Origin of the sequence: Falsiroseomonas sp. HW251, assembly GCF_050563545.1 — a bacterium.
Taxonomy (GTDB): domain Bacteria; phylum Pseudomonadota; class Alphaproteobacteria; order Acetobacterales; family Acetobacteraceae; genus Falsiroseomonas.
The window spans coordinates 1-40,500 of sequence record NZ_JBNXUM010000047.1 but is presented as its reverse complement, the minus strand read 5'-3'; the positions used below and the strand labels follow the sequence as shown (position 1 = coordinate 40,500).

Annotated in this window: 33 protein-coding genes and 2 pseudogenes; 18 read left to right on the top strand and 17 right to left on the bottom strand. The window is 66.0% G+C overall.

Features of this window, described 5'->3' with window-relative positions:
* The 6 genes from ACLF3M_RS33030 to ACLF3M_RS33005 form a co-directional block, all read right to left on the bottom strand.
* Positions 1-428: Rieske (2Fe-2S) protein (locus tag ACLF3M_RS33030; RefSeq protein WP_430661270.1), on the bottom strand; the 428-nt coding region annotated here is incomplete at its 3' end.
* A 2-nt stretch (positions 429-430) separates the two neighbouring features.
* Positions 431-1,558, bottom strand: a complete 1,128-nt coding sequence (locus ACLF3M_RS33025; RefSeq protein ID WP_430661269.1) for an amidohydrolase family protein — start codon at positions 1,556-1,558, stop codon at positions 431-433.
* Positions 1,555-2,643, bottom strand: coding sequence for an amidohydrolase family protein (locus ACLF3M_RS33020; protein WP_430661268.1), 1,089 nt, complete (start codon positions 2,641-2,643; stop codon positions 1,555-1,557). The genes ACLF3M_RS33025 and ACLF3M_RS33020 overlap by 4 nt, the downstream gene beginning before the upstream one ends.
* Positions 2,640-3,209, bottom strand: a complete 570-nt coding sequence (locus ACLF3M_RS33015) for a thiamine pyrophosphate-dependent enzyme (protein ID WP_430661267.1) — start codon at positions 3,207-3,209, stop codon at positions 2,640-2,642. Before ACLF3M_RS33015 ends, ACLF3M_RS33020 begins: the two co-directional genes overlap by 4 nt.
* Positions 3,206-3,760, bottom strand: a complete 555-nt coding sequence (locus ACLF3M_RS33010; RefSeq protein ID WP_430661266.1) for a phosphonopyruvate decarboxylase — start codon at positions 3,758-3,760, stop codon at positions 3,206-3,208. Before ACLF3M_RS33010 ends, ACLF3M_RS33015 begins: the two co-directional genes overlap by 4 nt.
* Positions 3,761-3,882: 122 nt before the next feature.
* The gene (locus ACLF3M_RS33005) at positions 3,883-4,182 is read right to left on the bottom strand and encodes a chorismate mutase (RefSeq protein ID WP_430661265.1); all 300 of its coding nucleotides are present in this window, start codon (positions 4,180-4,182) and stop codon (positions 3,883-3,885) included.
* Positions 4,183-4,487: 305 nt separating this feature from the next.
* On the opposite strand from ACLF3M_RS33005, the gene hpaR reads away from it, so the two are divergent.
* A complete protein-coding gene (gene hpaR, locus ACLF3M_RS33000; protein WP_430661264.1) occupies positions 4,488-5,030 on the top strand; it encodes a homoprotocatechuate degradation operon regulator HpaR in 543 nt (180 codons plus the stop codon).
* Here the strand turns inward: hpaR and ACLF3M_RS32995 are convergent.
* Positions 5,003-5,767: an SDR family NAD(P)-dependent oxidoreductase gene (locus ACLF3M_RS32995; RefSeq protein WP_430661263.1), complete on the bottom strand. Its 765-nt coding sequence runs from the start codon at positions 5,765-5,767 to the stop codon at positions 5,003-5,005. The two genes, hpaR and ACLF3M_RS32995, sit on opposite strands and share 28 nt — an antisense overlap.
* A 179-nt stretch (positions 5,768-5,946) precedes the next feature.
* On the opposite strand from ACLF3M_RS32995, the gene ACLF3M_RS32990 reads away from it, so the two are divergent.
* The 7 genes from ACLF3M_RS32990 to ACLF3M_RS32960 all read left to right on the top strand — a co-directional run bounded on the left by ACLF3M_RS32990 (position 5,947) and on the right by ACLF3M_RS32960 (position 15,366).
* Positions 5,947-6,933, top strand: a complete 987-nt coding sequence (locus ACLF3M_RS32990) for a TAXI family TRAP transporter solute-binding subunit (protein ID WP_430661262.1) — start codon at positions 5,947-5,949, stop codon at positions 6,931-6,933.
* Entirely contained in the window at positions 6,930-9,278 is a 2,349-nt protein-coding gene (locus ACLF3M_RS32985) for a TRAP transporter permease (RefSeq protein ID WP_430661261.1), read from the top strand. Before ACLF3M_RS32990 ends, ACLF3M_RS32985 begins: the two co-directional genes overlap by 4 nt.
* Positions 9,275-11,002: an FAD-dependent oxidoreductase gene (locus ACLF3M_RS32980; protein ID WP_430661260.1), complete on the top strand. Its 1,728-nt coding sequence runs from the start codon at positions 9,275-9,277 to the stop codon at positions 11,000-11,002. Before ACLF3M_RS32985 ends, ACLF3M_RS32980 begins: the two co-directional genes overlap by 4 nt.
* Complete coding sequence (locus tag ACLF3M_RS32975) at positions 10,999-12,483, top strand: aldehyde dehydrogenase (RefSeq protein WP_430661259.1); 1,485 nt, start codon at positions 10,999-11,001, stop codon at positions 12,481-12,483. Before ACLF3M_RS32980 ends, ACLF3M_RS32975 begins: the two co-directional genes overlap by 4 nt.
* Positions 12,484-12,487: 4 nt before the next feature.
* Positions 12,488-13,174, top strand: a complete 687-nt coding sequence (locus ACLF3M_RS32970) for an EthD domain-containing protein (RefSeq protein ID WP_430661258.1) — start codon at positions 12,488-12,490, stop codon at positions 13,172-13,174.
* A gap of 143 nt (positions 13,175-13,317) precedes the next feature.
* The gene (gene hpaD / locus ACLF3M_RS32965) at positions 13,318-14,301 is read left to right on the top strand and encodes a 3,4-dihydroxyphenylacetate 2,3-dioxygenase (RefSeq protein ID WP_430661257.1); all 984 of its coding nucleotides are present in this window, start codon (positions 13,318-13,320) and stop codon (positions 14,299-14,301) included.
* Between the two features lie 321 nt (positions 14,302-14,622).
* Positions 14,623-15,366 (top strand): Bug family tripartite tricarboxylate transporter substrate binding protein, encoded by a 744-nt coding sequence (locus ACLF3M_RS32960; protein ID WP_430661256.1) that lies wholly within the window; start codon positions 14,623-14,625, stop codon positions 15,364-15,366.
* A gap of 154 nt (positions 15,367-15,520) precedes the next feature.
* On the opposite strand, the gene ACLF3M_RS32955 is transcribed toward ACLF3M_RS32960, so the two are convergent.
* The 8 genes and pseudogenes from ACLF3M_RS32955 to ACLF3M_RS32920 form a co-directional block, all read right to left on the bottom strand.
* A complete protein-coding gene (locus ACLF3M_RS32955; protein ID WP_430661272.1) occupies positions 15,521-15,994 on the bottom strand; it encodes a hypothetical protein in 474 nt (157 codons plus the stop codon).
* A 90-nt stretch (positions 15,995-16,084) separates the two neighbouring features.
* Positions 16,085-16,498: pseudogene (locus ACLF3M_RS32950) on the bottom strand (TniQ family protein); the annotation flags it as partial.
* Between the two features lie 45 nt (positions 16,499-16,543).
* Entirely contained in the window at positions 16,544-17,695 is a 1,152-nt protein-coding gene (locus ACLF3M_RS32945) for a hypothetical protein (protein ID WP_430661271.1), read from the bottom strand.
* Between the two features lie 288 nt (positions 17,696-17,983).
* A pseudogene (locus tag ACLF3M_RS32940) lies at positions 17,984-18,367 on the bottom strand (TniQ family protein); the annotation flags it as partial.
* Between the two features lie 4 nt (positions 18,368-18,371).
* A complete protein-coding gene (locus ACLF3M_RS32935) occupies positions 18,372-19,487 on the bottom strand; it encodes a TniB family NTP-binding protein (RefSeq protein ID WP_430661255.1) in 1,116 nt (371 codons plus the stop codon).
* Positions 19,488-19,529: 42 nt separating this feature from the next.
* Positions 19,530-21,494: a hypothetical protein gene (locus ACLF3M_RS32930; RefSeq protein ID WP_430661254.1), complete on the bottom strand. Its 1,965-nt coding sequence runs from the start codon at positions 21,492-21,494 to the stop codon at positions 19,530-19,532.
* A complete protein-coding gene (locus ACLF3M_RS32925) occupies positions 21,443-22,204 on the bottom strand; it encodes a hypothetical protein (RefSeq protein ID WP_430661253.1) in 762 nt (253 codons plus the stop codon). The genes ACLF3M_RS32930 and ACLF3M_RS32925 overlap by 52 nt, the downstream gene beginning before the upstream one ends.
* A 92-nt stretch (positions 22,205-22,296) precedes the next feature.
* Positions 22,297-22,989 carry a hypothetical protein gene (locus tag ACLF3M_RS32920; protein WP_430661252.1) on the bottom strand — a complete coding sequence of 231 codons (693 nt, stop codon included), beginning with the start codon at positions 22,987-22,989 and terminating at the stop codon, positions 22,297-22,299.
* Between the two features lie 672 nt (positions 22,990-23,661).
* Here ACLF3M_RS32920 and ACLF3M_RS32915 point away from each other — a divergent pair.
* From ACLF3M_RS32915 to ACLF3M_RS32900, 4 genes are read left to right on the top strand one after another with little or no spacing between them, the layout of a single operon-like run.
* Positions 23,662-25,116, top strand: a complete 1,455-nt coding sequence (locus ACLF3M_RS32915; RefSeq protein ID WP_430661251.1) for a Wadjet anti-phage system protein JetA family protein — start codon at positions 23,662-23,664, stop codon at positions 25,114-25,116.
* Entirely contained in the window at positions 25,109-25,849 is a 741-nt protein-coding gene (locus tag ACLF3M_RS32910; RefSeq protein WP_430661250.1) for a DUF4194 domain-containing protein, read from the top strand. Before ACLF3M_RS32915 ends, ACLF3M_RS32910 begins: the two co-directional genes overlap by 8 nt.
* A 2-nt stretch (positions 25,850-25,851) precedes the next feature.
* Entirely contained in the window at positions 25,852-29,319 is a 3,468-nt protein-coding gene (locus tag ACLF3M_RS32905; RefSeq protein ID WP_430661249.1) for an SbcC/MukB-like Walker B domain-containing protein, read from the top strand.
* A gap of 9 nt (positions 29,320-29,328) precedes the next feature.
* Positions 29,329-30,492, top strand: coding sequence for a Wadjet anti-phage system protein JetD domain-containing protein (locus tag ACLF3M_RS32900; protein ID WP_430661248.1), 1,164 nt, complete (start codon positions 29,329-29,331; stop codon positions 30,490-30,492).
* Between the two features lie 88 nt (positions 30,493-30,580).
* On the opposite strand, the gene ACLF3M_RS32895 is transcribed toward ACLF3M_RS32900, so the two are convergent.
* The gene (locus ACLF3M_RS32895; RefSeq protein ID WP_430661247.1) at positions 30,581-31,627 is read right to left on the bottom strand and encodes a hypothetical protein; all 1,047 of its coding nucleotides are present in this window, start codon (positions 31,625-31,627) and stop codon (positions 30,581-30,583) included.
* A 197-nt stretch (positions 31,628-31,824) separates the two neighbouring features.
* On the opposite strand from ACLF3M_RS32895, the gene ACLF3M_RS32890 reads away from it, so the two are divergent.
* Positions 31,825-32,415: a DUF3644 domain-containing protein gene (locus ACLF3M_RS32890; RefSeq protein ID WP_430661246.1), complete on the top strand. Its 591-nt coding sequence runs from the start codon at positions 31,825-31,827 to the stop codon at positions 32,413-32,415.
* Here ACLF3M_RS32890 and ACLF3M_RS32885 read toward each other — a convergent pair.
* A protein-coding gene (locus ACLF3M_RS32885; RefSeq protein ID WP_430661245.1) for an IS3 family transposase occupies positions 32,350-33,452 on the bottom strand; the annotation gives its coding sequence in 2 pieces (ribosomal slippage) (positions 32,350-33,191 and positions 33,191-33,452; 1,104 coding nt in all). The genes ACLF3M_RS32890 and ACLF3M_RS32885 overlap by 66 nt on opposite strands.
* Before the next feature lie 95 nt (positions 33,453-33,547).
* On the opposite strand from ACLF3M_RS32885, the gene ACLF3M_RS32880 reads away from it, so the two are divergent.
* From ACLF3M_RS32880 to ACLF3M_RS32860, 5 genes are all read left to right on the top strand, one after another.
* Entirely contained in the window at positions 33,548-34,111 is a 564-nt protein-coding gene (locus ACLF3M_RS32880) for a hypothetical protein (protein ID WP_430661244.1), read from the top strand.
* A 76-nt stretch (positions 34,112-34,187) separates the two neighbouring features.
* Complete coding sequence (locus ACLF3M_RS32875; protein ID WP_430661243.1) at positions 34,188-34,466, top strand: hypothetical protein; 279 nt, start codon at positions 34,188-34,190, stop codon at positions 34,464-34,466.
* A gap of 46 nt (positions 34,467-34,512) precedes the next feature.
* Positions 34,513-35,697 carry a DUF6361 family protein gene (locus ACLF3M_RS32870; RefSeq protein ID WP_430661242.1) on the top strand — a complete coding sequence of 395 codons (1,185 nt, stop codon included), beginning with the start codon at positions 34,513-34,515 and terminating at the stop codon, positions 35,695-35,697.
* Between the two features lie 116 nt (positions 35,698-35,813).
* Positions 35,814-37,514 carry a phospholipase D family protein gene (locus tag ACLF3M_RS32865; RefSeq protein ID WP_430661241.1) on the top strand — a complete coding sequence of 567 codons (1,701 nt, stop codon included), beginning with the start codon at positions 35,814-35,816 and terminating at the stop codon, positions 37,512-37,514.
* Between the two features lie 86 nt (positions 37,515-37,600).
* Positions 37,601-40,500 (top strand): hypothetical protein (locus ACLF3M_RS32860; RefSeq protein WP_430661240.1); only part of this gene is annotated, 2,900 nt, incomplete at its 3' end.

Genomic DNA, 40,500 nt, shown 5'->3' with positions numbered 1-40,500 from the left:
AAATCGATCACCACGTACTCGCCCTCGACGAAAGCGGGATAGGTCTCCGCACCTTCGCGAGCACGGTCGCAAGCAGCGCCTGCCTGGATTGCCGCGGCGTCCACGGTACGTGCGGGGTAGGCGCGGACGCGAACGCGATCCGGGTCGAAGTGGGACCGGCCAGTCCTGATGTCGAACTCCCAGGCATGCCAGGGACAGCGGATGATCTCGCCGGCACGGTCGTACTCGATGACGCCTGGCTCCCGGGCCTTGGCCAGACCGCTGACCACGCCTTCGCACAGCGGCGCGCCTTCATGCGGACAGGAATTGCGGATCGCGAAGAACTCGCCGTCGATGTTGAACACGCCGACCGAGCGCCCTTCCAGCGTGACGATCTTCCGCCCGCCCGGCGGGATCTCGTCGCTGCGCGCGACGGGATGGAGCGCCATGCTCAGCCCTCCCTCGGTGCAAGGCCGTAGAAGGCGCGGGCGTTGCCGACCATGATCTTCTGACGCAGCGCCGGCGCCACCCCGGCGACCAGCACGCGGTCGGGGTGGTCGAAATCCCAGTGCGGATAGTCCGTCGCGAACATCAGCATCTCCTCGCTGCCGAGATGCTCGAGCAATTGCGGGAGGTAGCGGGGCCGCGACGGCTCCTCCATTGGCTGGGTGGTGAGCCGGATATGCTCGCGGATGACCTCCGACGGCTTGCGACGGAGGTGCGGGACCTCCGCGCGCAGCCGGTGGAACAGCCGGTCCAGCCGCCACATCAGCGGCGGCAACCAGGCGAAGCCGCCCTCGATCAGCACCATGCGCAGACGCGGAAAGCGCTCGAACACGCCCTCCGCGACCAGGCTGATCACATGGGCCTGGAAGGACTGCGCCATGGTGGTGTGGTCCTCGACGTAGAAGGACGACCAGCCGGAGGAGGTGATAGGGTTGCCGCTGATTCCCGCGAAATGGACCGCGATGGCCAAGCCGTGCCGCTCGGCCGCGGCGTACATCGGCCAGTATTTCCGGCGCCCGAGCGGGTCCTTGGTGCGGGGGCGCAGCATCACCTGCACGAAGGAAGGGTGGCCTGCCCAGCGCTCGATCTCGCGCTCCGATAGCTCGCCGTTCTCGTAGGGGACCAGCAGAGAGCCGCGCAGCCGGTCGTCGCGACCGAGCCATTCCTTCGCGAGCCAGTCGTTGTGCGCCCGGGCGAGCGCCGCGTCGTACTCCTCGTGCAGGTTCTCGCCGACCTTCGACAGGCAGTTGATGATGCCGTAGTCGATCGGCAGGGCGTCGAGGTGCTGGGCGCGGAAGAAGTCGAGGTCGGCGCCGACCGGCAGGCCGGAGGGCGGCCTGGCGTCGATGCGCTTGCCACCCCCGGCGCTGCGCGGATAGGGCGCGCCGGGGAAGCCCGCGACCTGGTGGGTGCGCGGACCGAAGGTGCGGTGATGTGCATGCCAGGCCGGGTCCAGGTACTGCAGCAGCACGGCGTCGGACGGCATGTAGTTGTGGATGTCGCAGTCGATGACGCGCTGTGCTGCGCGCGGCGACGCGCCGGGTCGTGCGGCGGGTTCGGCGGTGGTGCTCATGGCAGCCGGTAGATCCCTTCCGCGTTGGTGACCAGCAGCTTCCGCTCGGCCTCCGGCGACAGACCCGCCGGCAGCGGGTCCTCGGCATCGTCGTGCCAATGCGGCCAATCGCTCGAGAAGAGCAGCAGATCCTCGCCACCCGCCATGTCGAAGGTCTCGAGGAGATGCCGGGGCTCGTCGGGCGCGTCGACGGGCTGCAGGGTGAAGCGACAGTGCTCCCTGATGATGGCGGAGGGCAGCCGGTCCACCCAGGGGATCTCCCGCCGCAGCCCCTTCCAGTTCTTGTCGAAGCGCCAGGCGAGCGACGGCAGCCAGGTCCAGCCGCATTCCGCAAAGACTAGGCGCAGGCGCGGGAACTTCGAGAAGACGCCTTCGGAGACCAGGCTGACGAGTTGCGTCTGCGCGGCCTGGGCATGCGCCGCGTAGTCCTCGACGTAGTAGTAGGCCCAGCCGACCGGCATGGTCGGGTTGCCCGCGCCGCCGCCGGCATGGATGCAGACCGGCAGTCCATGCCGTTCCGCCGCTTCGAAGATCGGCCAGTAGTGGCGGCGCCCGAGCGGCATTTCCGTGCGCGCGGGCAGGAGGACCTGCACGAAGCGCGGATCGGGCGCGAGGCGCTCGATCTCCTTGACGGCAGCCTCGGGCGATTGCGGCGCGACGACGATGGAGCCGAGCAGCCGCGCTTCGCCGGCCAGCCATTCCGCCGCCATCCAGTCGTTCAGCGCGGTGGCCATCGCGGCGGCCCAGTATTCGTTGCGCAGGGCGGCGATGCCGTAGGGGCAGTTTACGATCGCGCAGCGCGCGCCCGTGGCGTCCAGCACCTGCGTGCGCAGCAGGGCAGGATCGGACCCTGCAGGTTCCTGCGCCGCGCGGCTGCCGGGCCGCGCCGACAGCGGGCTGTTGGCCGGCCAGGTATTGGGCTCGAGATTCGGGTTCTCGCTGTCGCGCATGAAGTCGCGCCAGTAGTCCGGGAGGTAGGGATAGAGCGCCTGCACGCGCGGCACGCCGGCATGGATATCGCAGTCCACCGCACCGGCGAGGCGCCCGCCGAAGGCGAGCGAGCCGGCCGCAAGCACCGTGCTCATGCCGCGATCGCCTGCACGAAGCGTTCCTTGAACCAGACCGGGGTCCAGGGCGGGCATTTCGACTTGTCCGTGCCGCCGGCGACCTTGGCGACGATCACGGCAGGCCCGGGGGTCGCGCCGGCGCGGTCGAGCGCGGCGGCGAACTCGTCCGGCGTGCGGACGGTCTCGCTGCGCCCGAGCCCGGCGGCGCGCGCGATCGCGCAGAGATCCACGCCCCGCCCGGAATGCGTGAGCTGCGAGCCCGTGCTTTCGTAGACACCGTTGTCCCAGACGATCAGCGTCAGGTTCGGCGGCGCCATCACGGCGAGCGTCGCGAGCGAGCCGAGGTTCATCAGCAGCGCCCCGTCGCCCTCCAGCGCCACGATGCGCAGGTCCGGCCGCGTCGCCGCGATGCCGAGCGCGATCGAGCCCGCCATGCCCATGCCGCCGAACAGGTAGAAGTTCCGCGCGCGGTCCCTGGTGTTCCAGACGTCAATCGTCGCGCAGGACAGCGAGGAGACGATCACGTCCTCATCGCCGAGCCCATCGAGCAGCTGGCGCGTGGCCGCCATGCGGGTCCAGCTCATGCCTCCTGCTCCTTCTGCATCATGTTGCCGAGGATCACCGCCACGGGCAGCTGGCCGGAGAAGCAGAGCGTCGCAGCGCCTTCCATCGTGCTGCGCATCGCCGCCGCGCTGTCCACGCGGAAGCACTGGATCCCGATCGCCTCCAGCATGGCGCGGGTCGCGCGGCCGCCGGGCACCTGGCAGGGATTGAATTCACCGAGCCCCCCGCGCTCGCCGATCACCAGCAGCACCGGGATCTTGCAAGCCACGTTCACCGAGGCGAGGGCGTTGAGGGAGTTGCCGACGCCGCTCGCCTGGATCAGCAGCACGCCCCTTGTGCCGCCGAGCCTGGCGCCCGTGAGGATGCCCACGCCTTCCTCCTCGCGCGTGACGGAGGTGACCTGGAAGGCGGGATCGGCCTCGAGCCGAGGGATCAGGCTGCCCGTGCCCTCGTCCGGCACATAGGCGATCATGCCGATGCCGATGCCGATGGCGCGGAGCGCGTCGTGCAGCGCCAGCTTCCACGGGGCCAGCGCGGCGTCATCGTCACGCTGCACGATGTGGGTGTCCACCGGCGCCTCCTTCCCATAACGGACGGAGCCCTGGTGCGGCCGGAGCCGGAGACCGCGGCGACGCCCCTAGATGTTTAACATGTTATGCACTTCGGCCCGACGCGCCGTCAACTCATAACGCATCAGCCCTTCCGGGCGTGCTCGGCGGCGATCCGCTCGTGCTGGCGCACGACCTCGGCGATGACCATGCGGATGAACGCCTCGGTGAAATCGGGATCGAGGCCGGAGGCTGCCGCAAGCTGGCGCAGGCGCGCGACCTGGCCTTCCTCCCGCGAGCGGTCCACCGCGGGCAGGCTGCGTGACGCCTTCAGGATGCCGACCTGCCGCGTGGCCCGGAAGCGCTCGGCCAGCATGTGGACGAGAGCGGCATCGATGTTGTCGATGCTCTGCCGCAGGCCCTGGAGTTCCTCGGGGATGGTCATGAAACGCCGTTCTCGCAGGTTTCTCGTTGCGCGCCAGAAGACCCCCGCGACGCCCTGCTGGCAAGACGGCGACAAGCCGCTGGACGGCGTCGCTGCCATCCATCAACATGTTAAGCAATCGAGAGGGCACGGAGCGCCGATGGATCGCACCGGCACACGGGACAGGGCCGCGTGCATCACCCACCGGGCCAGCGCCAATTTGGCTCGAGGCGGATCGCCTCATGCGCCCGGTCCGGCGGGTTCTCCGGCCCGTGGTTGACGGGGTAGACCGGTGGGGGCCGTCGCAATCGAGGAGGGCTGCCGGCTTGCCTGCCACCCAGCGGCGGGTCTCCGCGCCGGCCAAGGTGCGCCTGCGCGACTTCTCGCGCTCTCTGCCGATGTCGCTGCTCCGCGCGCGGGAGACGGTGATGCGGCATTTCCGCGCCATCCTTCGGGAAGCCAACATCACCGAGCAGCAATGGCGCGTGCTGCGTGCCTTGACCTCCGTGGACGAGATCGAGGTATCGGCCCTGGCGCGCAAGACCTTCCTGCTCGCCCCGAGCCTGTCGCGCATCCTGAAGACGCTGGACGAGCAGGGCCTGATCGAACGCCGCTTCCTCGCCTCCGACCTCCGGCGCAGCGTCATCACCATCGCCCCGCGGGGCAGTGCCTTGATCGACGAAGTGGCGCCGCGGTCGGAGGCGATCTACGCCCGGATCGCGGAGCGCTTCGGGGCGGACCGCCTGGCCCAGCTGCAGCAGATGCTCGCGGAGCTGGAGCAGTGCATGCTGCCGGATGCGCCGCCCGCCGAGGACGATGCGGAACCGCCTCCCGCTTCCGCTCAGCCCCGGTCGCGTAGGGCGAAGTAGTCGTCCATGCTGCGCGAGTAGGACAGCAGCGAGCCGCCATCCACGTCGAGCGTCGTGCCAGTGATCATCCGCGCGGCCGGGCTGCAGAGGAACAGCACGGCCTCCGCGATGTCCTGCGGCAGCACCCATTCGCCGAGCGGGATGTAGGACGGCGGCGGCGCATCCCTGCCCGTCGAGCCCATGCCGGTCAGCGTCGGGCCGGGACAGACCGCATTGACGCGGATGCGGTCGCGCGCGAACTCGAAGGCCGTGTGCCGGGTCAGGCCGAGCAGCGCCGCCTTGCTGGCGGTGTAATGCGCGCCGCCGCGCGTGGAGATCCGCCCCTTCGCGTTGATCGAGGCGATGTTCACGATCGCACCGCCGCCGCGCCGGCGCATCGGCTCGGCGGCGGCCCGGATGGCATAGAAGGCGCCGGAGAGGTTCACGGCGATCACCCGTTCCCATTCACCGGGCTTCATGCCGCGCAGCGTGCTGGAGGGCATGATGCCCGCATTGTTCACCAGCACGTCCACGCCGCCGAGATCGCGCACGACCCGCGCGACCGCGCCTTCGACCGAGGCCTGGTCCGCGACGTCCGTCGGCACGTGCAGATCGACGGATATCTCCGGCTCGATCGGGTCCAGCACCGCGACGCGGGCGCCCTGCCGGGCAAGGGCCTGCGCCACGGCCGCACCGATGCCGCGCCCGCCGCCCGTGACGATGGCGACCCTGTCGGGCTTCGCCGTGTCGGTATCCATCCCACCGTTCCTCCCGGCGCATCGTTCAACTTGACACTCGCGCAGCCGAAACTTTAACGTGTTAAGTATCGTGGCGCCGCTCGGTCGCCCACGCAAGCCGAGCAAGACTGACACGTCCAGAATGCAACAGGCGCCGCCGTGAAGGACAGGCGCGGAATCGTGGAACGGGGAGGCTGCGGATGTCCAGCGAGCAACGCCAGGTCGTCGGGTCCGCTCGCCGTGCGCTGATCGCGGCCGCCGCCGCCGGCGCGCTGGCCCGGCCGTCCTTCGCGCAATCCACGCTGCGCCTGACCCTTGTCACCGGCGGCACCGGCGGCGTCGCCTTCGCCTTCGGCGGCGGGCTGGCGCGCGTGCTGACCGAGCATGTCCCGAACCTGCGCGCCACCGCGCAGGTCACCGGCGGCTCGCTCGACAACGTCAAGCTGGTCAGCGCCGGCGAGGGCGACATCGGGTTCGCGAGTCTCGACTCCGCCGCCGACGGCTTCAAGGGGGAGGGGCCCTATGCGCGTGACGGCCGGCAGAACATCCGCACCCTCGCCGTGATCTTCGGCAACTTCGTCCATGTCGTGGCCAGCGTGCCGTCGGGGATCACCAATGTCGCGCAGATGCGCGGCAAGCGGATCGGCGTCGGCACGGCCGGCAGCGCGACCGAGACGCTCGCGGATCGCGTGATGCGCGCCGCGGGGCTCGATCCGCAGCGCGACATCAGGCGCGACAACCTCTCGGCCACGGAATCCGTGAACTCGCTGAAGGACGGCAAGATCGGCGCCTTCTTCTTCCTGAGCGGTGTGCCCTCAGCCGCGATCCGCGAGCTCACGATCTCGAACCAGCCGCCGGTCGTCTTCGTGCCGACGGGCGAGGAGCAGAGCAAGCTCGCCGACCAGTATCCCGGCCTCTACACCGCGGTCACCCTGCCGCAGGACGCCTATCCCGGCATGGCCGGGGCCGTGCCGGGGATCGGCGCGCCGAACATCATGATCGTCTCGCCACGCATGCCCGACCGCGTCGTCACCCAGATCCTGACCGCGATGTTCGACAACCTCGAGGAGGTACGGCGCATCCACCCCGAGGCGCGCAACCTCTCGCTGCGCGGCTCGGCCGAGCGCGTCGCCGTGCCCTTCCACCCCGCCGCGGAGGCCTTCTACCGCGTGCGCGGCGTGCTGTGACGCAGGCCGGCCGGGATGAGCATCCCCAGCTCACGGCCGAGGAGCTCGAACAGCTATCGGCCGACAGCGACGGCGGCCCCGCCTATCGCCCCGATGGCATGCTGGGCCGCCTGACTGCCTTCACGGCCTTCGGCATCTCGGCCTATTCGCTGGTCTGGACGCAGTTCTCCCTCAACACGACCTTCTACCGGTCGAGCTTCCTCGCGATCTGTCTCGCGCTCGGCTTCCTGGTCTATCCGCTGGTGCGCAACGCGCCGCGGCGACGGCCCGGCGCGACGGAGTATGGCGTCGCGCTGATCGGGCTTGGCGGGCTGGCCTGGATGGCCATGACGTGGCCGCCGGTTCTTGCTGGCGGATATGCCGGCGGCGTCGCGCTGGCCTGCGCGGCCTGGCTGATGCTCTACCCCGTGGCGGTCGCGACGCCCTTCTTCCAGCAGACCCGCGCGCTCGACTGGCTCGCCGCCACGCTCGCGATCTGGACCTGCATCTATCTCGTCGTGAACGCCGACGCGCTGCGGACGCGCGCGACGGTGCCGAGCGCGGACGACCTCGCGCTCGGCGGCGCGCTGATGCTGCTGGTGCTGGAGGCGGCACGTCGCGCGACGGGCTGGGTGCTGCCGGCGATCACTATCGGCTTCCTCGCCTATTGCTACTTCGGTCCCTGGATACCCGAGCCCTTCGACCATCGCGGCTTTTCGGTCGCGCGCATCATCGGCCAGAACTACCTGACGCTGGAGGGCATCTTCTCGACGCCCGTGGACGTCGCGGCGACCTTCATCATCCTCTTCACGATCTATGGCGCGGTGCTGGAACGCGGCGGCGCCGGCCGCTTCTTCATCGACTGGTCCTTCGCCCTGTTCGGCCGGCGTCCCTCGGCGGCCGCGCCCGGGCGCGCCGTGATGGCGTCGGGCTTCCTGCTGGGCACGGTGTCGGGCTCGGGCATCGCGACGACGGTGACGCTGGCCTCGCTCGCCTGGCCGATGCTGAAGCGTGCGGGCTACACGCCGGCAGTGGGCGGCGGGATGCTCGCGGCGTCCGGCATCGGCGCGGTGCTGTCGCCGCCGACGCTCGGCGCCGCGGCCTTCATCATCGCGGAGTACCTCAATGTCGAGTACCTCGCGATCCTTGCCTACGCCGCCATCCCGACGGTGCTCTATTACCTCGGCTGCTGGCTGACGACGGAGGCCGACGCCAGGCGGCTCGGCGTGCATGCGACCCGCATCTCGGACGCCTTGCCCTGGCAACTCGCGAAGCGCGAGGGATACCACTTCGCCTCGCTCGCGGCCGTCGCGGTGCTTCTCGTGCTCGGCATGAGCTCCTTCATGGCGGTGTTCTGGTCCATCGTCGTTGCGATCGTCCTGTCGATGATCAGGCCGGAGAGCCGGCTGCTGACGCGCGAGGGCTTCGGCGTGGCGGTCACCGTCATGCTGGCGCTGCTCCTGCTCGGCCCTCTCGTGATGGACGAGGAGGATGCGCGCTTCTCTGTCTATGTGTTCCTCGGTCTCTCGACAGGCCTGGCGCTGTCCGGTTTCCAGGCGCTGCGCGCCACGCGTCGCGGCAGGCCGATGCCGGACGGTGCGACCGGCCTGATCGAGGCGCTGACCGAAGGCGCGCGGTCCACCATCGGCATCGTCGCGACCTGCGCCTGCGCGGGCATCATCGTCTCCACGGTGAGCCTCACTGGCCTCGGCCTCACACTCTCCAGCATCCTGGTGGATCTCGGTCAGGGTTCGCGGCTCGGCACGCTGCTGCTCGCCGCTCTCGCCATGTGGGTCCTCGGCCTCGCGGTGCCGGTCACCGCGAGCTACATCATCGGGGCCGTGATGCTGGTGCCGGCGCTGAGCAAGGTGGGCGTGCCCGAGGCCGCGGGCCACATGTTCATCTTCTACTACTCCGTCCTGGCCGACGTCTCGCCGCCGACGGCGCTCGCGCCCTTCGCGGCCTCCGCGATCACGCGCGGCAGCCCGCTGCAGACCACGATGCAGGCCTGGAAATACACGCTGCCCGCCTTCCTCGTGCCTTTCATGTTCTGCCTATCGCCGGAAGGGCTGCAGCTTCTCATGCTGACCCCGGGCGGCGCCTTCCCCGACACCGTCGCGGGCTGGGGCGGCATCGCGCTGGCGGCGGCGAAGGCCTGCCTGGCGCTCGTCGGGCTATGCGCCGGCCTGACGGGATACCTGCTGATCCGCGCCAGCGTCGCGGAGCGGCTCATCGCGGGGTTCGGCGGAATCGTGCTGCTCGTCGCGGGCTGGGAGACGATGCTGGTCGGCCTGGCGCTGCTGGTCGTGGCGCTAGCGCTGCAGCTTCGCCGCCGCCGCGTCGCGCCGAGCGAGGCCCCGGCGTGACCCCAGCCTTCGGCTTCGCGCCAGGCGAGACCGAGGCAAGCTGCGACCTCCTCGTCCTCGGCTCCGGCGCGGCGGGGCTGACGGCGGCGGTCACGGCGGCGGAGCACGGGCTCGACGTCATCGTCGCCGAGAAGGACAGCCTGTTCGGCGGCATCTCGGCCTGGTCCGGCGGCTGGCTCTGGATCCCGGGAAACCGCTTCGCCGCGGAGGCCGGCATCACGGATTCCGCCGAGGAGGCCGGGCGATACCTGCGCCACGAACTCGGCAACCACTTCGACACCGCGCGCGTGGACGCCTTCCTGCAAGGCGGTCCCGCCATGCTGGAATTCCTGGAAGGCCGGACCGCGCTGCGCTTCGAATCCGGCGTCGCCTTCCCCGACTATCATCCCGGCGTGCCCGGCGCGGTGCAGGGCGGGCGTTCGCTGCGGCCCGCCACCTATGACGGCCGTGCCCTCGGCGAAGCCGTCCATGCGCTGCGTCCGCCGATGCGCGAACTCACGCTGTTCGGCCTCGGCGTGTCGTCAGGCGGCGACATCCGGCATTTCGCGCAGGTGACGCGCTCCCTCTCCTCCGCGCTCTTCGTGCTGAAGCGCATCGCGGCGCATGCGCGTGACCGGCTGCTGCACGGCCGTGACCTGCGGCTGGTGAACGGCAATGCGCTGGTCGGGATGCTGCTGCGCAGCGCGCTCGACCGCGGCGTGCGGCTGCGCCTGTCGGCGGCGGGCGAGCGGCTCCTGCCGGAGGAAGGCCGTGTGGCCGGGGCCGTGCTGGCCACGCCCGTCGGCCCGGTGACCGTGCGGGCCCGCCGTGGCGTGGTGCTCGCGACCGGCGGCTTCGGCCACGACCCCGCCCGGCAGGCCAGCCAGCATGCCCATGTTGCGCGGGGAGGAACCCACCTCCCGGTGGCGCCGGCCGCGGTGGCCGGCGACGGGCTGCGGCTGGGCGAAGCGGCGGGCGGGCGCGTGGTGCAGGGCCTACCCGCCGCGGCCATCCTCGCGCCGGTCTCCCGCGTGCCGCATGGCGACGGCAGCGCCGGCATCTACCCGCATTTCGTGGACCGCGGAAAACCCGGCGTCATCGCCGTCACGCGCGACGGGCGGCGCTTCGTGAACGAGAGCAACTCCTACCACGACATGGTGCAGGGCATGCTGCGGGCTTGCGGGGACAACGAGGCCACGGCCTTCCTGATCGCCGATGCGCGGGCGGTGCGGCGCTATGGCCTCGGCTACGCCAAGCCGGCGCCGCTGTCGCATGAGGGCCTGGTGCGGGCCGGTTACCTTCGCCGCGCCGCGACTCCCGCCGCGCTTGCTGCCGAGATCGGGATCGAGCCCGTTGCGCTCGAGGAGACGATCCGGGCCTTCAATGCCGCAGCCGCCGAGGGCCGCGACCCCGCCTTCGGCCGTGGCGACAACCGCTACAACCACTTCCAGGGCGATCCGGAACACGAGCCCAATCCCTGCCTCGCGCCGTTGGAGACGCCGCCCTTCTACGCCGTGCAGGTCTTCCCCGGCGATCTCGGCACCGCGGCGGGGCTGCGCACGGATGCCGCGGCCCGGGTGCTCGATGAAGCCGGCATGCCCATCCGGGGCCTCTACGCCGCGGGCAACGACATGGCGACGGTCATGGCGGGCTGCGCACCCGGTGGCGGCGTGACGCTTGCCCCCGCCATGGTGTTCGGATGGATCGCCGCGCGGCACGCCGCAGGCGCCGGAGGTGACGCATGAGCAGCCTTTCCCGCTTCGGTCACGTCATCGCCGGCGAGCCCGTCGCCGGCCAACGCTGGATGCCGAGCTACGATCCCTATCTCGGCGAGCCCTGGGCCGAGGTCGCGGCCGGCACGGCGGACGACGTGGACGCCGCAGTGAGCGCCGCGCGCCGCGCCTATCGCGATCCCGCCTGGCGCGGCCTGACGCCGACCGCCCGCGGCGCGCTGCTGCTGCGCCTCGCCGACCTGCTGGCGGAGCATGCGGAGCAGCTCGCCGTCGCGGAGACGCGCGACAACGGCAAGCTCATTGCGGAGATGCGGGCGCAGATGCGCTACCTCCCGCAGTGGTTCCGCTACTTCGGCGGCCTGGCGGACAAGGTGGAGGGCGCGGTCATCCCCTCCGACAAGCCGTCCATGTTCAACTACACGAAGCCGGAGCCGCTGGGCGTCGTCGCGGCGATCACGCCCTGGAACTCGCCGCTGTTGCTGACGGCCTGGAAGCTGGCGCCGGCGCTCGCAGCGGGGAACACGGTGGTGGTGAAGCCGTCGGAGTTCACCTCGACCTCCATCCTGCCCTTTCTCGACCTCGTCGCGCGCGCCGGCTTCCCACCCGGCGTGATCAACCTCGTCACCGGCACGGGGGCGGAGGTCGGCGCGGCGCTGGTCGAGCATCCCGACGTCGCCGCCGTCGCCTTCACCGGCGGGGAGGCATCGGGACGAGCGGTGGCGGCTTCCTGCGGCCGCAAGCTGATCCCGGCGACGCTCGAGCTCGGCGGCAAGTCGGCGCAGCTCGTCTTCGCGGACGCGATACTGGAGAATGCGGTGAAGGGCGTTGCCGGCGGCATCTTCGCGGCCACCGGCCAGACCTGCGTCGCGGGATCGCGCGTGCTGGTAGAGCGGCGCATCCTGCCCGAATTCCTCGACCGGCTGTCGGCCCTGGCCAAGGGGGCCCGCATGGGCGACCCGATGCGCGACGAGACGGAAGTCGGACCGGTCACCACGCGGCAGCAGCTCGACCGCATCCTCGGCTTCATCGAGCACGCGAAGCGCGACGGCGCCGAGGTGCTGATCGGCGGAAGCCGCGCGACGCGGCCGGAATGCGGCCAGGGCTGGTTCGTCGAGCCCACCATCTTCACCGGCGTCACGCCTTCCATGCGCATCGCGCAGGAAGAGGTCTTCGGTCCCGTCGCCTGCGTCATCCCCTTCGACTCGGAGGAGGAGGCGGTCGCGATCGCCAACGGCACACGCTTCGGCCTGGCCACCGGCGTCTGGACGCGGGACCTGGCGCGCGCGCACCGCCTGGCCGCGACGGTCGAGAGCGGGATGGTGTGGGTCAACACCTACCGGACGTCGTCGCCCATGTCGCCCTTCGGCGGCATGAAGGCCTCGGGGCTGGGGCGGGAGAACGGGGCGGAGGCGATCCGCCACTACCTCCAGACAAAGGCGGTCTGGATGGATTTCAGCGAGACCTATCCCTCGCCCTTCGTGATGCGGCTGTAGCGCGATGCACGCCACTCTCCTGCTGCTCACCCGTGCGCCGGACGCCGGGGAATCGGCGTTCCGCGCCTGCTGCGTCGAGGCGGCGACGCGGTTGGCGGCCGAGCTGCCCGGCCTTGCGGGCTGCGTCGTCAACCATGTCTTGGACAGCGCGCGGCGGATGCCCGTGCCGCGCGGCGCCTTCGCGGTGGATGGGCTGGTGCAACTCGCGGGCGACGGGCGGGACTGGGCGGCCGAACCGGCCTATGCCGCCCTGATCGAGTCGCTGCGGCCCTGCACGACGGCCATCCTGGCCCTTGACACGCGGCGCCACGACGTGATCGCGCCGCCCGAGCCTCCGCGCGGCGGCGGCAGCGCGCCGATGGCCAAACGCATGTCCATCCTGGAGCGCGACAGCAGTGTCACGCTGGCCGGATTCCAGGCCTGGTGGCTGACCGTGCATGGGCCGAAGGTGAAGGACGTGCCGGAACTCCGAGGCAGCCGCCAGTACCACCTGCGTGGCGCGCGCCCGGAATGGAGTGCGGCGCCGGGCGCCGTCTGGGTGCCGGACGGCGTCACCGAGCTCTGGCTCGAGGACATGGCGGCAATGGAGCGCGCCTTCCCACCCGTCCGCGCCGCCGGGGTCGGCGCCCATGCCGCGACCCGGATCGCCCGCATGACGACGTTGATCGTCGAGGACCACCGGATCCTCTGACCTCCGCGCATGGGAGGACGGCGCCTGGTCGGGATGGCCAGGCCCGGGCACCCTTGCCTCCGGGAAATGCGTCTGCCCAAAGTGCCGGGGCCGCGGTCCGAGAAGCCGAGCGGCGTGCTAACCTGGCGCCGGAGGAGGTAGGCATGCCCGTCCCGAAGCGCGTCACCGCGCCGCCCTTCAACGTGCTGCGGTGCAGCCACGTCGTCTACACCGTCACGGACCTCGGCCGCAGCCGGGCCTACTACGAGGAGACGATCGGACTGCATGTCCAGGACGCCGGCGACAAGGTCGCCTGGCTGCGCGGGATGGAGGAGCGCGGCCATCACTCCCTCGTCCTGCGGCAAGAAGGGATAGCGCGCGCCGAGCGCCTCGGCTTCAAGCTGGCCTCCGAGGACGACCTAGAGCGCGCCGAGCACTTCTTCCGGGCTCGCGGCCTGCCCTGCGCGCGGGTGGAGGTGCCCTACCAGGGACCGACGCTGCACGTGACCGACCCCATGGGCGACCCCCTCGAGTTCTTCGCCTCGATGGAACAGACCGAGCGCCTGCTCCAGCAGTACGGGCGGTATCGCGGCTGCCACCCGCAGCGGCTGGACCACTTCAACGTGTTCTCCCGCGACGTGCAGGGCTCGGTGGATTTCTACGCGGCGATCGGCTTTCGCCTCACGGAGTATACGGAGACCGACGACGACGCGCCGCGCATCGCCGCGGCCTGGATGCACCGCAAGGGCACCGTTCACGACGTTGCCTTCACCAATGGCCGCGGCCCGCGGCTGCATCACGTCGCCTACCTCGTCCCGTCGGCGATGCACATCATCCAGCTGCTGGACCTCATGGCGACGACCGGCTGGCTGTCCAGCATCGAGAGGGGGCCGGGGCGCCACGGCATCTCGAACGCCTTCTTCGTCTATGTGCGCGACCCCGACGGGCACCGCACCGAGATCTATGCCGGCGACTACCTGACCGTGGACCCCGACCTCGAGCCGATCCGCTGGTCGATCAGCGACCCTCGCCGCCAGACCTTGTGGGGCATGCCGGCACCGCGCTCCTGGTTCGAGGAGGGCACGCCCTTCCGGGGCGTGGTGCCGGAGGAACCCGTCGCGAGGTTCGAATCCGTCATGGCGGATTGACCGGCAACCCGCCGACCCGTGAAGATCAGCCCGGAGGAAACATGATCGCTCGTCGCAGCCTTGGTCTCGGCGTGCTCGGCGCGACGGCGTTCGGCGCCGCGCTGCAGCCCGCGCTTGCCGCCTATCCCGACCGCGTCATCACCATCATCGTGCCCTTCGCCGCGGGCGGCGCGACGGACCTGGCGGGCCGTCTACTGGCCGACCGGATCGGGCCGCTGCTCGGCGAGGGCGGTCGGGCGGTGGTGGACAACCGTCCCGGCGCGGGCAGCGCGCTCGGCGCCGACGTCGTCCGGCGCGCCCCCCGACGGCTACACGCTGCTGGTGGGCTCGGCCTCGACCCTCGCCGTCGCGCCGGCCTCCGGCGCCGCGGCGGCGCGCTACCACCCGACGCGCGATTTCACGCCGCTCGCCTTCTTCGGCATCAGCACGATGGGCCTGCTGGTGTCGCGCGACAGCGGCATCGCCACGACGCAGGCGCTGCTGGACCGACTGCGCGCCGATCCCGGCCGCTTCTCCTTCGCGAGCTCGGGCGTCGGCGGCATCGCGCACCTCGCGTCGGAGTATTTCTGCAAGGCCGCGGGGGTGGAGGCGGTGCACGTGCCCTATCGCGGCGGCTCCCAGACCGCGGAGGCGATCATCAAGGGCGAGACGCTGTTCGCGATCGACACCGTGGGATCGAACATCGGGCAGATCCGCGACGGCTCGCTGCGGCTGCTGGCGGTCACGACGAAGGAACGCGATCCGAACTTCCCGGCCGTGCCGACGATCGCGGAATCCGGCGTGCCGGGCTACGAGATGGCGAGCTGGACGGTGCTTGCCGGCCCCGTCGGCCTTCCGCCCGATGTCACGGAGGCGCTCGGCCGCGCCGCCGCTCGCGCCATCGCCGAACCCGCGGTGCGGGAGCGGCTGGAGACCACCGGCACCGTGCCGGAGCTCAACAGCACGCCGGCGATGACGCGCGACTTCCTCGACCGCCAGTTCGAGATCTACCGCGAGGTCGTCCAGCGCGTCGGCCTGGCTGGACTGACGCCTGCAGGCCGTGGATGTGGGGCGTCGAGACTCTGACGTGCCAAATGACCTGTCCCTCAGACACATCTAAGTCATTGATTCCTGGTCTCGCCATGTCAGGTGACTTGTCACGGCGTGCCACCAACCCTGTCACGGACACTGTGTCTCGCCACCAACCTTGGCACGCCGCAAATCCGACCCGGGTTGGCACCTAAACGTAGTACCAGCGACGCTTGCCACGGCGTCGCGGATGAGCGTCCGCCACTGCTCGGGTCAGCCGGAGCAAAATGCCCCCCAGCCATGACAGACTACCATTTTCACAGTCGGCGATCCACGCGTAGCGATCAAGGACAGTGTACGCGGCGGTGTATTCCGTCTCGTAGAACTCCGGCAGCCGTTCGACGAGGGTGGCCAACCTGGCCGGGTTGTCAGAGCTGAGCTTGAAGCCGAGCGCTACGATGTCGTGCCTCGCTGCGTCGCGCGGGTGATAGTGAGCGCGCCATGGAGGCTTGCCTGATGCAAGACCGCCGAGGAGCAGCATGACGCGGATGGCCTGGTAGAGTGGAAGGCCTTCCAGCAGTTGCGGCTCATCGACCTCGGTCCCATCCATCCGGCCCTCGAGGTAAGCCGCCACCGCTAGGCGGTCCTTTGTCGCGACCGGGGCCTTGATGTCGGTCAGGGCCATGTCACACCGGCACTTCAAGACGCTACCGCGATGCCAGTTGAGCCGGGATTTGCACTCTGGCTTCGGGCAGGAGCTGACAAGCTGATGGCGGTGCCGCGAGCAGTCGCCCAGAGCGACGAGGTCCCATCGAGCCCTGTGGAACGCTCGCTCCTGAAGACACGCTGGGCAGACAGTGCGCCACTTTCCTTGGAGGTCCAAATGATTGAGGACCTGGCCGAGGTAGCGGTGGAGAAAACTCTCCCCTCCAGGTCCGACCTCGATGTGCTCTACACACAGAGCCCTCAGCCGCTCGATGGGGACAGCAGACAGAACGGAGAGTGCCTCGAGCTCCTGCAGAGAAAGGCTATCGCCAGGGAACCGGCGCGCTAAGGCGTCCCCGAGAACTTCCTTCGGGTGTGGTCGCCCATTCCGAGCGGCAAGTCGCCGAAGAAAGCCGTTCAGGCTCTCCCCAGGCTCGACGTCGCAGCGAAGTGGAAGTGGCTGAAGACGATCCAATTCCTTCACGCGACAAGGAATCGCCCAGCTCGGACCGATTCTGCAAGGAAATGGTCATTTCAGGTTGGCCAGGATCTCCTTGGCGTCACGCCAAAGGAAAACAAGGTGCCTAGATCCTTGGTCAAGTCCCAGGACAGGACGGCACCCGGCCATCGTCAGGCGGGAAGCTGTCCAGCCCTTATGGCGACCGGCGTCGAGCCCAAGCTTACCAGGCAGCAAGTAGGTCTTCGAGAAGCGCTCAACTGCGGCCCTGGTCACACGCCTGCCGCGACGGCCCTGATCAGCTTCCAGAAGCCGATGGCGCACCAGAAGATGGGCCAGCTCGCTGTTTACCCCAAGCTCAGCCCCTGCCTCTGAAATGCTGAAGTCGGGTTCCTCCACAAGGCGCAAGATGTCCTCTGGCTTGAAGAGCAGCCGTGCCAATCCTCTGCGGCAGGTATCCTGGGCGCGGGCCTCGGTCTGTCCTGACAACAGCTGAACGCAGGCATCGTGCCACCGCCATCCAGATCGAATCAGGCGCCCTGCCGCGTCACCGAAGCCGATAAGCGTGGCCGTTCGCTCGCGCTCAGGCAGACCTCGCAATCGAAAGGATACCGCACCGTCGGTAGCAGCCCTTGGCCACGTCGTCCCTGGTACTAGCACCGCGGCAGGGCGCCCATCTGGAGTGATACCGAGCGCAGCCATCGCTCCGGCAACCCGATCCTTTCGCACGCCGAGCGTGGTCGCCGCCTGCCTTGTGGTCAGCAGATCCAGGCGGTCAGCCTCAATCTGTTCAACCACAGCGACGCTCAGGTGCACCGGCATTCCAGCCCCGGGCGCTTCGACGGAGAGACGAGCGCGCTTAAGAACCTCCTTGAGCTTCGGATAGGCACAGCCCAGCCGATCCGCTGCGTCGGTAAGCGTCAGGCGACCACCACGATCGGCCAAGGGGCCACGCTGAAGCCGCGTTGCAGGGGGACCAGCGTCCATGGACAGGACATGCCTGACTTCGGGAGCCAGGAGTGCTCCAAGGCTTGTCGTGTCGTCGAGGCGAGCAAGCCAGGCCGCGGCCTGTCCGAAGTCGCGACGAGCACCAAAGCGGCCACCGCGAGAAACCCGCCGCGCTGAGAGCCGATTCAGGAATGCGTGGAAGGCATTTGGCCAGGGAGAAAGGCACCCGAAGCCGATACCCACCAGGTCCGCCACCAGCCGAGCGCTCTTGACCATGTGGGTTGGTCCTGGAGGGTCGACGAGTTCAGCGTTGCAGGCGCCGAGGCACATCAGGGTCGACAGGAGCTCGTCGACTGCAAGCGCTACCGGCAGCCCGCACTCCGCAGGACTACCTGTGCCCAGCACCATACCCAGGCAAGCGGCGTGCGCCGCAGCGACGCGCGCACTAACGGCGCTGGCAGGTGCGCGCCGCAAATCATGCCCGCAGGTACACGCAGTGATCGACGTTCCGGTCCAATCCAGATCTTCACCGCAAGCGGGGCACATCGAAATGAGAACTACCCTGTGGACAGGGCAGACCGGCAGCGGGGCGATATCCCATGCCGATCTATGCCACGGCGCGCTAGCAATGCACGCGGGGCACACCCTCCTTATCCCGGTAACCACCATCGACCGGGCTAGAGCGGCTCGTCCCATTCGAACTCGCTCTCCTGCCTTCGCGGCATAGAGCACCCCGCGGAGCGCCGTCGGCGATGAACCGGCCGCTGTAGCAAGCACTGCGGCGGCCGACGTGTCGAATGGGAGAAGCGCTGGCGACGTGTAGTGAAGCCCAAGCGAATTGAGGAACGGCTGGAGTGACAGCCAGCCATTCCTCTCCCCGAGACGGGCGGCAAACCCGAGGAGGCTCTCGCCGTCCCCGGGTTGGCCGAGCCTTAGCCTGAGGGCCACTTTCCTACGCGGCCTCTTCGAGGTTCCCGATGTCGGCTTGGCGCGGCATGCGCCTGCCACGACGCAAACGCGTTTGGCGGCTCGTATCCCTCGTCGGGGGCTCGTAGTCCGCCAGGCTGGCGATTTGGAAGACGTTGACCCAATCCGGGTTCTGGAAATCGCGCCTCCGCTCCTCGACAAGCATCAGCAGGTCCCGGTCGATGACTTCGGTTTCGGCCATCACCGCCTCCATCACGACATCCGCCAGGAAATCCATAAGCCGCCCGAGGTACCCGCCCGTCGCCCAGAACAGCCGATGTGGCATGTCGTCCGTGATGAGATACTTAGCGTCTTGGAGCGGAATCTTTTTCGAGAGCGCTGTCAGTAGTTCAAGCCAATCGGTTCCATCGCTTTCGTTTGAGTCGCCATCCGGCGCATTGTCATCAGCTTTTCCGCCGCCATCCGGTGTGTCGTCGCCAGCGTCGCTTCCATTCCAAACGAACGGCCTCAGGCACTGCGCCCCCATGGAACGCCGCGCGAGTTGTTCATTCAGGTTAAAGGCCATCGCTGCTTCCGGAGTGCCTGCAATGACAAGTGCAATGCCTGCGTTCGCCAGGCTCTTGAACCAATCCGCCAGCTCGTAGGCGAAGTAGCCGGTCCGCCGGTTCAGCAGATGCTGCGCCTCATCCAGAATGAGGACGCGAACTCCCATACCACGAAGGTGGGTCACCAGGAGGCGCGTGAGGTCAGCCTCAGTTTCACGCGTTCTCAGACGTACCCCCAGCGCCTCGAGAAGGGCGCGCATCGCGGCGATCTTGGTGCCAGCAGCAGGAACCTCGGCGTAGACCACTTGCATGATGTCGCCGAGCCGATCCGCGACAGGAGGGTGGCGTTCAAGGAAGCGCTTCAGAATGGTGGACTTCCCGGCGCCTGACTCGCCGATAAGCAGGTAGGTTCTCGCTGGCCGCTTGCTTCCCGGCTCGGGCGGCCCGAAGGCGAGCATGCAGTCAAGGTCATTCGCGACGGCCTGAACCTGTGGCGAGAGGATGTAGTGCCGCCTGAGCTCGGCGAGAAGTTGTGCCGCACGCGCTTGCTTGCTGGCGTTAAGGAAGCCAACTGCGTTCGCATCATCGTGAGACATTTTCTGTTCCCTTCGGTTCAATCAGGTTGCGGTACACAACTGTCAGTCAAACTTCAGCTTGGAGCGCCTACGGGGCAGTTGCAGGACGACGCCCGTGTTGTGCTTAGGCTTCGGCCGCGCAGGCACCTGGGTCGGCTTGGTCGTGATAGGGTTGCCGTCCTCTCCGATGTCAGTGACCTTCCCGGTCGGTGCGGGGTAAGTCGCGTTCATCTTGGTCGACGTGAGGCCGTTCGCGTCGCGGACCCGCGCAACGTCAGCGCGGAGCTTCGCCTTGGCATCCGCAAGCATCGCAATCGTCGCTACTTGTCGAGGCTTCAAGGCCAAGCGAGCCCGTGCCGCGATTTGGTGATGCTCGGCGAGGCTGAGACCAGAGGCGTACTCCCGGTCGATGCAGGGCACGGGGACGTAGTGCCCAGGGCGGCGGAAATCCTCGACGTGGACCTCCGCGAGGTCGTCAGGGTTCACGCGAACCTTCACCGCGCGCGGGGCCTCAGGGTCGTTGAGCATTGCTCTCAAGCGGGCGTCGCGCGGGTCGCAGTAGTGAAGCCCGTAGAGCTCCACTCCCTTACTGGTCAGCTTGCGGAAGTCGACAGCCGCAAGACTGACCATAAGGTCGTGCGCGGAGTTCGGCAGGCTCACGCCGTTGCGCAGCTTCAGACCCTCGTCCCATCGCTCGTTCGGCGTCTGCTTCGTGAAGGAGTGCTCCTGCTGGCAGTAGAAGTCTGCAATCCAACGGTGGACGATGGCGCGAAGCTGCTCGAGCGTGAGGCACGCCTGGGCCCTTGAGTCGTACTTGCCGCGCATTTTCGGATTGGAGAACGTCGTCCCCGGCAGCTGATGCAAAAGCTCGACGTTCAATCGCCTGAAGAAGCGCGCGACCTTCCCCTTGTACTTGGGCTGTCCGGCGGGGCAGTACTGGAGCGTGATTCCAAGCTCCAGCGCCGCTGAACGGAGCGCCGCAGAATGGAACTCAGGTGCGTTGTCCAGCACGAGGACGTCCATCACACCCATGGCTGGCCAGCGGTTGGTTGCCCGCAGATCCTCAGGGTCGCGCGCCAGCAGCTCATCCTTCGGCAGGATGGCATTACGCAGGCACATCATCGTCGAACGCCAGCCCGCCGCGTCCAGGCCTACGTGGACACCGACAATCATCCGGCTCCACCGGTCTAGGGCGACGGTGATTGTCGGGCGTCCAATAGGGACGCCCGTCATCGGGCAAACGACAATCATGTCCATCAGGGTGTGGTCGATTTCCACCTCGTGCAGAAGGTGGTCACCCTGCGGGCCGCGTCCTGAGAGTCCATGCTTGCGGTCGGCCTCCAGGCGACCGTAGACGGCGAGAGTCCTGTCTTCCTCTGAGATATCATTCAGCCTGCGGTAGAACGTGCGCAGGCTCGGAATAGGCAGCTCGATTGTTTGATCGTTGCGCTTCTTCCGCAGTTCGGTCTGCCTCAACCCGACGAGGCGCTTGAACTCCTCGTACGCTTCATTCTTCGGGCTCGACGTGGGTACCATGACGAGGTCGGCGACAACCTGGTCAAGGATGGTCTGGACCTCGTCGCCAAACTGGTCACGTTCGCCACCGCATGCATGGTTGCGCGGGACGAGAATGCGGACATCCGAGAGGTCCTCGAAGCCCAGCTCCATTGCGCGGTGCGCCCACCGGCGAAGCGACCTGGTGCTTGGAGGCGTCACCTCTCGCGGCGGCTTCCCTTCCGCTTGGTCGTTGTCCTTGAGCTGCTGGCACACTCGTGCCGCCAGTTCCTCCAGACCCTTGTTCGACCACCGGCGCCGATGGAGTTTGAACATCTCCCGGACAAAGGGGAGCTTGAACTCCGCAGCAGCCTGCGCCTTTTCGCTCAGGCTCTCGTAGGCAAGCTCGAGCAACTGCTGCGCTTTCTCGGAGAGCAACACCAAGTGCCTCTCGATGCGCAGCGTCCCTTCGCTGTACTCCTTCACAAGAGCCTTTTCTTCGAACGAAGAGGTTGACTCGTCGTCAACGCGCAAGAGGTTGATTTTGCCGTCCTTTGCTCTGGACAGCACGCGGTATCGTACCCCGTCACGCACGAGGTGGTCGTCCCGACGCAGACGCAGCATGGGAGCCATTGATTGGTTTCCTTCCTGAGGGCATTGGGAATGCGAACCGACGTCCGAGGACAAATCGAACCCTGTTCGAGGTCGACGATGAGCTTGCGACGGAGCACCAGAACCAGAAGCTCCTCGCGGCGCGCGTGTGGAATGAGCCGCTCGATGCAGCCAAGTGTGCTGCCTCCGCGCAGGAGGACTGCCTCGCGCACAAGCAGGTCGAGCCCTGGACGGATTGTCGCTCGGCGTGCAGCCAGTACCTGCTTCGCCGAAGCGACCCGGCGACCGAAGGCCGGGGACTTGCTGTTCACCAGCTCGTAGGTGATGCCTTCGCACGCTAGGCTTGCCTGAAGAACTGCGGTCCGATGATCAACCGCGGCACGCGCAGCGGACGACAGGTCCGACCAGGGCTTGACCTCGCGTAGCACGACGCGGCCGTCGTCGAAGCGGACCTCCGCGTCAGGAGTGTGACGGCGCTCCGTACCCTCATCCGACCAGCTGACTGCATCTGGTTGGGCCCGGGCGGCCACGACAGAGCCGTCCGCCTCCAGAGTCATCCAGTGCTCGAGCTCGCCTTGTGACTCGCACGGCACCAGGCAACCCATCAGCGAGCTGGGGAAGAGGCGGGTCACGCGGAGCGGGCTACGCGTCACGATGCGCCGGGTAGGTCCCGCACTGCCATCACGAGGCAGCATCTCCCGGGGAATCTTCCTTGAGATGCGCATCAGCCCTGCTCCGTCCCACCCGACCCAGGGGAGGTGACGCCGAGGCATGCTCCTCGCTTGAGGTTGTCTCGGGGCATTGTGTCGGGGGCTTCGGACCGATTGCCGAGCGAGGTCTTCGACATTGCAATAACCTGCAGCTCGAGTGCTTGAGAATCCTCCTCGACGGGGTGCCTGAAGCCAGATGAAGGAAACGGTCGCCGCAGAACATCGAGACCTAGCTCGATGCACGTCGACACGAACGCCGACGTATGAAACTCCACGCCATTGTCGACGACGACCGTAAGCGGCCGTGTGCTTGCTGGATGCGTATGTGACGGAAGACGCGCGGCTGCGCGCAGCGCAGCGCGCACTAGTTTGGCGTAATCGGCTGCCTTTGGCGGCCCTGCCGTTACTGTCGCGGCGAGCAGCTCGCGCGAGGACAGCAGCGTTGCGGTGCCGATGAACGGCGTCTGGGCACTGCCGTCTGCGGCAGGGACCAGGACGTCCGCTCTTGAAAAGTACTCAAGAAGCTCGGCGGCCTCTTCCCCGAAGCTGTCGCGGATGATGGGAGCGCGTGCCGCGCTTGCTAACCCTGTCTCAGGTGCGCAGTCAGCAACACTATGGCTTTCACTTGCCCGTGCGCGGGCCTTGGCCACCCGTGGGGGCGCTGAAGTCTTGGCACCAGCGTGCCGCGTGAACGCGTTGGTTTTCATGACGGGGCTCCGTTGCTCGACGCGAAATTTCAGACACGACGCCAGCGCGGCGTCGTATCTGGCTGGTCGGCAACGGAAGCACTCGCGAGGTGCTGGACTGGGTCCCTACAGCACCAATGAACACGGAATGCCCTGGGGCATTCGCCCCAAGGCTGGAAACGTGGTGGTCAGGAGACGGAAGAAACACGGTCGTACCCTCGAAGCTGGCCAGGGCGCCGCGACCATCGCGGCGCCGAAGGTCAGCCAGCTATCGAGGAGTCGACGAATGCGCGCGCGAAGACGCCCGCCAAAAGACGGGCGGGCAGCAGACCGGTGGAGGTCGACACAGCACGCACACTCGGCGGATGACACAGCTCGGATCCAGGGTCAAGAAATTTCGTGATCGGAGCGACCTTGAGTGCTGAGGGTGAGGCGTCATGACCTGCTCGGTCGCCTCGGAGGGCCTCCGCACTATCGACAATGCTACACGGCGGCCGAGGCAAGCCAGTACTCGTAGTCCGCGGACACACTATTCGTCGGCGCCGGATACAGGCAGGGAGCTCGTGGACGGTGGCAGGCTAGCCGAACCTCGCAAGGCCGCTGCGCCACTCTTCCATTGAATTGTTTTTGGTTCGTTCCTACCCTGCGGCCGTGATTTGAGCCGAAGCTTTCGGGTCAGGAGCAGGGTAGCAGTTGACGGGGCTCTCAACGGCCACGGATCAGGGAAGGTCGGACAGCCGCCTCTTCGGCCAGCTTCACCTCGACCTATTCCGCCTTCTCGCTGGACCTGCGACCCGGGTCTTCTACGCCGACCTCTTGGAGCACCTTGAGACCGAGGTCTTCTCCTGGTCGGCGGGGGCCGTGCCACAGGGTGACGTCATCGCGGCCCTTCGCGAGTTCGTCGATCGCCGAGGCAGGGGCGTGCCCCTAGAGGAGGAGGCGGGCACCGACGGCGGATCAGCGCCGGATAGTCGTGCCCACATTGCCTACCGGCGTCTCATTGAGACAGGCTGGCTCATCGAGCACCGTGACCGCTACCGCAAGGTGGTCGACTTCGACGGCTATGCCAGGATTGTTCTCCAGTTGCTCCTGGACATTAAGGCGGGCCGCACGCGCAGCTTTGGCGGCGAGGTTCTCGGGGTCTTGTCTAACCTCGAAGCCGCTCTTGGCGATCCAAGGAGCCGCAGCGAGGGGATCCGTAATGCCGCGCGTGCAGCGCGGTCGTTCGTCAACCACTTGCGTTCGGTCGCCAGTGCGATGCGAACCATCGAACAACAGGTGTCCGGCACGACCGAGCTCGCCTTGATGTTCCAGCGCTTTTTCGAAGACTTTGTCGCTCAGCACTTGGTCGAGGACTACAAGCGTCTCCATACGGATGCCAATCCATTCCGGTTCAGTGTGAGAATTGTCGAGACCAGTGAACAGATTCTCGGCAATGCTCTCATCCTTGACACGCTAGGCGACGGCTACGTCGCCGAGGGGCGTGCTGCTGACATTCTCGATGCACGCGCGGTCATTGAGGATGAGCTTCGCTCCGTCATGCGCGTCTTCGACGCGTTCGAGCAGCACATGCAGCTCATCGACGCGGTGAACCGCCGTATTGAAGGGCGCGTCCGGAACACCGTTCGGCACATGGACCGCATCGGTGATGCCCGAACCGAGGACATCGTAGCAGCGATGGTAGCTGTCGGGCGTGCCGCCGTGACTACGCTACCAGGTGGGCCACTGCCGCTGCTTCTCGATGCCCCGCCGTTGGGCCCGGCGCACCTCTTCCAGAACGCGAGGAGGCGATCGCCACCGGAACGTCGGCCCATACGCCGCAGTGCGCCGGATCCGGCGTTTCTTGCCTTCCAGGAAGCGCTCCAGGCCTATCGCGAGCGCATGGACGTGACACCGGCTAAGGCCCGCGCGTACCTGGATCGCGCTCTCGACGGGCGTAAGGAAGCGCGAGCTAGCGAGTTGCCGCTAGCCACGCTGGACGACTTCGTGGTTTTCGAGCGCTTGGCGGTTTTGCCGTGGCTTGGCGACGGGGACCTGACCTCCCAGTACACCATCCAACAGCTTCCGGGCCCCCAATTCTGTAATGACTGGCTATCCTGCGCCGACTTCATCGTCACGCGCCGGGTCGGAGCCCAAGCAGATGGCTGAACTGCAGGAGCTCGAAAAGCTGCTCGAGGCTGAAGGCGACGGGCTGAGGGACGACATCGAGCTGGCCATCCAAGCGCTCCAGTTCCACCAGATCCTCTACGAGGACACCCACGGCGCCAGACGAGCCTACGACGTCGTGCTGCGCCATCGGCCATTCTTCGAGCGGTATTTCGACGCGGCCGGACGGCGGCTGATTGTCGAGCGCAGGGAGGGCATGATTGCGCTCTTGCCGGGACCACGCGCATACGGTTGGCGCGAGACGCGGCTCGCGAAGGACGAGACGCTTACATTGCTCGCCCTGCGATACCTGCTTGAAGATGGCCTCAGAAAGGGGCTGGTGACCGAGTCAGGGCGGATAGAGGCGACCACAGACGATCTGCATGACGCCATTCGAACGATAGCCGCTACTGAGCCACCCAAGATCGAAAGTCGCCTGGTTGAAATACTCCAGGACTTTCGACGACGCGGCATCGTTAGGGTGGGCGCACGCGACCCGGTGGAACGCGTCACTCCCATCGAGGTCCTGCCCGGGGTGCGACTGATCTGCACGGACGAGTTTGCCAAGCACCTCGTCGCCTGGGCGGAAACCGGCGCTTCGGAACACCCGGATGAGGACATCTTCGACTTCATTTCGGCCCGCCGCGGAGCGGCAGGAGGTCCGACCGAAGAGACCGATCTCTCAGATGCAGGCGAACCCGAGACGCAGGCCGAAGTCCATTCGGGTGAGGACTAGCGATGTTCGAGCTGCGTCGCGTCAGTCTGCACAACTGGTACCTCTTCGAGGGCGAAGACCTCGAGGTTCGGGGCGCTATCGCCCTGCTCGGCCAGACCGGCTCAGGCAAGAGCGCCATCCTGGACGCGGTCCAGACCGTAGTCACGGGTTGCAACCGTAGCGCCTTGCGCCTGAACGCGTCCGCGGGCGAGGCACGTGACCGAACAGTGGCCAGCTACTGCTTGGGAGAGGTATCCGACGTCGAAGGGGGCGAGCCGCGCCGCGAATCCAGCGAGACCGTCGTTGCAGTCACTTTCACCAATGGGGCGAACCAGAATGTCTCGATCGGCTTGCTCCTGTCTGTGGACAGAGCCGAGCTGTCCGCCGACCCAGTCCGGGCGCGGTTCCTGATCCGAGGACACGGCTTTGCGCTAGCGGATTTCGTCGAGACGGACACTGAGGGCAATCAGTTCGTGCCAGGGCACGAAGAGCTTCAGAGTCGAATGAAGGCTCGCTTCGGGAAGGCCATCACCTTCCACGCGAGGTCCACACCCTTCGTCGCGGAATTCCTGACCGCGATGCGTCCTCGTCACTCGCCGGATCCGGAGCGCTTTCTACGGACCTTCGCCGCGGCTCTTTCTGCACGCGAGATCAAGGATCCCACGGATTTCGTCCGCCGCTTCGTGCTGGATCAGCGGAACCTCGACATTCAGGGCGTGCGCCAGTCCATCAAGGTGTGGACCGAGCTTCAGGAGGAGGTGAAGAAGCTCGAGAAAATGCTGGCCGCCGGGAAGTCGGCACGAGCGAGGTACACCAATTGGGCTACTCATAGGATCGGGGCCGATACCCAGACCTTCATTGCCAGCTTTGCAGACCGACTTTTGATAGAGCGGTCGATCCAAACCGACGAGACGCAACGGGCAGCCTTCGACGAACGGCGAACACGGCGAACGTCCGAGATTGGCGATATCGAAGCAGGTATCGTGCGACTTGAGCAGCTCAATCGTCGTGACATTGGCCTGGCGGCCACTACTGACGAGGCACGCAAGAGGCAGGCACTGGAGGCCGATCTTCGGAGTGTGCGCACTGAGGTCAGCGTCCTCGCGCGACCGCTGCAAGACGCTTTAGCGCCCTACCTGTGGGTCACCCAGATGGCGCGCCTTGAGGCGCACTTGCCAGCATATGCCAGGGCGGCAGTGGCGGCGGCGGCGGAGCTAGCATCGCGCACATCCGGAAGGCCGCCGCTGGACTGGGCTATGGAAGGTACAGACGTGCGGCTGCTGGCCGAGCGCGTGCGAAAGGTGCTGCAGGCCGATGGCTCCCTTCGGCAGCAGCTGGCAGCGACGATATCGGACCTGACTACGCTGCAAGGCGAACTCGCGGCACTAGATGGACAGCTTCGCGCGGCTGGGGACGGCGGTCCCCTGCTTTCGCGAGAGACAATTGAGTTTCGTGGAGAACTTACGCGCCGCGGAATACCGGCTGTGGCCCTGCCGGACGTAGTGGACGTCTCCGAACCAGAGTGGGCCTTCGCCCTGGAAGCGCTGCTTGGCGCCCATCGTGAGGCACTGATCGTGCCGGTGGCGCAAGTCGACGAGGCCTTTGATGTACTTTACCACAACCGGCAGCGGTTCGACGTCTGCCGTCTCGTCAACACGCGAAAGACGAAGGCCGGTCGGGCTCGGCTGACAGAAAAATCGATAGCTGAAGTCGCCGTGACGAATGATGTCGACGCCCGGAGCTTCATTGACAGCCGCGTCGGCCGCTTTACGCGAGCGGATTCTCAGCAAGAGTTCGAGCAGAGCGACACAGCCATTCTGCGAAATGGCAAGACCTCCTCTGGTCAGTCGCTCAGGGTGTTCCGTGATAGGCGACCGATCCTCGGGCGCACCGCGCAGGCTGCCGCTATCGAAGAGGCAAGGCGGCGACGGGCAGAGGTGCAGGAGAGTATCGAGGGACCTAGTGGGCTAGAGCAGCGTCGGCGGCTTCTCGAGGGCGGGCTTCGGTGCCTCGAAGCACTAGCGTTAGCAGCGGAGCCGGATCGCATCGAGACAGATGCTAGAGCTCTCGAGGACGCGCGTGTCCGTGCCCTCGGCCTGCAACGTGACATCCATGAGCTCTCGAGCTCGGACTCGACGGGCTTGCTGGCGGCGATTGCCGACCGAGAGGAACGCATCGTCGGTATGAAGGATGACATCGCCGCGCTTCGGAAAGACGTTGCGGTGGACAGCGAGCAAATCGTCAAGTTGAAGGTGCGCATTCAGCAGGCCACTCACCGCGCCGCACAATTGAAACAGATGGAGGCCATGCTAGCTGCTCGACAGCTCGCCGAGCGAGAACGCCAAACCATTGAGGCGGCGGGGATCACAGACACAATCCTCGTGGTCCGAGAGCGAGTGCTGAATCAGCTTGGAATCGCGTGGAGCGGGCGTGAGGAGAAGGAGCTCCGCGGTCTCAAGGCGGCAGCGGAGGCGGAGAGTCAGCGGCACAACGAGCAACTAAGAGAGGCACAGAGGAGGGCTGAACGAGAGTTCTACGATTTCATCAGCGATTATGTCGGCCAGAACCCGCTACCACCTGAGGCGGACGAGGCGGACAAGCTGTTCTGGCTCGACGGTCGTGTTCGCCGCCTCGAGGAGCATGAGTTGATGCCCCACCGGGACCGAGTGGCCAAGGCGCGCGAGGAAGTGGAGGTCATGCTCAAGGAGGACCTCCTCACCAAGCTGAACGAGCGCCTTGAGTACGGCCGCGTCCAGCTTGATTCCCTGAACCGGCGGCTCGTTGGCCGCACTTTTGTCGGTCAGACCTATGCGTTTTCGAGGCGCATAAACGAGAGGCTGAAGCCGTTGGCGGACTTGGCCAAGCGCGTTGGGCTCACCTTTGACGGCAGCTATGCGACACTCAGCCAGGCGAAGGATGCCGAGTTCGCAGAGGCGCTGAGGCGCGTCGAGGAGATCGTCGTCAGCCAGGACGATACGAAAGAGATTGAGGACTACCGCAACTACCACGTCTACGACCTGCAGATCCGCAGCGCCGATGGGCGCGTGTCGGATCTGTCGAAGATTGCCGGAAAGCTCTCCGGCGGTCAGAGGCAAGCGCCCTACTACGTGGCCATCGCTGCATCCATGCTTTCGATGTATTTCCCCGGCGGCAGAACGGGCGACAGCGACGGCCTCGGCTTGATCCTCTTCGACGAGGCGTTCAACCAGCTCGATGTCCGCAACACCCAGGCACTCCTTCATCTTTTCCAAGGGCTCGGGTTGCAGGTCGTCATCGCCGCGCCGGAGGCGCACCGCCCGACCTTCCTCGAGTGCATGGACACGATCGTGAGCGTTGTTCGACAGCCCAGCACTGAGGACGTCCTGCTTCGCCCAACCTTCCCCGGTCCCGCCGCCAGGGCAGCCATGAGACAAGAGAACCCGGAGCACCTCGGCGTCGAGGGCTTTCGCGAACGTATCAAGTCTGCCGAGCAGCACAAGGCGGCGGAGTGACAACTGGCGATGTCAGCCGATCAGGCGCGCCAACTTCTGAACAAGCTCCTTGACCGGATTGAGAGTCGGCCAGACCGCGTACTTGCTGTCCACGAGCGGCCGCCGGAGATTCCGAGCGCTGCTGATAAGGCTGCCTTCGAAGCTGTCCTCGCGGACGCCGAACGGGCTGGGGCAATTGAAGTTAAGCGGCACAAGCGCGGCGAGATGCGCCACTTGGTGGACAGGATTAGCCTTGTCGATGCCAGCGCCCTATATCGCTTCCTCGCGCGGTCGCCATTGTCGGACATCGTCTCTGAGGCGGTGTTGGAACTACGACGCGACTTGCCCCACCCACACGAGGACACTGAACGCTGCCTCCAGCATCTTGAGGAAGGCTGGCGCGCAGCGCGCAGCCCATTGGGCCTTCGACCGTCCGATACACAGACGGGTGCCTTCCTGCGATGCCTTGAGGCGGTGCTACGCCGCGACCAAAATGACCGCCGCGATCTGCGGAGTTTCTCGGCACAGTCACTGGGCGATAGCAAGCTGTTGGAGGAGAACCTCGCGCGGGTCCTCGACTGGCTAGCGAAGGTGGGCCGTATCCCCTCTGACCTCACTGAGGGCGAAGCGGCCGCGGCAGCAGGACTCGAGAAATTCCAGCATCCAGTGCTCGTGGCCGGTACTGCCCTGTTCGCGGGTAAGGGGATAGCCGAACTCACCTATGTGGGGATCGCGCCAGACGACACTGGGCACCTCAGCGCACCCGGTAGCCTCCGGGCTGTGCTCACCATTGAGAACTTTGCATCGTTCAATCGCTACGTGCGCGAGGCACTTCGGCCGGACGAAGCGGCTGTCTACACAGGCGGGTTCCCCAGCCGAGCAGTCCTGGACGTTGTTCGGCGCCTGACGTCCGAAAGTGCGCAGCTGTGGCATTGGGGCGATGTCGATCCAGGCGGCATCCGGATCGCAGACTACATGGCGAGGAAGCTTGACCCCAAGCTCCGCCTCCACCTCATGAGCCCGGACTATGCGCTGAAGGTTGGCAGGAGGGCAGGTGGCATCCCTGGTCTCGGGAACCTCTCTGGCTCACCTGACGTGCAAGCGCTTGCAGCGTTCCTCGCCGCCGAGCCGACGGCTCACCTCGAGCAGGAGCTCGTGGACCCAAAGCCGATCTGTTCAGCTGAACTCTGCTAGGCCAGGAATAATGCGGCCTTGGGGCGGGCTACGGCACCTCGCGCTAGGGACGAGTGGCTGCACAAGGTTCGTGGCAAACGACGCAGGCTCAGGATGCAGCGCGGGACTTCTGGAAATCTCTCACAACGCTATCGGCGTCGTCTTTGGAAATCGACACTCGAACTACGTGCGAACTCGATGCCTGAACGTCACGTGGGGTTACTTGCAGCGCCGCTTCAAGCCTGGGGCGTGCGATCTCTTGGGTTGTGCGGCGTTCAAAAAGATCGTGACGCTGGATCCATCCTCGATATTCCTTTAGCGCCTCGTTCGCAGGCGAGTGATCCGAATAGATAAGAGCCCTGATCAGCGCGGCGCGCCGGAGGGTGACTGCCGTATGTATGATAGTATCGCTTGGCGCGGTTGCGGCTCCCACTGTCCAGTAATAAAGACCGGCTCCAGCGCAGCCCAAATCACGAAATTCCGGTACTATGGTTCGCATCTGTTCAATCAATTCAGGAAACACCACACTCCAAATTCCACTGATGGCTGGCCCTCTATCTTCGGTAAAGAGGCGCTTCGTGTAAATTAGAAATGCTTTATTCTGCTGCTGAGCTGCTTCTAGCTGCTTTCGGTATAGCGGTTTAAGTCGCTTTCCTTCTAAATCTATGATTATTATGTATAATACGTCGTCCAAACCGGCCTCGGAAAATCCATCCATGATTTCACATATCGCCTGCCCAGAAACTGCCGTGTCTATAAAGGCGAATTTCCGGCCGCGTGGTATTCCGTCGATCTGGTAAGTATTGGCGCGCGGCTCTAGCGTTGGGTGTGCGCAGAATTTGCTACGCAAATAGACGTAGAAATTATAGAATGGATCGGTGTTCGGCGCTCTCAACATTCCCGCGACTACTCGACACCAAAATCGGCGAACGTCGCGCGGGCTCACACCGATGTCTAAATTCCCAATATCAGCAGTGAAGGGTAAATACATCGCTTTGGTGATTGGATTGGATAAGAACGACCTTACAACTCGGTCAAGACCGCCGCGATGGTCAGAGCGCTCGCGGCGGCTGGTCCAATAAACCGTACAGGCGTCGACGATCGGCGCTGCCCCCCGGCTCGGGACAATGAGGAAATCAAACTCGTTGTCGTGCATGGTTTCGAATATAACGCTCACCTCTTTGCACGCCTCAGCGTATGAAATTAGGTTGTCCAAAGAGATATCATCCACCTTGCGGCTCCTTCGTGTCTCGACACCATTTGCAGCCAGCTCGTGTTCCGCCCCCTCAAGTTGCCCCTTCGAAACGTGAGCCGGACCGTGCACCATGGGGCTCCCACAGAGTCCCGAGCTGCATGCGTCCTCCGCGCCATAAAGCCCTCGTCGACAAGGCCGTCTCGGCCTGTCTCGCCGCCGTCGAGATCTACAACAAGCCTCTCTTCCCGCATCGGGAGGAGGTCTTCGCGATCATGATGATTAACGCTTGGGAGCTCCTGCTCAAGGCGCGTATCCTGAAGGAGGGCGGCAACAAGATGCGCGTTCTCTACCAAATGGAAACGCCCGACACGAAGGCCGGGAAACCCGGACGGCGGCAGAAGATCCGCATGACCGGCGGCGGCACCCCCCGCACCATCCCGCTCGGCACCGCCATCGCGCAGGCCGCCAAGCTGAAGGCGAACCCGCTGCCGCCAGTGGCCGAGGACAACATCCGGGCGATCGCCGAGATCCGGAACGCCGCCGTCCACTTCGTTAACGCTGACGAGATGCTTCAGGAAAAGGTCTGGCAACTCGGGACTGGCAGCCTCAAGAACTTCGTACGGGCCGCGCAGGACTGGTTCGGCTGCGACCTCTTGGTCCGCTCCCCGCCTCTGGTCCAGGGGCTACGCAACTCGTCGGGCTCGTTCAGCCTGCTTGGCGAACGCCCGCGGGGTCAAGTTCCCCAGTGACCCGTGCGGCCGTTCCTCGTTGTACTCCCTCCTCCAAGCCTCCAGCCGCTCCCGCGCATCGGCCAGCGACAGGAACCAGGAGGCGTTCAGGCATTCGGCCCGTAGGCGGCCGTTGAAGGCCTCGATATGCGCATTGTCCGTGGGCTTGCCGGGCCGCGAGAAGTCGATCTCCACCCCGTTCAGGTAAGCCCACTGGTCCAGCATCCGGCCCGCGAACTCCGGCCCGTTGTCCACCTTCAGCGCCTTCGACCGTCCCCGCTGCCGCGCCAGCCGGTCCAACTCGGCGACCACATCGAAGGCCCGGAAACTCGCTCTCGGCACTATCGAGAGCGCCTCTCGCGTATGGGCGTCGATCACAGTCAGGATCCGGATCGGCCGCCCGTCGAAGAGCGCGTCCGAGACGAAGTCCATCGACCACACCTCGTTCGGCGCCGTCGCCCCAGGCCGCCCCACGCGGTAGCGCCAGGCCCGCTTGCGCCGCGGTACCTTCGCCCGGATCGACAGACCTTCCTCGCTGTAGAGCCGGTAGGTCCGCTTGTGGTTCACAGGCCAGCCCTCCCTGCGCAGCAGCACGTGCAGACGTCGGTAGCCATACCTGACCCGGCTGGCGGCCAGGTCGCGCAGCCGCACGCGCAGCTCGACCTGCGGATCCCGCCGCGAGCGATACCGATGCGACGACCTCCGGAAGCCCGTCGCCGAACACGCCCGCCGTTCGCCCACGCCGTAGGCGCCCTGCAGATGGCGCACCACCTCGCGGCGCACGACGGGCTTCACCACTTTCGCCGCAGCACGTCCTGCAACATGGACTTGTCGAGCGTCAGGTCCGCGACAAGCCGCTTCAGCTTCGCGTTCTCCTCCTCAAGCTGCTTCAGCCGCCGGATCTCCGCCACGCCCATCCCGGCGAACTGCTTCTTCCACCGGTAGAACGTCGGCTCGGAGACGCCCATCTTGCGGCAGACCTCCTCCACCGCGGTGCCGCCCTCCGCCTGGCGCAGAGCAAAGGCGATCTGCTCATCCGCGTAACGCTTCCGCTTCATGGCACCCTCCTCCAGGGATCAGAGTGCCCGAAAAAATCGCGCTCCGGCTGGACCAGTTACCCGGGGCAGGACCACTCTCAGAGCACCGCGTGTTCATGATGCCGCTGGCATTCGTGCAGCCTGAAAATGTGGCCGCGGTGCTTCTGAAAGAGCGCCCGAAAGAGATCGCGAACCTCACGGCCTTCCTCGACGCCTTGGAAAAGCGACACGCAGGCATTGGCGCCGACAAGCCCTTTGTCATGGGGCTGAAGCTCGAGTTCAAGCTGGCGGCCTCGAGGCAGGCCGACGCACCCGCCGTTCGGCTTACCGTTGATCCGAAGGCACCGCCAGTCCGCCTCTCAGAGGAGGAACTGAAGGATCGGTTCCCGCTAACTTACGACACACTCGTCGAGAAGCTCCAGGCCCGCTACTCGGACTTCAAGGTTAACCGGTTGTTCCACAAGCAGCGCGCGAAGCTGGAGGGTGACCCGCGCCTGACGCACATCCGCAAGCTGGATCCCTTTAGCAAGAACTCCTCTACGAAGAGGTTCTACGCACCGGGCATGGTGGACCGCTTCGACGCGCACTATACCAAGAAGTCGGCGACGAACCCCACGCCTGCGGCTGCCGCAGGCACCCCGGCGGCAGCGGCCGCGCCTAAGCGGCCCAAGGTGGCGTAGGTCAGTTAGATCGACAGCCGTGGCGCGGCAAGAAGGCCTGGGCTCCTGCGCCGCCCGGATCGTATGGTCGCTCGATATGACCGAGAAAACCTCGAACGAGCCGCAGTCGTCCCCTGATCCAGCGCCGTTGAGCGAGCGCGAGGAAGCCGCCTTGGCCAAGCTCTTGCCATTCGTCCGATTGCTCGCGCGTATCGTGGCTCGGGAAGAGTTTGCCAAAGCGAAGACCAACCCGGCGGTGCCCGGGCAAACCGGAGCGTCGCGCAGACCTGAAGACTATCAACAATCCCCAACGATCTGTGGCAGCGGCCGCGCGAAACGTGGCCACGGCCATCCAGGGTCAGAGAAGTTGCGCTGAGGCATCTCGTTCGGCATCGTGTTAGCCTCCACTGAGGCGACTTCAATTGGCTCACTTTGGGTGGACATATCTCTCGCGCGACGCTCTTCGCAAAGCGGAGGCGCAGCTTAGCGGCGCTTCGGAAGACGTCAGGGACGAGGTCGGCTTTCTGCTGCTGCACCAGCGGTATGCCGACCGCTTCTTCCCCGGCACATCGGTGCTCCACACGCGGCTTCGCTACGTGCTGTTCGTTCCATGGATCTATCAGCGGCTCTGGGAGGCGCCTCCCAAAGGCGACTTTGGAAGGGCTTTGGCGGACCTAGAAACGCGCCTTGTCGGGCGCCTCAAGGACGCCAACGAGGAAGGCATCATCGGCGGGCGCCTTCACCCCAAGCACTCGGCGCAACCGCCATCAGCCGTCTACTGGACCGCACTGGCCAAGTGGCGAATTCTGCGAATGCCCGAGGGTCGCTCAAACCAGCTATCCCGCGCGCAGGTCCACCAGTTCATCCGTCGCGCTTCACGGGTCTCTCGAGACGACGATGGCCGCCCGCTCCAGGATTTAGAGTTCCCTTTCGTTGGGCTTCCATCTGCCCCGGCTGACTGGGATGGCGATGGACCGCTCAGCTTCAATCTGGGTAAACGTGAAAAGGACTTTTTGCACGCCCGTTTGGCCGACGTGTCGTCGCCAATGCACCCGCATCGCCCGTCATTGCTCTCCCGTCTCGCTGAACAACGGATGGCGTTACCTGACCACGCCTGGGGTGAGGCTGCTCTGGCTGTTGCCGCCGACGATCGGGACGCGTTGCGCCGCGCAGGTCAGGCAGCCGCACTCGCGGCAGTTGGACGTGCGGTTTACGCCGCTTTGCTTGAGAGAAGGGTTGGGCCGAGCAACGCTGGGCTCTCCCATGCCGACAAGCTCGAGAAGGCTTTGGAGAACTTCGCGAGGCGAGCGCATCGTCTCGACCTGGCGGCCATGGCTGAGGACGTCGGTGCATTGCCAGGTGTCGTCCAGCGAGTTCTCAAGGAGACGCACTCTTGGCTCGTCAGCGGCGCCGGGGACCCCGAGCTTCTGTTCGACGCTTATGCGGCGGCTGAAGAGCGACGGAAGGGGCCCCTCGCCAGGCTCCCCCCCACGCTGAACGGTGCGAGACGCCGCGGTGAGTGGGATCGTGACCACCATCCTGAGCCAACCGAGTTGCACTATCGTTGGAAGCGAGTTCGCCAACTGGTTGAGGACCTACACGCTTGACGCCCAAGCAGGATGCCTGGGCGACACAAGCCTTCCTGGACTCCCTGAGGCCGCCGCCGGGCTGGAAGGTGTCCGCGTCCATTCTGGCTACCTACTCGGCGGAGCTGCCTGCAGTGGTGGCTGCGCTGCTCGCATTGGCAGGGCGAGACGATGAGCGCGGGAGAGGGTCGAAGATTGACCTGGCCGAGGCGATCGAGCAGTTGCGCGGCCGGGTCGCCGTTCTCTACCAGGGAGGCCGACTCACCGGGCCGCGCAGCCGTCCCGCCATCTGTGGGCTCCTGGATCAGTTTCTCGTCGGGTTGCCGTACGACGCAAGCAAGCAAAGCTGGCATGCGAAGGTGGCGCTCGTCCGGATGGACGACGCTGAAGAGAACGCGGCATGGCGTCTCTGGATCGGCAGCCGCAACCTAACCGCGTCCGACCATCTTGAGTTCGGTTTGCTGCTGGATGGCAGCAGCGGGCCAAAAGCCCGTGGACAGTCCATTCCTGGGGTTGACGAGTTAGCGCGAGAGCTCGTCGCTCGCGCGGCCCTGCCCGATAGCGCCGCCTCGCTCCTGAAAACCGCTGGAGAGGCCAAATGGGTCACGCCGACGGGTGTCCGCGTTCCCGAAGTACGTCTCCTCCGAGACTCGGAAAGGAGGTACCTACCAGTCGCACCACGCGGCGTCGAAGAAGTCACCGTGGTCAGCCCGTTTCTCCATCCGAGGACCGTTCGCGAGATCGGTAGCTGGGGCGCTAGCAACTGCCGCCGCCGCATACTGTCGACCATACCTGAGCTCGCGCGCGTCTACGCGGCGCAGGGAAACCCGCTAGCCGGATATGTCGAGCTGCTCGCTCTAAATGGTGCTCTCCAGGCAGCAGAAGAAGCAGAGCTGGACGAAAGCACCGAGGTAGAGGCTGGAGCTGAGCGCCACGAACCTGGCCTACACGCGAAGCTGCTCGTCGCTCGGCGGGGAGACCGCCTCACGATGTGGGTCGGAAGTGCCAATGCCACGGAACGGGCGTGGCGAGGCCGCAACGTCGAGCTAGTCGCTCGAATGGAGGGGCCAGCGACACTGTATAGCGGCATTGAGGCGCTTCTCGGCACAGCGAGGCCCGTCACACTCGAGCAACTTGCGTCAATTGGAGCCGTCACTCGCGACGAAGCGGAGGAGCGGCTTGAGGCGGCGCGCGCTCATGTCGTCGCCACCTGGACCGGAAGGCTGGTGCACGAGGAGGGCATCTTCCGGCTGGCGTGCGACAGCCCGCCGCATTCAGCAGATACCGAGATCGGTCTTCTTGTCGGCCGCGTGGTAGGGCCGATGCAAGTTTGGCCTCGGGGCGCGGGGACGATATTGCTCGGCGTGGTGCCTCCAGCTGAACAAACGGGTCTGGTAACCCTGAGTCTACGCCTCGCCGATAAGGAGGTGACTTGGCTTCAGGGGTGCAGTGTCCATCCGCCACTTGGTGAGCTTCGGGACCGTGCAGCACTTGCCGCCTACTTGGGCGCCAGCGCCTTTCTGGTCTGGCTCCGGTCTCTACTTGATGGAGAGCTTGCAGATGGGGATGCTTCGGGGCCTTGGGACGCAAGTGGTCTGATTGGACGTGCCGAGCCCCCGGATAGCGCCGACCAGCCGGAGCAGATCACCGTCGAGGAGATACTGAGATCCTGGGCGAGGGATCCCAGCGCCTTCCGTCTGACCGACCAGCGAATGCGCGACTACCTGCAAGAGGTAATCCTTCGCGTCGACCCAGCGGATGCCAAATCTGCGGCACTCCTGCGCGACGTCGGCGCCGCCTGGGACATGCTCCGCTCCGAACTCATAGGTTCTGCCTAGCGATGCGACCGCGCAATTTCCAAGCGGCCACGATCGCCGCAGCAGTCCGGGTACTCGGCGACATCTCAGGTCCGCGACGATTCCTGGTGGCGGACGAAGTTGGTCTGGGAAAGACGGTCGTTGCCACAGGCGTCGTTGAGAGGCTGGCCCATAAAGCCGGAAAGCCGATCACGGTGTTCTATGTGGCAAATGGGCCGACGGTGGCCCACCAGAACCGGGACCGCCTCGTCGACTTTCTTCCTCGTGACGATCGCAAGCGCGCCATCTCTAGGGCGGACAGGCTCGGGCTGATTCCTCTGACCGCGCGTCCGCGCGGCCGGGTGGTCGTTTACTCGCTTACCCCTGGAACGTCGTTCCCCGACTCTAATGCACGCCTTTCCGGCGGGAAAAAAGAGGAGCGCGCCTTCATCGTGGCGCTAATTCGTAGGGCGTTGCCACGGCTTTTGCCGCGCATCAAACCGAACGTCCTGCAGGGCGGGGTTGCTCGTGAAGAAACTTGGTTGGCCTTGTTGGACGCCAAGCGTAAGGCCGCGAACGACGCCCCCAAGGGACTTGTGGGTGCTTTCCGCGTCGCCCTGGGAAAGGAGTTCGGTCAGCCAGTTCGGGAAAAGGTGGCCGAAGCCTCGTGGAGTGAGAGCGGTAGAAGATTTGCTGGGCGCCTTCGCCGTGCGCTTGCGGAAGCGGCGCTTCTGGCGATGCCACCCGACCTCATCATTTTTGACGAGTTCCAGCGATACCGTGCTCTCCTGTCGAATGCGGGTAGGTCCGACCGCCTAGTGAAAGCGCTTCTCGACGGCCGCAGGGGCAACCCGCCTGCGCTCCTCCTGCTCTCTGCCACGCCATACAGGCAATACGTGAGCCGGTGGGAGGAGGCGCGAGGGATCGAGGCGCAGTCCGAGTTCTTCGAACTCATTGAGTTTCTAGCCGGTAACCGCGGAGCAGACGTTCGACGCGACGCGGAAGATGCATTCCGCGCCTTCGGGAGCGCTCTACGCGGCATCGCGTCACTTCCGAGGGCATCACCAGACCTGCCGGTCGTAGAGCGGCAGGCGCGAGATGCCCGCGAGGCGATCCACCGTATCCTCGCTCCTTTGATGGCCAGAACGGAGCGCCGCATTACCGCCGCAGATCTCGATCGCACCCACCTGCTCCAAGCTCCGCTCCAACCCAGCGATATCCGAGTGTACCGACATCTGATTGAGGGGTTCGCCAAGGTGGACCGGAGCGATGCCATTGCTTACTGGTCGTCGATCCCGCTTCCAGCGCAGGCAATGGGTAAGCGCTACGAAGCGAGCAGGCGTGCGAAGTTCCGGAGAGACGGTAGGTTGGTGAAGCTTACACCGGGAATGCGAGATCGACTTGAGGCTCCCACGGCTTGGCCAAGCCCCAAGCTTCGGGCTCTCGAGGAACTCGCAAAGCCGGAGTATCTCTCCCTCCCGTGGTGCCGCCCGTCGAAGAGTTGGTGGCCGCTCGGCAAGGGATGGGAAGCCCCCCAGGACACGAAGATGCTCGTCTTCTCCCGCTTCAGAGCGACGCCTCCAGCGGTAGCCGCCCTGACGAGCTTTGGTGTCGAGGCGCGCTACCTATCCAAGGTTCGGGGCGGCTACGAGGGTAGTTGGAACCGCAGCCGTCTCGAGGCGGGCTCGCGAGGACCGTCGGTCATGGCTCTCTTCCATCCTTCGCCGTTCCTCGCCTTGGCGACGGATCCACTTCTTGGCGCGGGTGGCACTCTCTCGCACGCACGTACCGCTGTATCGAGGCAATTGAAGAGCGCGCTGGCAGCCCTCGGCGTAAAAATAGAGACAGATCGTAAGGCACGCGGGCGAGATCGTCAGGCGTGGGAACTCATTGCCGGACTGGACAGGCTTGCCGGGTACCAGGCGCACAGTCGTTCTGCGTGGGATGGCGTCACTGCCGCAGGAATGAAGGACGTAGTGGCGCGATGGCACGGAGCGGTGCCGCCGACGGGGCTTACGCGCAACGAGTTCAGGAAGGTACTAACGTATGCCATGAGTGCACCGGGTGCCGTCCTCGCGCGCTCGGTCTTGAGGCATGCACCTGACAAGCTGTTATCAGCCGGTCTGCCTGAACTCGTCGACGCATCTTGGAACGGTCTGCGGCTGTACCTGGATAAGTCTGTCTTTCGAGCGCGCCTGCCCGGCAAGACCTTCCCTGAGGCTCTGCTGCAGGCGGTAGTCGACGGCGGCCTTGAGGCGGCGCTCGACGAGCACTTATGGCTCCGACGGGGTACGGAACCGAGCGCGGAAGCTCTCCTGAAGGACTTGAAAACGTCGTTCGGAGTCGGCCGGAGTTCATTCCAGTTCGACCAAGTCGGCGCTGTTGCTACGGCAAGGAAGCTCCGTATCCGGTGCCACGTTGCCGTGCCTTTCGGAGCGACCGAGTCTGCGAAGGATCAGAGGGACGCCAAGGGCGAGGACAGAGCCGACGATCTGCGTGTCGCGTTCAACTCCCCATTCTGGCCATACGTCCTGTCCACTACATCTGTTGGGCAAGAGGGCCTTGACTTTCACTCCTGGTGCAGCCGGATCGGACACTGGGATTTGTGTTCCAGCCCGGTCGACCTGGAGCAGCGGGAAGGCCGCGTTCAGCGCTTCGCGAGCCTTGCAATCCGTAGGGCTCTCGCAGGGCTCACAGGTGAAGCCGCACTCGCGCAAGTCTCTTCAATGCACGAATCGCTCTGGAGTCGAATTCAGGCGACCGCGGAGCAAGAACACGCGGACGATACGGGCCTCGCGCCTTGGTGGACCCTGCCCGACGCGGAGATTGGCAGGTACGTCTTCGGGCTAAAGATGGGACGCGATAGCGCGAGGCACGCGCGTCTTCGGGAGGCGCGGCTTCTTTATCGTCTCGCTCTAGGTCAGCCTAACGCTGAGGATCTCGTCGACCGGCTCGCCTCCAGCGATCCCGCGCGGCTGTCTCTGCTCAGGGAGCTAAGTCTGGACCTCTCCGCGCTACGGCGGGAGCG

What these genes read in the sequence shown, in the direction of transcription:
- ACLF3M_RS33025 (WP_430661269.1), bottom strand. Translation starts at nt 1,558, where the DNA reads ATGAGCACCACCGCCGAACCCGCCGCACGACCCGGCGCGTCGCCGCGC.
- ACLF3M_RS33020 (WP_430661268.1), bottom strand. Translation starts at nt 2,643, where the DNA reads ATGAGCACGGTGCTTGCGGCCGGCTCGCTCGCCTTCGGCGGGCGCCTC.
- ACLF3M_RS33015 (WP_430661267.1), bottom strand. Translation starts at nt 3,209, where the DNA reads ATGAGCTGGACCCGCATGGCGGCCACGCGCCAGCTGCTCGATGGGCTC.
- ACLF3M_RS33005 (WP_430661265.1), bottom strand. Translation starts at nt 4,182, where the DNA reads ATGACCATCCCCGAGGAACTCCAGGGCCTGCGGCAGAGCATCGACAAC.
- ACLF3M_RS32995 (WP_430661263.1), bottom strand. Translation starts at nt 5,767, where the DNA reads ATGGATACCGACACGGCGAAGCCCGACAGGGTCGCCATCGTCACGGGC.
- ACLF3M_RS32990 (WP_430661262.1), top strand. Translation starts at nt 5,947, where the DNA reads ATGTCCAGCGAGCAACGCCAGGTCGTCGGGTCCGCTCGCCGTGCGCTG.
- ACLF3M_RS32975 (WP_430661259.1), top strand. Translation starts at nt 10,999, where the DNA reads ATGAGCAGCCTTTCCCGCTTCGGTCACGTCATCGCCGGCGAGCCCGTC.
- ACLF3M_RS32970 (WP_430661258.1), top strand. Translation starts at nt 12,488, where the DNA reads ATGCACGCCACTCTCCTGCTGCTCACCCGTGCGCCGGACGCCGGGGAA.
- hpaD (WP_430661257.1), top strand. Translation starts at nt 13,318, where the DNA reads ATGCCCGTCCCGAAGCGCGTCACCGCGCCGCCCTTCAACGTGCTGCGG.
- ACLF3M_RS32955 (WP_430661272.1), bottom strand. Translation starts at nt 15,994, where the DNA reads ATGGCCCTGACCGACATCAAGGCCCCGGTCGCGACAAAGGACCGCCTA.
- ACLF3M_RS32945 (WP_430661271.1), bottom strand. Translation starts at nt 17,695, where the DNA reads ATGGTCAAGAGCGCTCGGCTGGTGGCGGACCTGGTGGGTATCGGCTTC.
- ACLF3M_RS32935 (WP_430661255.1), bottom strand. Translation starts at nt 19,487, where the DNA reads ATGTCTCACGATGATGCGAACGCAGTTGGCTTCCTTAACGCCAGCAAG.
- ACLF3M_RS32920 (WP_430661252.1), bottom strand. Translation starts at nt 22,989, where the DNA reads ATGAAAACCAACGCGTTCACGCGGCACGCTGGTGCCAAGACTTCAGCG.
- ACLF3M_RS32910 (WP_430661250.1), top strand. Translation starts at nt 25,109, where the DNA reads ATGGCTGAACTGCAGGAGCTCGAAAAGCTGCTCGAGGCTGAAGGCGAC.
- ACLF3M_RS32905 (WP_430661249.1), top strand. Translation starts at nt 25,852, where the DNA reads ATGTTCGAGCTGCGTCGCGTCAGTCTGCACAACTGGTACCTCTTCGAG.
- ACLF3M_RS32900 (WP_430661248.1), top strand. Translation starts at nt 29,329, where the DNA reads ATGTCAGCCGATCAGGCGCGCCAACTTCTGAACAAGCTCCTTGACCGG.
- ACLF3M_RS32895 (WP_430661247.1), bottom strand. Translation starts at nt 31,627, where the DNA reads ATGCACGACAACGAGTTTGATTTCCTCATTGTCCCGAGCCGGGGGGCA.
- ACLF3M_RS32890 (WP_430661246.1), top strand. Translation starts at nt 31,825, where the DNA reads ATGCGTCCTCCGCGCCATAAAGCCCTCGTCGACAAGGCCGTCTCGGCC.
- ACLF3M_RS32880 (WP_430661244.1), top strand. Translation starts at nt 33,548, where the DNA reads ATGATGCCGCTGGCATTCGTGCAGCCTGAAAATGTGGCCGCGGTGCTT.
- ACLF3M_RS32875 (WP_430661243.1), top strand. Translation starts at nt 34,188, where the DNA reads ATGACCGAGAAAACCTCGAACGAGCCGCAGTCGTCCCCTGATCCAGCG.